At 62.5% G+C, this 54,343-nt stretch carries 53 protein-coding genes, 1 tRNA gene, 1 pseudogene and 1 riboswitch (1 of these 56 running past the window's edge); of the genes and pseudogenes, 16 read left to right on the forward strand and 39 right to left on the reverse strand.

Annotated features, from left to right (window positions below; all coding sequences use genetic code 11):
• Positions 1 to 57 precede the first annotated feature (57 nt).
• Complete coding sequence (locus F2P47_RS02925; protein ID WP_152214659.1) at positions 58 to 621, reverse strand: NUDIX hydrolase; 564 nt, start codon at positions 619 to 621, stop codon at positions 58 to 60.
• A 384-nt stretch (positions 622 to 1,005) separates the two neighbouring features.
• On the opposite strand from F2P47_RS02925, the gene F2P47_RS02930 reads away from it, so the two are divergent.
• On the forward strand, positions 1,006 to 1,554 hold the full coding sequence (locus tag F2P47_RS02930; RefSeq protein WP_152214660.1) for a MarR family winged helix-turn-helix transcriptional regulator: 549 nt from the start codon (positions 1,006 to 1,008) through the stop codon (positions 1,552 to 1,554).
• Positions 1,555 to 1,583: 29 nt separating this feature from the next.
• Here the strand turns inward: F2P47_RS02930 and F2P47_RS02935 are convergent, their stop codons facing one another.
• The 6 genes from F2P47_RS02935 to F2P47_RS02960 all read right to left on the reverse strand — a co-directional run bounded on the left by F2P47_RS02935 (position 1,584) and on the right by F2P47_RS02960 (position 5,293).
• Positions 1,584 to 2,117: a DsbE family thiol:disulfide interchange protein gene (locus F2P47_RS02935; protein WP_152214661.1), complete on the reverse strand. Its 534-nt coding sequence runs from the start codon at positions 2,115 to 2,117 to the stop codon at positions 1,584 to 1,586.
• A 13-nt stretch (positions 2,118 to 2,130) separates the two neighbouring features.
• On the reverse strand, positions 2,131 to 2,328 hold the full coding sequence (gene ccmD, locus F2P47_RS02940; RefSeq protein WP_152214662.1) for a heme exporter protein CcmD: 198 nt from the start codon (positions 2,326 to 2,328) through the stop codon (positions 2,131 to 2,133).
• 2 nt (positions 2,329 to 2,330) lie between these two features.
• Positions 2,331 to 3,086, reverse strand: coding sequence for a heme ABC transporter permease (locus F2P47_RS02945; protein WP_152214663.1), 756 nt, complete (start codon positions 3,084 to 3,086; stop codon positions 2,331 to 2,333).
• Positions 3,087 to 3,157: 71 nt separating this feature from the next.
• Positions 3,158 to 3,835 carry a heme exporter protein CcmB gene (ccmB, locus tag F2P47_RS02950; RefSeq protein ID WP_185680916.1) on the reverse strand — a complete coding sequence of 226 codons (678 nt, stop codon included), beginning with the start codon at positions 3,833 to 3,835 and terminating at the stop codon, positions 3,158 to 3,160.
• A complete protein-coding gene (gene ccmA, locus F2P47_RS02955; protein ID WP_152214664.1) occupies positions 3,832 to 4,470 on the reverse strand; it encodes a heme ABC exporter ATP-binding protein CcmA in 639 nt (212 codons plus the stop codon). Before ccmA ends, ccmB begins: the two co-directional genes overlap by 4 nt.
• Positions 4,460 to 5,293, reverse strand: a complete 834-nt coding sequence (locus F2P47_RS02960; RefSeq protein ID WP_152214665.1) for a crotonase/enoyl-CoA hydratase family protein — start codon at positions 5,291 to 5,293, stop codon at positions 4,460 to 4,462. Before F2P47_RS02960 ends, ccmA begins: the two co-directional genes overlap by 11 nt.
• Before the next feature lie 237 nt (positions 5,294 to 5,530).
• On the opposite strand from F2P47_RS02960, the gene acnA reads away from it, so the two are divergent.
• Complete coding sequence (gene acnA, locus F2P47_RS02965; protein WP_246176709.1) at positions 5,531 to 8,749, forward strand: aconitate hydratase AcnA; 3,219 nt, start codon at positions 5,531 to 5,533, stop codon at positions 8,747 to 8,749.
• A gap of 104 nt (positions 8,750 to 8,853) precedes the next feature.
• On the opposite strand, the gene F2P47_RS02970 is transcribed toward acnA, so the two are convergent.
• The 4 genes from F2P47_RS02970 to F2P47_RS02985 are packed head-to-tail and all read right to left on the reverse strand — an operon-like array spanning position 8,854 to position 13,669.
• Positions 8,854 to 9,960, reverse strand: a complete 1,107-nt coding sequence (locus F2P47_RS02970; protein WP_152214666.1) for a DUF4340 domain-containing protein — start codon at positions 9,958 to 9,960, stop codon at positions 8,854 to 8,856.
• Position 9,961: 1 nt separating this feature from the next.
• Positions 9,962 to 11,899, reverse strand: coding sequence for a GldG family protein (locus tag F2P47_RS02975; RefSeq protein ID WP_185680917.1), 1,938 nt, complete (start codon positions 11,897 to 11,899; stop codon positions 9,962 to 9,964).
• 16 nt (positions 11,900 to 11,915) lie between these two features.
• The gene (locus F2P47_RS02980; protein WP_152214668.1) at positions 11,916 to 12,650 is read right to left on the reverse strand and encodes an ABC transporter permease subunit; all 735 of its coding nucleotides are present in this window, start codon (positions 12,648 to 12,650) and stop codon (positions 11,916 to 11,918) included.
• Positions 12,647 to 13,669 (reverse strand): ABC transporter ATP-binding protein, encoded by a 1,023-nt coding sequence (locus F2P47_RS02985; RefSeq protein ID WP_246176711.1) that lies wholly within the window; start codon positions 13,667 to 13,669, stop codon positions 12,647 to 12,649. Before F2P47_RS02985 ends, F2P47_RS02980 begins: the two co-directional genes overlap by 4 nt.
• Before the next feature lie 502 nt (positions 13,670 to 14,171).
• Here F2P47_RS02985 and F2P47_RS02990 point away from each other — a divergent pair.
• Entirely contained in the window at positions 14,172 to 14,576 is a 405-nt protein-coding gene (locus tag F2P47_RS02990) for a DUF2794 domain-containing protein (RefSeq protein WP_152214669.1), read from the forward strand.
• 66 nt (positions 14,577 to 14,642) lie between these two features.
• Here F2P47_RS02990 and F2P47_RS02995 read toward each other — a convergent pair whose 3' ends face one another.
• The 3 genes from F2P47_RS02995 to F2P47_RS03005 form a co-directional block, all read right to left on the reverse strand.
• The gene (locus tag F2P47_RS02995) at positions 14,643 to 15,392 is read right to left on the reverse strand and encodes a Bax inhibitor-1/YccA family protein (protein WP_152214670.1); all 750 of its coding nucleotides are present in this window, start codon (positions 15,390 to 15,392) and stop codon (positions 14,643 to 14,645) included.
• A gap of 125 nt (positions 15,393 to 15,517) precedes the next feature.
• A complete protein-coding gene (locus F2P47_RS03000; RefSeq protein ID WP_152214671.1) occupies positions 15,518 to 18,061 on the reverse strand; it encodes an ABC transporter permease in 2,544 nt (847 codons plus the stop codon).
• Entirely contained in the window at positions 18,058 to 18,750 is a 693-nt protein-coding gene (locus F2P47_RS03005; protein ID WP_152214672.1) for an ABC transporter ATP-binding protein, read from the reverse strand. Before F2P47_RS03005 ends, F2P47_RS03000 begins: the two co-directional genes overlap by 4 nt.
• A 54-nt stretch (positions 18,751 to 18,804) precedes the next feature.
• Between F2P47_RS03005 and F2P47_RS03010 the strand changes: the two genes are divergently transcribed.
• From F2P47_RS03010 to thpR, 3 genes are read left to right on the forward strand one after another with little or no spacing between them, the layout of a single operon-like run.
• Positions 18,805 to 19,491: an arylesterase gene (locus tag F2P47_RS03010; RefSeq protein WP_185680918.1), complete on the forward strand. Its 687-nt coding sequence runs from the start codon at positions 18,805 to 18,807 to the stop codon at positions 19,489 to 19,491.
• 20 nt (positions 19,492 to 19,511) lie between these two features.
• Positions 19,512 to 20,555, forward strand: a complete 1,044-nt coding sequence (locus F2P47_RS03015; protein ID WP_152214673.1) for an aldo/keto reductase — start codon at positions 19,512 to 19,514, stop codon at positions 20,553 to 20,555.
• A 4-nt stretch (positions 20,556 to 20,559) separates the two neighbouring features.
• Positions 20,560 to 21,111 carry an RNA 2',3'-cyclic phosphodiesterase gene (thpR, locus tag F2P47_RS03020; RefSeq protein ID WP_152214674.1) on the forward strand — a complete coding sequence of 184 codons (552 nt, stop codon included), beginning with the start codon at positions 20,560 to 20,562 and terminating at the stop codon, positions 21,109 to 21,111.
• Here the strand turns inward: thpR and F2P47_RS03025 are convergent.
• Complete coding sequence (locus F2P47_RS03025; RefSeq protein ID WP_152214675.1) at positions 21,108 to 21,512, reverse strand: metallopeptidase family protein; 405 nt, start codon at positions 21,510 to 21,512, stop codon at positions 21,108 to 21,110. The genes thpR and F2P47_RS03025 overlap by 4 nt on opposite strands.
• Before the next feature lie 58 nt (positions 21,513 to 21,570).
• Between F2P47_RS03025 and F2P47_RS03030 the strand changes: the two genes are divergently transcribed.
• Positions 21,571 to 21,885, forward strand: a complete 315-nt coding sequence (locus F2P47_RS03030; protein ID WP_281349269.1) for a 4a-hydroxytetrahydrobiopterin dehydratase — start codon at positions 21,571 to 21,573, stop codon at positions 21,883 to 21,885.
• 73 nt (positions 21,886 to 21,958) lie between these two features.
• Here F2P47_RS03030 and F2P47_RS03035 read toward each other — a convergent pair whose 3' ends face one another.
• The gene (locus F2P47_RS03035) at positions 21,959 to 22,741 is read right to left on the reverse strand and encodes an SDR family NAD(P)-dependent oxidoreductase (protein ID WP_152214677.1); all 783 of its coding nucleotides are present in this window, start codon (positions 22,739 to 22,741) and stop codon (positions 21,959 to 21,961) included.
• A gap of 251 nt (positions 22,742 to 22,992) precedes the next feature.
• Here F2P47_RS03035 and F2P47_RS03040 point away from each other — a divergent pair, with 251 nt between their 5' ends.
• Entirely contained in the window at positions 22,993 to 23,391 is a 399-nt protein-coding gene (locus F2P47_RS03040) for a YkvA family protein (RefSeq protein ID WP_152214678.1), read from the forward strand.
• A 3-nt stretch (positions 23,392 to 23,394) separates the two neighbouring features.
• Here the strand turns inward: F2P47_RS03040 and F2P47_RS03045 are convergent, their stop codons facing one another.
• From F2P47_RS03045 to F2P47_RS03055, 3 genes are read right to left on the reverse strand one after another with little or no spacing between them, the layout of a single operon-like run.
• Positions 23,395 to 24,627, reverse strand: coding sequence for a serine hydrolase domain-containing protein (locus F2P47_RS03045; protein ID WP_152214679.1), 1,233 nt, complete (start codon positions 24,625 to 24,627; stop codon positions 23,395 to 23,397).
• Between the two features lie 41 nt (positions 24,628 to 24,668).
• Entirely contained in the window at positions 24,669 to 25,391 is a 723-nt protein-coding gene (locus F2P47_RS03050; protein ID WP_185680919.1) for a GDSL-type esterase/lipase family protein, read from the reverse strand.
• 38 nt (positions 25,392 to 25,429) lie between these two features.
• A complete protein-coding gene (locus F2P47_RS03055; protein ID WP_152214681.1) occupies positions 25,430 to 26,434 on the reverse strand; it encodes an NADPH:quinone oxidoreductase family protein in 1,005 nt (334 codons plus the stop codon).
• Between the two features lie 219 nt (positions 26,435 to 26,653).
• On the opposite strand from F2P47_RS03055, the gene F2P47_RS03060 reads away from it, so the two are divergent.
• The 3 genes from F2P47_RS03060 (at position 26,654) to F2P47_RS03070 (ending at position 28,907) form a co-directional block, all read left to right on the forward strand.
• Positions 26,654 to 27,217: an invasion associated locus B family protein gene (locus F2P47_RS03060; RefSeq protein ID WP_152214682.1), complete on the forward strand. Its 564-nt coding sequence runs from the start codon at positions 26,654 to 26,656 to the stop codon at positions 27,215 to 27,217.
• Between the two features lie 111 nt (positions 27,218 to 27,328).
• Positions 27,329 to 28,537, forward strand: coding sequence for a dual-specificity RNA methyltransferase RlmN (rlmN, locus tag F2P47_RS03065; protein WP_152214683.1), 1,209 nt, complete (start codon positions 27,329 to 27,331; stop codon positions 28,535 to 28,537).
• 40 nt (positions 28,538 to 28,577) lie between these two features.
• Positions 28,578 to 28,907 carry an antibiotic biosynthesis monooxygenase family protein gene (locus F2P47_RS03070; protein WP_152214684.1) on the forward strand — a complete coding sequence of 110 codons (330 nt, stop codon included), beginning with the start codon at positions 28,578 to 28,580 and terminating at the stop codon, positions 28,905 to 28,907.
• On the opposite strand, the gene F2P47_RS03075 is transcribed toward F2P47_RS03070, so the two are convergent.
• Positions 28,895 to 29,500: a 2-hydroxychromene-2-carboxylate isomerase gene (locus tag F2P47_RS03075; protein WP_152214685.1), complete on the reverse strand. Its 606-nt coding sequence runs from the start codon at positions 29,498 to 29,500 to the stop codon at positions 28,895 to 28,897. The genes F2P47_RS03070 and F2P47_RS03075 overlap by 13 nt on opposite strands.
• A 147-nt stretch (positions 29,501 to 29,647) precedes the next feature.
• Here F2P47_RS03075 and F2P47_RS03080 point away from each other — a divergent pair, with 147 nt between their 5' ends.
• Together F2P47_RS03080 and ppa are read left to right on the forward strand one after the other, a co-directional pair.
• The gene (locus tag F2P47_RS03080; protein WP_152214686.1) at positions 29,648 to 30,880 is read left to right on the forward strand and encodes an argininosuccinate synthase; all 1,233 of its coding nucleotides are present in this window, start codon (positions 29,648 to 29,650) and stop codon (positions 30,878 to 30,880) included.
• Positions 30,880 to 31,419: an inorganic diphosphatase gene (gene ppa, locus F2P47_RS03085; protein WP_152214687.1), complete on the forward strand. Its 540-nt coding sequence runs from the start codon at positions 30,880 to 30,882 to the stop codon at positions 31,417 to 31,419. The genes F2P47_RS03080 and ppa overlap by 1 nt, the downstream gene beginning before the upstream one ends.
• Positions 31,420 to 31,443: 24 nt before the next feature.
• Here the strand turns inward: ppa and F2P47_RS03090 are convergent, their stop codons facing one another.
• From F2P47_RS03090 to F2P47_RS03110, 5 genes are all read right to left on the reverse strand, one after another.
• Entirely contained in the window at positions 31,444 to 32,919 is a 1,476-nt protein-coding gene (locus tag F2P47_RS03090) for a serine hydrolase domain-containing protein (protein WP_152214688.1), read from the reverse strand.
• Positions 32,916 to 33,926 carry an aldo/keto reductase gene (locus tag F2P47_RS03095; RefSeq protein ID WP_152214689.1) on the reverse strand — a complete coding sequence of 337 codons (1,011 nt, stop codon included), beginning with the start codon at positions 33,924 to 33,926 and terminating at the stop codon, positions 32,916 to 32,918. Before F2P47_RS03095 ends, F2P47_RS03090 begins: the two co-directional genes overlap by 4 nt.
• A gap of 10 nt (positions 33,927 to 33,936) precedes the next feature.
• Positions 33,937 to 34,848 carry a bifunctional methylenetetrahydrofolate dehydrogenase/methenyltetrahydrofolate cyclohydrolase FolD gene (gene folD, locus F2P47_RS03100; RefSeq protein ID WP_152214690.1) on the reverse strand — a complete coding sequence of 304 codons (912 nt, stop codon included), beginning with the start codon at positions 34,846 to 34,848 and terminating at the stop codon, positions 33,937 to 33,939.
• Between the two features lie 21 nt (positions 34,849 to 34,869).
• A riboswitch (ZMP/ZTP riboswitch) is annotated at positions 34,870 to 34,953 on the reverse strand.
• Positions 34,954 to 35,053: 100 nt separating this feature from the next.
• Complete coding sequence (locus F2P47_RS03105) at positions 35,054 to 35,374, reverse strand: DUF167 family protein (protein WP_152214691.1); 321 nt, start codon at positions 35,372 to 35,374, stop codon at positions 35,054 to 35,056.
• Between the two features lie 7 nt (positions 35,375 to 35,381).
• Positions 35,382 to 35,678, reverse strand: coding sequence for a YggT family protein (locus F2P47_RS03110; protein WP_152214692.1), 297 nt, complete (start codon positions 35,676 to 35,678; stop codon positions 35,382 to 35,384).
• 176 nt (positions 35,679 to 35,854) lie between these two features.
• On the opposite strand from F2P47_RS03110, the gene F2P47_RS03115 reads away from it, so the two are divergent.
• A tRNA-Ala gene (locus F2P47_RS03115) sits at positions 35,855 to 35,930 on the forward strand.
• A 457-nt stretch (positions 35,931 to 36,387) separates the two neighbouring features.
• On the opposite strand, the pseudogene F2P47_RS18080 reads toward F2P47_RS03115, so the two are convergent.
• From F2P47_RS18080 to F2P47_RS18015, 12 genes and pseudogenes are all read right to left on the reverse strand, one after another.
• A pseudogene (locus F2P47_RS18080) lies at positions 36,388 to 37,368 on the reverse strand (PQQ-dependent sugar dehydrogenase); the annotation flags it as partial.
• 46 nt (positions 37,369 to 37,414) lie between these two features.
• Positions 37,415 to 38,167 carry a glutamine amidotransferase gene (locus tag F2P47_RS03125; RefSeq protein WP_281349270.1) on the reverse strand — a complete coding sequence of 251 codons (753 nt, stop codon included), beginning with the start codon at positions 38,165 to 38,167 and terminating at the stop codon, positions 37,415 to 37,417.
• 71 nt (positions 38,168 to 38,238) lie between these two features.
• Positions 38,239 to 39,021 carry an SDR family oxidoreductase gene (locus F2P47_RS03130; protein ID WP_152214694.1) on the reverse strand — a complete coding sequence of 261 codons (783 nt, stop codon included), beginning with the start codon at positions 39,019 to 39,021 and terminating at the stop codon, positions 38,239 to 38,241.
• Between the two features lies 1 nt (position 39,022).
• Positions 39,023 to 39,814: an enoyl-CoA hydratase/isomerase family protein gene (locus tag F2P47_RS03135; RefSeq protein WP_152214695.1), complete on the reverse strand. Its 792-nt coding sequence runs from the start codon at positions 39,812 to 39,814 to the stop codon at positions 39,023 to 39,025.
• An 11-nt stretch (positions 39,815 to 39,825) separates the two neighbouring features.
• Positions 39,826 to 41,013, reverse strand: coding sequence for an acyl-CoA dehydrogenase family protein (locus F2P47_RS03140; protein WP_152214696.1), 1,188 nt, complete (start codon positions 41,011 to 41,013; stop codon positions 39,826 to 39,828).
• Between the two features lie 22 nt (positions 41,014 to 41,035).
• Positions 41,036 to 42,223: an acyl-CoA dehydrogenase family protein gene (locus tag F2P47_RS03145; protein WP_152214697.1), complete on the reverse strand. Its 1,188-nt coding sequence runs from the start codon at positions 42,221 to 42,223 to the stop codon at positions 41,036 to 41,038.
• Between the two features lie 2 nt (positions 42,224 to 42,225).
• Positions 42,226 to 43,035: an enoyl-CoA hydratase/isomerase family protein gene (locus tag F2P47_RS03150; protein ID WP_152214698.1), complete on the reverse strand. Its 810-nt coding sequence runs from the start codon at positions 43,033 to 43,035 to the stop codon at positions 42,226 to 42,228.
• 142 nt (positions 43,036 to 43,177) lie between these two features.
• Positions 43,178 to 44,233 (reverse strand): WD40/YVTN/BNR-like repeat-containing protein, encoded by a 1,056-nt coding sequence (locus F2P47_RS03155; RefSeq protein ID WP_152214699.1) that lies wholly within the window; start codon positions 44,231 to 44,233, stop codon positions 43,178 to 43,180.
• A gap of 239 nt (positions 44,234 to 44,472) precedes the next feature.
• Complete coding sequence (locus tag F2P47_RS03160) at positions 44,473 to 45,831, reverse strand: DUF1329 domain-containing protein (RefSeq protein ID WP_152214700.1); 1,359 nt, start codon at positions 45,829 to 45,831, stop codon at positions 44,473 to 44,475.
• 324 nt (positions 45,832 to 46,155) lie between these two features.
• On the reverse strand, positions 46,156 to 48,273 hold the full coding sequence (locus tag F2P47_RS03165; protein WP_152214701.1) for a DUF1302 domain-containing protein: 2,118 nt from the start codon (positions 48,271 to 48,273) through the stop codon (positions 46,156 to 46,158).
• Positions 48,274 to 48,638: 365 nt separating this feature from the next.
• On the reverse strand, positions 48,639 to 49,205 hold the full coding sequence (locus F2P47_RS03170; protein ID WP_204886485.1) for a copper chaperone PCu(A)C: 567 nt from the start codon (positions 49,203 to 49,205) through the stop codon (positions 48,639 to 48,641).
• 135 nt (positions 49,206 to 49,340) lie between these two features.
• Entirely contained in the window at positions 49,341 to 49,466 is a 126-nt protein-coding gene (locus tag F2P47_RS18015; protein ID WP_152214702.1) for an entericidin EcnA/B family protein, read from the reverse strand.
• A gap of 122 nt (positions 49,467 to 49,588) precedes the next feature.
• Here F2P47_RS18015 and F2P47_RS03180 point away from each other — a divergent pair, with 122 nt between their 5' ends.
• Complete coding sequence (locus F2P47_RS03180) at positions 49,589 to 50,053, forward strand: HugZ family pyridoxamine 5'-phosphate oxidase (protein WP_152214703.1); 465 nt, start codon at positions 49,589 to 49,591, stop codon at positions 50,051 to 50,053.
• 1 nt (position 50,054) lies between these two features.
• Here F2P47_RS03180 and F2P47_RS03185 read toward each other — a convergent pair whose 3' ends face one another.
• Positions 50,055 to 52,499, reverse strand: a complete 2,445-nt coding sequence (locus tag F2P47_RS03185) for a GcvT family protein (protein ID WP_152214704.1) — start codon at positions 52,497 to 52,499, stop codon at positions 50,055 to 50,057.
• A 9-nt stretch (positions 52,500 to 52,508) separates the two neighbouring features.
• Positions 52,509 to 53,414, reverse strand: a complete 906-nt coding sequence (locus F2P47_RS03190) for a phosphotransferase (RefSeq protein ID WP_422562129.1) — start codon at positions 53,412 to 53,414, stop codon at positions 52,509 to 52,511.
• A gap of 192 nt (positions 53,415 to 53,606) precedes the next feature.
• Between F2P47_RS03190 and F2P47_RS03195 the strand changes: the two genes are divergently transcribed.
• Positions 53,607 to 54,343, forward strand: the 5' portion of a protein-coding gene (locus tag F2P47_RS03195) for a ParA family protein (protein WP_152214705.1). 232 nt of this gene lie beyond the right edge of the window; only the first 737 of its 969 coding nucleotides appear in the window; the start codon lies at positions 53,607 to 53,609; its stop codon lies off the right edge, out of view.

Below are 54,343 nucleotides of genomic sequence, written 5' to 3' on the forward strand. Positions count from 1 at the left end.
CGGAGAATGCCGCGAGCGGAGCAATTTCACCAGAGGCAAAGGCCGCCGCTTCCGCATTCAGCGGAACGGAAATGAATTAGCCAGCTCGCCCTCCGGATTTGAAAAAGGCGCGATGACCACCTGATCCATCACGGACCGGAACTGCTTCAGCGCCCAATAGGCGCTCGGAAAGGCAAGTTGATCCCAGGGAATCTCGTCCCAGGAGAAGAGCGCGACCTCAAGGCTCTCCGGCCCGGCGGAAAATTCGGGGCTGGCAAGCTCGGCCCGGTACATCATCTGCACCTGCGCAATACGGGGAATATTGTAGATCGCCAGAAGGTCGCGAATGCGTATTTCAGCGTTCGCCTCTTCCCTCGCCTCACGCCGCGCGCCCTCATCGGTCGTTTCGCCGTGTTCCATGAAACCGGCAGGCAGCGTCCAATAGCCTTTGCGCGGTTCTATCGCGCGGCGGCACAGCAGAAACCTGTCGCCATGGGTGACGACCGCGCCCACGACTATTTTGGGATTGTCGTAGTGGATGAACCCGCAGCGATCGCAAATGTCGCGCGGCATGCTGTCCCCGGTCGGGACTCGGTTCGTGAAAAGAAGATCATGTTCCGACCCCGGCTCTCTATGCTTCATCGCACCAGGTCTTTGAGGCCTCGGTCTGTCCATCGAACCACTGTTATTTTCAGAATTACTCATTTCATCATCTCGTTGATCCGCTCACGGAGGTAGGCCGTATGAATGGTCGAAATCACTGTTATAGACATGCGTTATGCGGAAATTACCAATTCGCGCACTTATTCCGCCGCCTGACGGCACACTGGCGATTTCTTGCTGCTTGAATCCCTTGCACAGCAGGACCGTCAGGTGCATATGAAGATATTCCGCGTCCGTGATCGAGCGAAACTCGCTCGCTCCCGTTAGACTTCTACAGTAGCGAAAAGCGGCGTGGTCACTCTAATTGCGACTGGAACCCAGTACAGTAATCGGTTGCAGCGCAAAAATTCGGAGGTTCTAGAAATGGCAGCCAGAAAGTCGGCGGGGGGATACGATCTCGAAAACTCCCTTAGTCATCTGTTGCGGCGTGCTCAGCAATTCGCGTACGACCAGTTCGTTCAGCAGATGGGTAATGGCTCCATTACGCCGCGCCAGTTCATCGTGCTCTTTGCGGTCAACGAGGAAGAAGGTCTGAGCCAGACCGATCTCGTCAATCGCACGGGTATCGATCGGTCGACTCTGGCGGACATGATCAGCCGCATGATCAAAAACGGCCTTCTCGCCCGCAAGCGCACGGCGGAAGATGCCCGCGCCAATGCTGTCCGCCTCACTGCCGCCGGCCGCCGCGCGCTCACGACCGCGCTGCCCCGCGCGCTCGCCGCGGAAAAGGCACTGCTCGACCTTCTGCCGAAGACCGTGCAGGCCGAGCTGCTGAAGGGCCTTGGCCATCTCGCCAGCGCCGTCACGGAAATGAAGTCTGCCGAGCCCGAGCGCGTGAAAGCGCCGCGCCGCGCAGCCGCAGCCAAGCGACCGGCCGCCAAGCGCGCGCCTGCGAAGCGCAAGGCATCCTGAACTCTCTCCGGCGCTCGGGGATGACGCTGTTATTCGGCGGCCCTGAGCGCCGGGAGAATTCTCTCCTCGACGATTTCAGGTGTGAGCGGACCAACCTGCTTATAGGCAATGCGTCCTTTGCCATCGACAATGTATGTCTCCGGCACGCCATAAACGCCCCAGTCAATCGACACACGGCCCGCAGTATCCGCACCGACGCGATCGAAGGGGTCTCCCAATTCGCGCAGGAAACGCCGGGCGGGCTCGGCACCATCCTTGTAATTGATCCCATAAATGGGAACGCCCGCCCGCGCCTTCAGGGCGACGATCACAGGATGCTCCTCGCGGCAGGGCACGCACCATGACGCGAAGACGTTGACGATGACGGGCTTGCCAAGCCCGAAATCCGCTGTGGCGATGCCTGGCCTGTCGAGACCATCGACGGGCTGAAGCGAGAACTCAGGCACGGCGCGTCCGATCAGCGCCGACGGCAGGCGCGAGGGATCGCCGCGAAAGATGGCCATCAGGAAAAAGCCAGCCAGTACGACGAAGATGCCCGCCGGGATCAGCGCGGTGAGCTTCATGCTTCCACTCTCTTCATACTTCAGGGTTCGCATTGCGTGCGGGCGCGCGCGGACGCGCAGCCTTTCCCGCCTCGAGTTCACGCGCAAGTTTTCGCTGTGTGCGGAAGTCGGCAACGCTCTGTAGCGCAAGTCCGATCATGACGATGGCGGCAAGCCCATAGGCTGGCCAGATGAATGCGGCATAGCCGCCCATGTCGAAAAATGCGGCCATGCTCAACGCCCCGTCCGCGCGAGGCGCAACACGCGTACGCGGCGGCGGAGAATTTCCGTACGCATACGCAGCAAAAGCAGCGTCACGAAAAAGAGGGTGAAGCCCAGCGCCATGATGAGAAGCGGCATGAGCATCGAAGTCGCGATGGCCGGACCGCCGATGCGGAATACGCTCGCAGGCTGATGCAGCGTGTTCCACCACACCACCGAGTAATGGATGATCGGCACGTTGATCGAACCGACAAGCGCCAGCACGGCGGCGGCGCGGCCTGCGCGAACGGGCTCTTCAATCGTCGCCCAGAGCGCCATGTAGCCCAGATAGAGGAAGAAGAGGATCAGCATCGAGGTGAGTCGCGCGTCCCAGACCCACCATGTTCCCCACATCGGACGGCCCCAGAGCGAGCCTGTGACCAGCGCAAGAAAGGTGAAGGCCGCGCCGATGGGCGCCGCCGACTTCGCCGCGATGTCAGCCAATGGATGGCGGAAAACAAGCGCCACGGCGGACGACCCCGCCATCACCATGTAGCCGAACATGGCAAGCCACGCCGACGGCACATGGATGTACATGATCCGCACCGTCTCGCCCTGCTGATAGTCGGCGGGCGAGTCAAAGAGCGAAAGATAAAGCCCGGCGGCGAGCAGCAGCGCCGTCACGACGACACAAAAGGGCAAAAGCCGGTCCGACAGCGCCATGAAGCGCGCCGGATTGGCGAAAGCCTGAAATCTCTGGGATGCGGTCAGTTCTGACATGCCCGCCATTTAGCTGTCCTCCGGCCTGAAGGGCAAGGGAGAGAGCGGGTCATTTTGCCACGCCTTTTCCATGAACGCCCTCACCTCAGATTGGCGCGGAGCGCCGCCGCAGCAGCCACCGGCCCGAGCACCAGGCTCACCAGCGCCACCGCTCCCAGCAGCAACAGACTTTGCCCGCCCGCCCCCGGAACCGCCGAAACCCCGCCGCCGCCCGCCGCCCCGACACCGAAAATCAGGACCGGAATATAGAACGGGATCACCAGAAGCGAAGCGAGAAGCCCGCCCCGGCGAACGCTGACCGTCAACGCCGCACCAATGGCTCCGAGAAAGCTCAGGGCAGGCGTGCCGATCAGCATGGCCAGCACAAGCGGCCCGAAGGCCGCCGTATCGAGATTGAGCAGAAGGCCGAGAAGCGGCGCAGCGACCACCAGGGGAAGCCCGGTGGTGAGCCAATGGCTCAATGCCTTGGCCGCCGCCACAAGTTCCAGCGGCATCGCGCCCGTCATCAACAAGTCGAGCGAACCATCCTCGAAATCGGCCTGAAAGAGCCGGTCGAGCGTCAACAGCGCCGACAGAAGAAGCGCCACCCAGAGCATGCCGGGCGCGATGTTGCCGAGAAGCTTCAGGTTCGGACCGATACCGAGCGGCACGATGGCCGTGACGGTGAGAAAGAAGAAGACCGCCATACCCGCCCCGCCGCCGACGCGGATCGCGAGCTTCGTATCGCGGAAAACGAGCGTCTTGAAGGCGCGGATCATGCGGGCACCTCCTCGTCCGCAGCCTGCGGCGCGCCGAGCACCAGCGAACGCGCGGTGCCGAGCCCCATATCCTGATGCGTCGCTGCGACGATGATGCCGCCCCCCGCCAGATGCGCCTCCATCAGCCCGACGAGCCGCGCAATGCTTGCCCTGTCGAGCGCGACAGTCGGTTCGTCGAGAAGCCAGACTGGACGCGGCGCAAGCAGCAGCCGCGATAGCGCGAGGCGACGCTTCTGCCCCGCCGACAGATAGGCGACAGGCAACTCGACGAGATCGTCGAGATCGAGCTGCGCCAAAGCCTCGTCAATCCCCGCGCCGCCGAGATAACTTGCCCAGAACTCAGCGGTCTCGCGCACGCTCATCGCCGGCTTCAACGCGTCGAGATGGCCGACATAATGTGTCTGTTCCGGCAATGTGCGCTCCGGATCGCCACCATCGAGCGCGATCCGCCCGCCCGCGATGTCAACGAGACCGGCAATCTGCCGCAGCAAGCTCGATTTGCCCGCGCCGTTGCGGCCGGTGACGATCAGCGCCTCGCCGCCGCCAACCTCGAAATCGAGGCCGCCGAAGACGACGCGGCCCCCGCGCTCGCAGGCGAGGCCGGAAGCGCTGAGGCGAAGAGATTCAGATTTCATCGAAACGTCCGCCGCGCCCCTTGCCAGCCGCGAAGCGGGCGGCTCCCTTCACCGTCTCACCGGTCGCCATCACCTTGCGGCCATGTTCAAATTCATTGGCGATGGCCTGATCATAGGCAAGATCCCATTGCTCATAGGCCGACATGCGGTCATGCCGGAGGCAGGTCTGCGGAAAGCGCGCAATTTCCGCGGCAAGCCGTTCGGCCTCGGCGCGTCCCTCGCCCTTCCGCACGACACGGTTTGCAAGGCCCATCGACAACGCCTCATCGGCATGGACCGGACGGCCTGTCAGGATCAGATCCATCGCCCGCGAATGACCGATGAGACGCGGCAGCCGCACCGTTCCGCCGTCGATCAGCGGCACGCCCCAGCGGCGGCAGAATACGCCCATCACGGCGTCTTCCTCGACGACGCGCATGTCGCACCAGAGCGCGAGTTCGAGCCCGCCTGCCACGGCGAAGCCGGAAATCGCTCCAATGACAGGCTTTGAAAGCACCATGCGCGACGGACCCATGGGCCCATCACCCGCCATTCGGTCGAAATCGAGCCCGGTCGCAGGCGGTGTCGTGCGGTTGCTGCGCGGCAATGAGCCGCCCGGCGTATAGGCGGGGCCCTCCGAAACGGCCTTGAGATCGGCCCCGGCGCAGAATGTTCCATGATCGCCGACGAACACACCGACCAGCGCCTCCTCGTCGCGCTCAAAGGCAAGAAAGGCCTCCGCCAGCGCAGAGGCGGTCGGCCTGTCGACGGCGTTCTTCACCTGCGGCCGGTTCAAAATCACCGTTGTCACAGGCCCATTTTTCTCGACGTGAACGGCATTCATGACGCTTCCCCGATTTTTCTCTCGCCCTTCAATATCATCCCTGTACGGGCAGGGCGAAGCATAGCCTTCACGAACGAAAGACATTATAGTCGCGCGCGTTAAGCAGATAGGCCCATAGGCGGGAAGCGGCGGCGATCATGTCGGGGCCCCAGCGCGTTTTCACCGCGCGGGAGGCACGCACAACGCCACCTCGTTTCCCCCTCCCCGTCCGGGCCGGCAGCATCAAGGAACGATCGAATGGCGAAGAAGGCGGCGGCAAAAGCGAAGGCGAAAAAATCGCCTGAGAAGAAGAAGGCGGCTAAGCCCGCGAAGACAAAGGCGGCGGCGAAGCCCGCAGCCAAGAAGGCGAAGACTGTCGCCAAGGCGAAGCCCGCAGCGAAGGCAAAGAAGGCCGCTGTGAAGAAGCCGGTTGCCAAGAAGGCCGCACCGAAGGCTGCGAAGAAACCTGCCGCAAAGAAGGCAGCTCCCAAGAAGGCCGTGAAGGCTGCCGCGCCGAAGAAGGCCGCTCCCGCCAAGAAGCCCGCTGCAAAGAAGGCGGCGCCGAAGAAAGCCGCGCCCAAGGCTGCGAAGAAGCCTGTCGCGAAGAAAGTCGCCGCAAAGGCCGCGCCCAAAGCCGCGCCGAAGAAGGCAGCTCCGAAAAAGGCAGCGCCCGCGACGAAGCCGGTTGCGAAGAAGGTAGCCGCGAAGTCCGCTCCCAAAGCCGCCCCGAAAAAGGCTGCTCCTGCCGCGAAGCCCGCTGCAAAGAAGCCTGCGGCGAAAAAGCCCGCCGCGAAGAAGACAGCCGCTGGCAACAGCTTCGGTGCCAGGCAGACCCTCAAGGTCGGCAAGCGCACCTACACCTATTACAGCCTGAAGATCGCCGAGAAGAACGGCCTCTCCGGCATCGCGCGGCTTCCCTACTCGCTGAAGGTGCTGCTCGAAAACCTGCTCCGCTTCGAAGACGGCCGCACCGTCAGCGCCGATGACATCCGCGCCGTGAAGAAGTGGCTCAAGGACCGCACCTCGGATCGCGAGATCGCCTATCGTCCGGCCCGCGTGCTGATGCAGGACTTCACCGGCGTTCCCGCCGTTGTCGACCTTGCGGCCATGCGCGACGCCGTGAAGAATCTCGGCGGCGATCCGAAGAAGATCAACCCGCTCGTTCCCGTCGACCTCGTCATCGACCACTCGGTCATGGTCGACAAGTTCGGCACCTCGTCGGCCTTCAAGGAAAATGTCGACATCGAATATGAGCGCAACATCGAGCGCTATGAATTCCTGCGCTGGGGCTCCAAGGCCTTCAACAACTTCCGCGTAGTCCCGCCGGGAACCGGCATCTGCCACCAGGTGAACCTCGAATATCTCGCCCAGACCGTCTGGACGAAGACCGAGGGCAAGGAAGAGATCGCCTATCCCGACACCTGCGTCGGCACGGACAGCCACACGACCATGGTCAACGGCCTCGCCGTTCTCGGCTGGGGCGTCGGCGGCATCGAGGCGGAAGCGGCCATGCTCGGCCAGCCGGTCTCCATGCTCATCCCCGAAGTCATCGGCTTCAAGCTCACGGGCAAGCTCGCTGAAGGCGTGACCGCCACCGACATGGTGCTCACCGTCACCGAGATGCTTCGCAAGAAGGGCGTCGTCGGCAAGTTCGTCGAATATTTCGGCAACGGTCTCGACCACCTTACGCTCGAAGATCGCGCCACCATCGCCAACATGGCGCCGGAATATGGCGCGACCTGCGGCTTCTTCCCGATCGACGGCGAAACGATCCGCTTCCTCCGCGCGACGGGCCGTTCCGACGAGCGCGTAGCGCTCGTCGAAGCCTATGCGAAGGCGCAGGGCATGTTCCGCGAGACGAACACGCCGGACCCCGTCTTCACCGACACGCTGGAACTCGACCTCTCGACCGTCGTGCCCTCGCTCGCCGGTCCGAAGCGTCCGCAGGATCGCGTCTCCCTCACCAATGTGAAGGAAAACTACCTCGCCGCGCTTGAGAAGGATTTCGGCAAGCCCGGCCAGGCGAAGACCCGCGTTGCCGTGGAAGGCAAGGACTTCGACCTCGGTCATGGCGACGTCGTGATCGCGGCGATCACCTCCTGCACCAACACCTCGAACCCGAACGTGCTCGTCGCTGCCGGCCTCGTCGCCCGCAACGCGAGGCGGCTCGGTCTCAAGGTGAAGCCCTGGGTCAAGACCTCGCTCGCGCCGGGCTCTCAGGTCGTTACCGACTATCTGACGCAGTCGGGGCTTCAGGACGATCTCGACGCCATGGGCTTCAACCTCGTCGGTTACGGCTGCACGACCTGCATCGGCAACTCCGGCCCGCTCCCGACCGAGATCAGCCAGGCGATCAACAAGAACGATCTCGTCGCCTCTGCCGTTCTCTCCGGCAACCGCAACTTCGAAGGCCGCGTCTCTCCGGACGTGAAGGCGAACTACCTCGCCTCCCCGCCGCTGGTCGTCGCCTATGCGCTGGCCGGTTCGACGCAGATCGACCTGACGAAGGAGCCGCTCGGTACGGGCTCCAACGGCCAGCCGGTCTACCTCAAGGATATCTGGCCGACGACGCAGGAAGTCGCCGAGACGGTACGCTCTTGCGTGACGCCGGAAATGTTCCGCAAGCGCTACGCCAACGTCTTCGACGGCGACGCGCATTGGCAGGCCGTGAAGCTCACGGGCGGCCTCACCTATGATTGGGATGCGGACTCGACCTATGTGCAGAACCCGCCCTATTTCGAGAATCTCTCGAAGGAACTGACGCCGATCACCAACGTCAAGGATGCCCGCATCCTTGGCCTCTTCGCGGACTCGATCACCACCGACCACATCTCTCCGGCCGGTAACATCAAGGTGCAGAGCCCTGCCGGTTCCTACCTTAACTCGAAGCAGGTCGGCGCGCAGGACTTCAACTCTTACGGCGCTCGCCGCGGCAATCATGAAGTCATGATGCGCGGCACCTTCGCCAACATCCGCATCAAGAACCAGATGCTGAAGGGTATCGAAGGCGGGTTGACGAAGCTGGAGCCGGAAGGCACCCAGATGCCGATCTACGACGCGGCGATGGAGTACAAGCGCCGTGGCACGCCGCTGGTGATCTTCGCCGGCAAGGAATATGGCACCGGCTCGTCGCGCGACTGGGCGGCGAAGGGCACCATGCTCCTCGGCGTCAAGGCGGTCATCGCGCAGAGCTTCGAGCGTATCCACCGCTCGAACCTGGTCGGCATGGGCGTCGCCCCGCTGCAGTTCATCGGAGACGATAGCTGGCAGTCGCTCGGCCTCGACGGCTCGGAAACGGTGACGATCGAAGGCCTTGAGGGTGTGAAACCCCGCGCGAAGGTCAAGGCCGTCATCACCTATACCGACGGCACGAAGAAAGTCGTCGACCTCCTCTGCCGCATCGACACGCAGGACGAGCTCGACTACTACGCCAATGGCGGCATCCTGCAGTATGTGCTGCGTCACCTTGCGGCGTAACGCATCGGCCCACTGAATGCGGAAAGGGCGCTCCCGAGGGAGCGCCCTTTTTGTTTGTCTTTATGAACCGGAAATCCAAACAGGCGCAGCGATGAGCAAGCCTCTTACTGCTGGCCGCCCGCATCATGCGTCAGCAGATCCATGGACTGCGTGAGCTGGTTGCCTGCCTGCTGCGGCAGCTTGTACGCCCAGGGGCCGAGCCGCTCATTGAGCATCTTGGCCCGGACCTCAACCGGCTTCATGTCGGCGCCGGGAACCGCAATTGCCGGATCGGCCGTAGCGGTAATCTTTGCCCAGAGCGCACCACCGCCGCCTGTCATGGTCAGCGAAACGCGCAGGCCATCGAAGGTTTCAATCACGGCGCTCGGCGAGGTGGCGGGGAATTGCAACGAGCCCACAGGCGCCGCGTCGTCGAACATGAGATCGACGACACTCGTCGCCGTTCCATTGACGACAGGTGCGCCACGCGTGACGCGGCCTGCCGGAATATTCTCCAGTGCGAAATCTTCCACGTCCTTCGAGGGACGGCTCATCACCACCGGGTGATCCGTGCCCGCCCAAAGGGTGACGCGCTTTATCTCGTCACGCTTGATGTCAATGAAGCTCGTATCGAGCCAGTCCTGCGCCGTCTGGAACAGCGGGAAGCGACCGCGCGCAAGCCAGCTCTGGTTCTCGCCATCGCGGCGGAGATAGATCATGCCCTTTCCGCGCGCATCGGCGGTCTGGTCGGGAACCTTGCCTGCGAGAAAGGCGACCATGCGTTTGCCCGACTTGTCGAAAAGCTCGATGCGCGTCGCCGTGCCGAGATCGTCCGGCGAAAGAAGGCCGAGATTGCGATGCCATTCGGGACGCGCGGTGCGCGGCTCATAAAGCACCAGCTCGGAAATGCCGATCAGCGCCTTCTGAACGAGATCCTGCTTCGCCGGATAGTTCTGGCGTTCGGCCACCGTCCAGCGCCCGTCCGCCCCACGATTGAGCGTGATCTTTTCAACGCCGCGCAAACCACGGCCCAGCGTGTAGGTGATCCGACCCACCTGATCGAGCTTCGTCTCGAGGCCCTGGTAAAGCGGCTCCGGCTTGAACTTGACGCGGACGCCGCGTTCCTGCGTCACCACCGCGACAGTTGCCGCGACGACGGCGACGGCGGTGGCAAGCGCGAGGATCGCGAGATTGCGAAGCGGCTTGTTGGTCTTGAGTGCTGCGAGGTTCATTTCATGCCCCCTTGATCGCGCGCGCCTTGCGGCGGCGATGGCGGAGGATCGCGATGACGAGCGCGATGATGGCGACGAGGATCGGCATAAGCGCGACGTTTACGAAGCGAATTTCGGTCGCGAGCCTGTCGATGTCGCGGCGCAGGTTGCGCTGCACATCGCGCAATGCCTTGCGGCTCTGCAGGAGTTCGGTGCGGAACTTCGCAACTTCCTCCTGCTCATGCGGATCGGCCGCCTGACCGCTTTGCGCTTCGGCCGCGCCATTCGTCTGAAGAGCGGCGAGATGCTGCTCCGTTTCCGTGATCTTCGCCTTCAAAGTCTCCTGCTCGGCGAGGAACTTGCGTTCGGCCTCGCGTCGCAGATTGTCGACCACCACGAAGGGACGGTCGGCGCGTTCACGTGCGCGCAGGGAGATGAGGTCGTCGGAGCCCATCAGATTGTCAATGGCGGAGAGAATGAACTTCGCATTGTCCGCAACTGGTTCGAGCGTGCGGTCATTGCCATAGCCCGAACTCTGCACCCAGAAGCGATCATCGAGGAGATCGCTATCCGCCACGACGATGATGTTCGCGTCGGCCTTGGTCTGCCCCATATAGTCGAGCGGCTTTTCCATTGCGTCCGAACGCTTGGTCTCGTCTTCCGCCGACGGCGGCGGCGCGGCGGTGAAAGCGCTCTTCAGCGGGCCCGAAACGCGCGCAGCAATCACATAGCGCTCGCCAGTCGGCTTGAAGCCGCTCAGCAACTCGTCCGGCGTATGTCCCGCTTTCACATAGTCGATATCATAGGTTTCGGCATCCTTGGAGGACCAGAAGAGCGGCGTGAACTTCGTCGTCGCGCCAGGCTCCTGCTTCAGGAAACCGACCGTGCCCATATTGATCTGGTCGATGGTCGCCGTGACGATGTCGTTATGGTCGAAATTCGTCTTCGGCACGCCGAGCCAGAGCACATAGTCGCTCGTCTGCCGCCGCGCATCGAGGTTCGTCTGCACACGCATGGCGAGATCGCGGTCGCCGATAACGCGCCTCGGATCGTACTCGACACCCCAGCTCTTGAGGAGCGTTGGAAGGTCGGAGGCTTCGGTATAGCCCTGCACAGGCTGACCATTCGGCCCGGCGGTGAGGCTGACCTCCGAATGCGGATCGACGAAGGCCAGCACACGGCCGCCACGCATCACGAACTGGTCGATGGCGTAAAGCGTCTGCTGGTCGAGCTGCTTGGGATGCGCAATCATCAGCACATCAACGTTTTCCGGCACCTTGACGAATTTCTGCTCGATGAAATTGATCTCGAAGCGGTTCTGCAATTCCTGATAGATCGCGAAGGGCTGCGACTGGCCGCGCATCGCCGCGACGAGGCCTCCCGCGCCCGTATCCATCGGAATGTTGGTGACAATACCAAGCACCGGCTTCTTCGGACGGCTCAGATTCTGGATCAGCCGCGTCACGTCATATTCGAGATATTGCTGACGCTCGTCGGTGAAATAGGGAACCGCTTCGATGCCATCGACCATATTGGTGCCGACGAGCCCGAAATAGATGACTTCGCCTTCCGTCGTCCGCGCGCCCTTGAGGCCGAGCGACATGGCAAGGTCTTCCTGCTCGGAGAAGGGCTCTGGATCGATTACTTCAAGAATGATCTTGCCATGCGAACGGTCGCGGATTTCCTCCAGAAGATCGCGCACGCGATTGGCATAGGCGCGGACCTGCGGGAAGTCGGTCGCTAGCGATTCCGAATAGAAGAACTTCAGCGTGATCGGCTCGTCGATCTTGGCAAGGACATTTTCAGTGCCCTTCGACAGCGTGAAGAGCCGCGCCTGCGTCAGATCCACCTGCGCCGAGCGGAAGACGATGTTCGAAAAGAGATTAACGGCGAGGAACAGCACGGCAAGAAGCACGAGCGTCGCAATGCCATAGGCTGAGCGGCTTACATTTTGGTGCATGGGCTTCTGCATCGACCTAACCCGCCTTCTTCATGTCGACGACGATGCCGCAGGCGATGAGCCAGCTCGCGATCAGCGTGAAGAAATAGATGATGTCGCGAATGTCGATGACGCCCTGCGTGATCGCCGTGAAATGCGTAAGGAAGGAGAAGGACGCAATCGTATTCAACACCTGCTGCGGCGCCCATGAGGCGAAGAAGTCCGTCACCAGCGGCAGGCCCGACACGGTGAAGAGGAAACAGACGACGACGCTGACGACGAAGGCGATGACCTGATTGCGCGTCGTGGCCGAAAGGCACGACCCGATGGCGAGATAGCCGCCCGCCATGAAGAAGCTGCCGATATAGCCGGCCAGGATCACGCCATTGTCGGGATGGCCGAGATAATTGACCGTGATCCACATTGGGAAGGTGAGCGCGAGCGCAATGCCCGAGAACACCCAAGCCGCAAGGAACTTGCCCAGTACTGCCGCCCAGAGGGGGATCGGCAGCGACAGCAGCAATTCAATCGAACCCGTGCGGCGCTCCTCCGCCCAGAGGCGCATGGAGATCGCCGGAATGAGGAACAGATAAAGCCACGGGTGAAAATTGAAGAAGATCTGGAGATCGGCCTGACCGCTCTCGAAATAGCCACCCATGTAGAATGTGAAGGCGCCCATCGTGAAGAGGAAGATCACGATGAAGATGAAGGCGAGCGGCGTCGCGAAATAGCCACCGAGCTCGCGGCGGAAAACGGCAAGAAGCTCTCTCATGCTGCGTTCTTTCCCGGGGTGTCCGCCGTGTCGGAGCGCGTGAGTTTGCGGAAAACCTCGTCGAGACGGCCCGGCTCGCCGTAAAGCGCGCGCACGGTCCAGTCCTTTTCGCGGGCGAGATCGGCGACTGCGTCGATGAGCTTCACTTCCGCCGAGATTGCGTTCTGCTGCATGGGGAAGAGCGTGAAGGTCGTTTCAGTGCCGCGTGGATTGATCTCGATGGAAGCGATGCCCGGCAGCGCCTTCAGCGCTTCGGCGGCCGCTATGGTCACCTGTCCGCCAACCGTCAGCGAGACGGCATTGTGATAGCGCGAGCGCGCGATGAGTTCGGCGGGCGTGCCGTCGGCGACGACGCGGCCACGATCGATGATCAGCGCGCGGGTGCAGATCGCATCCACCTCTTCGAGAATATGCGTCGAGATGATGATCGCCTTGTCGGCCGCCATGCGGGCGATGAGCTTGCGCACCTCGTGCTTCTGGTTCGGGTCGAGTCCGTCGGTCGGCTCGTCCATGATGAGCACGGGCGGATTGTGCAGGATCGCCTGGGCGAGGCCCACGCGGCGGCGGAAGCCCTTGGAAAGCGTATCGATGGGCTGTTCGAGCACGCCCTGAAGCTCGGTCGCGGCGACCGCATTCGCAATCGCGCTGTCGGCGGCGGCGCCCTTCAGCGCGCGCACGCGGGCGATGAATTTGAGAAAGGCGAGAGGCGTCATGTCGCCATAAGCGGGCGCACCTTCCGGCAGATAGCCGAGCATGCGCTGCGCCGCGAGCTGATCGGTAACGACATCATGCCCGCAAACCGAGGCCCGCCCTGCGCTTGGCGAGAGGAAGCCCGTGATCATCTTCATGGTCGTCGATTTGCCCGCGCCATTGGGCCCGAGGAAACCCAGCACCTCGCCGCGCGAGACGCTGAAGCTGATACCGTCGACCGCCGTGAAGGGCCCAAAACGCTTGGTGAGCCCTTCGATCGCGATCATGGCGTCGCCCGCGGCCGGGTTGTTGCCGTTCGCCGTTTGCATACTCGCTCGCGTGATGACGTGAACTCCCACAAGATCCGGACGGGCTCTATTGTTTTGCCTCGTTTCCCCCAGGACCGGTCTGAATGTGTAGACAAAGCCCCCCTCCCCCTCAAGTGAAGAATGAGACATCGTAAATGCGGGGGAATTGGCAAGAAGGGAAAAGGCATCCGGACAAAGAAAAACGCGCCGGCGAGGGGGGCTTTCGCGGCGCGTCTTGTCTCTTGGTGTTGCCCCTTTGAAAGGGGTGGCCCGGTCCCCCAATTCATCCCGGTGGGGCTGGGGGGCTGATGAAACCGGAACTTCAAGAGAACCGGGCCAGTGAGGCAACGATGCTAGACTGACGGTCCAGTGTGTCCCTGCAAGGGCTGAAAAAAGGCAAGATTGTGATTCTGGATTAACTTCCCGAAAGCTAGCAGAATGAAGACCTTAGCCGGTTCGACCGGCAGGCGGGCCGCCGCTTCAGGGCCCGTGTGAAAGCCCGGTTGTAAAGGGAGGTGACGGCATGGCGGATAGCTTCGAGGGATCGGAAAGCGCGTCGCGGGCCCAGGGCTCGCTCAGCCTCGTTATCTCGTCGAATGCCACGCCACCAAAATCCCTTCAGGAACCGGATGTCTTTTTCAACCGCGCCGAGCTCGAGGCAATCCTCTCCGTCTATGGGCGCATGGTGGTCGAAGGCGAATGGCGCGACTACGCCATCGGCTCGACAAGGGAGGTGGCGGTCTTCGCCGTCCACCGCCGAACCAGCGAAATGCCGCTCTACCGCATCGAAAAGCGCCCGAAACTGACCCGCCGCCAGGGCGCCTATAGCGTCGTCGCCGCCACCGGCCTCGTGCTGAAGCGCGGCCACGACCTGAAACAGGTTCTCAAAGTCTTCGAAAAGCGCAAGCTGCGCGTCATCGGCGCGTGAGGCTTGCCAAATGAAAAGCCCCGGTGTTTCCACCGGGGCTTCGTCTTTTCTCGTCCTGCGCTTCGATCAGCGGCGATTGCCGAGGAACTGCAGCAGGAACATGAACATGTTGATGAAGTCGAGATAGAGCGACAGCGCGCCCATGATCGCCTTCTTGCCGGCGACGACTTCGCCGTCACCCTCGTAATACATCGACTTGATCGTCTGCGTGTCATAGGCGGTGAGGCCCGCGAAGATGAGCACGCCGATGACCGACACGGCGAATTGCAGGGCAGAGCTCTGCAGGAAGAGGTTCACCAGCGAGGCAACGATGATCCCGATCAGGCCCATGAAGAGAAACGAGCCCATCGCCGAGAGGTCGCGCTTCGTCACATAGCCGTAAAGGCTGAGCGATCCGAAGGCGATCGCCGTGACGAAGAAGGTCTGGGTGATGCTCGCGCCGGTATAGACGAGGAAAACGCTCGAAAGCGACAGGCCCATGAGGCCGGCGAAAATCCAGAACGTGGTCTGGGCCGCCGAAACGCTCATGCTGTGGATGCGCGCGCTGAGAAAGAAAACAAGCCCGAGCGGCGCGAAAATGACGAGCCACTTCAGCGGGCTGGTGAAGAGCGCCACGCCGAAGGGCGAAAGCGCGAGACCGGCGCCCGTGTTCTGAACGGCCGCCTGGAAGGCAAGCCAGGCAACGACGCCGGTGATGGCGAGACCCGCCGCCATATAATTGTAGACGCGAAGCATATAGCTGCGCAGACCCTGGTCGATTGCCGGGCTCTCTACGCCAACGCTGCTCCGCAGTCTGTCTTGGTCAAAATTGGCCATATCTCTGCACCCTCCTGGCAGTGCGTATCTAATATTGGCGGTTCACCCCTCGAATTCAAGGGAAATGGACCATGCCAGCATGGCGATGCGGTGAATATTGCGTAACCGTTTCAGGACCTTAGCTCTCACTCGGCCCGCAAGGTGCCGGCAGCCGGCACCGAGAGCACCCGCCATGTGCCGAGAAGGCCGAGCCCGACGGTCGCCGCCGTCGCGCCGAGAATGGTCAGCGCGAGCGTTCCCCAGAGCGGCACCCAGGGCATTTCCATGACGAGTGAAACCACTGCCCAGGCGGCCACGCTGCCGGAAAGCGCGGCGACAAGCGCCGTCGAGAACCCCAATGCCGCATATTCCCGCATATAGATGCCGAGCACCCGGGCCCGCGTCGCACCCAGCACCTTGAGGATGACGGCATCCCGGGCCCGGCCACGGAAACCCGCCGCCATGGCGCCGGCAAGAACGAGAATGCCCGCCGCAAGCGTCACCAGCCCCGTGACGCGCACCGCGAGCGAGAACTGGCCGAGCAGCGTGTTCACCGCGTCGAGCGCCTCTTTCACCCGCACAGAGGTCACATTCGGGAACCGCGCCACCACATCGCGCTCCAGCGCCGCCTCGCCCGCCTCGTCCATGGTGACGGTCGCAAGCTCGGTGTGGGGTGCGGCTTCGAGCGGCCCCGGCGAGAAGATCATGACGAAATTGATGCCGAGGCTCTGCCAGTCCACCTCGCGCGTATTGGCGAGCGTCGCCTCGATCTCGCGGCCAAGTACATTGACGGTGATCTTGTCGCCGAGCTTGAGGCCGAGACCCTTGGCGAGTTCGTCGGCGAAGGAAACGAGGAGCGGCCCCTTGTAATCGGCGGGCCACCACTTGCCACTGATGAGCTTGCCGTTCGCGGGCGGCGTGCCGGAGTAGGTGATACCGCGGTCGCCCTTGAGAGCCCATTCGGCATTCGATGCGGGCTTTATCTTGTCGGCGACGATGCCATTCAACGCTACGATACGTCCGCGGAGCATTGGCGCGCTGTCGAATTTCGTGACGCCCGGCGTTCCGCGCACGAAGCTCTCGAAGGCGTCTGTCTGATCGGGCTGAATATCGACGAAGAAGAAGGACGGCGCGCGGCCCGGAATGTCCTTCATGATCTCGCTCGACAGATTGCCGTTGATGAGCGAGACGGTGACGAGAAGCGTCAAGCCAAGCCCGAGCGAAAGCATGACGGCAGGCGTCGGCGAACCGGGCCGCGTGAGGTTCGCAAGCGCAAGCCGCATTTCGGGCGAGCGCCCGTGAAGCCGCGCGGCAAGCCCCATGACGCCGGCGGCCGCGAGACGCAGCAAGGCGAAGACGCCAGCCGCGCCAAGAATGAACCAGAGCGCGAAAAGCGGCTGCTCGGCAGTGACGACGGCGAGGACGCCGAGCGCGAGAAGCGTCGCCGCCGTCACAGCGATGTAGAGCGGCTTGGGCAATTGCCGCTCTGGCGCGACGATCGCGCGGAAGAGGCTTGCCGCAGGCACTTCCCGCGCGCGGGCGAGCGGCCAGATTGCGAAAGCGAGCGCCGTCAGAAGCCCGTAAGCCGCCGCAAGCAGAAGCGGCCCCGGATAAAGACCAAGCGCGGCAGGCACGGGAATGAGATCGCCCACCACGCGATCGGTCACGAATGGAACGGCGGCGCCTATCGCGAGTCCGACCGCGATGCCCGCAAGCGCAAGCGCCATGACCTGAACGAGATAGATCGCGAAGATCAGGCTGCCCGGCGCGCCTAGGCATTTGAAGGTCGCGATCACCTCGCGCTTGCCGTCGAGATAGGACTTCACCGCATTGGCAATGCCAACGCCGCCCACGGTAAGCGCCGTCAACCCGACGAAAGTAAGAAAGAGCGCAACGCGCTCGACGAAGCGGCGCATGGAAGGCGCGCTGTCGGTCCGGTCCTGCACGCGCCAGCCTGCATCTGGAAAGGCCGCGTCGAGCGACTTCACCCATGCCTTGATCGACGGCACGTCGCGCATGGCTTCGGGAAGCCGCAGGCGATAGTGATAATTGACGAGGCTTCCCGGCTGAACGAGTTCCGTAGCGGGCAACGCCGCTTCGGCAATCATCACGCGCGGACCAAGCGCGAAGCCGTCGCCAACCCGGTCGGGCTCATGACGAATTTCCGCTCGAAGCTCGAAGAGATTTTCGCCCACACGCAGCGTATCGCCCGGCTTCAATCCAAGCCGCGAAACGAGATTGGGTTCGGCAACGAGCCCATAGCGTCCATCGCGCAAAGCCAGCGCACGGCCAAGCGACATGTCGGGCGCGAGCTTCATCGCGCCGTAAAGCGGATAGAGCCCGTCAACCGCCTTCAACTCGACAAGGCTTTGCTTGTCGTTGGAGACGGTTCGCGCCATCGCGCGCAACTCCGCCGAACGCGAAACCACATTGCCCTTCGAAAGGAAGGCAAGTTCCGCCGCGTTCGCCTCGCGATGGATAAGCCGCACATCAACGTCGCCGCCGAGAATTTCCTGACCGCGTTCCGCGAGCCCGCGCGTCAGCGCCGTTGAGACGGAACCGACGCCGGCAATGGCTGCAACGCCGAGCGCAAGGCAGGCAAGAAAAATGCGGAAGCCCGCAAACCCTTGCGCGAGATTGGCGCGAAGTTCGCGCCGCGCCAGACGGAATGCGAGCGCGAGCGTGTTCATCGTGAGCCACCCGCCTCGATTTTTTCGATGAGCCCGTCGCGGAGCCGGATCACCTTCTCACAACGCCCGGCCAGCACCTCGTCATGCGTGATCAGAACGAGCGTCGTTCCCTTTTTCGCATGAAGCTCGAACATGAGTTCTATGATCTCCGCGCCCGTCGCCTGGTCGAGATTTCCGGTCGGCTCATCGGCGAGCAGAATTTCAGGATCGCCGACCACCGCACGGGCGAGCGCCACGCGCTGCTGCTCGCCACCCGAAAGCTGGCCCGGATAATGCGCGAGGCGCGAGCCGAGACCCACGGCGCGAAGTTCCGCCTCCGCCCGCGCGAAGGCATCGGCCCGGCCTGCGAATTCCAGCGGCACGGCGACATTTTCAAGCGCGGTCATGGTGGGGATGAGGTGGAAAGACTGGAAGACTATGCCTATATGCTCTCGGCGGAACCGTGCGAGCCCGTCCTCGTTCTGCCGCGAAAGATCTTCGTCCGCCACCGTCACACGGCCCGCGCTCGGCCGCTCGAGACCCGCCATCACCATGAGAAGCGTCGACTTGCCAGACCCTGAAGGACCGACGAGACCTGCCGTGCTGCCCCGCGCGACCTTGAGGTCGATCCCGCGCAATATGTTGACCAATCCGGCTGCGCTCGGCAGGCTCAGCTTCAAATCTTCAAGCTCGATGATGGTATCGCTCAATTGACCGCCCGCTTTTCCCTGCCGAACCTTGCCCGCGCCTTCGGGCGATATGGCATGTTTGCAGCGATTTACAAGCAAGCGCCAGCGGCGATGCTCTGCCTCCTGCTCGCATTTCCGGCGTTGGCCGCGGAGAAGCCGCTGACCCTCGTCGCGCTCGGCGACAGCCTGACGGCCGGCTATCTGCTCGGGCCGGACGATGGCTTCGTGCCGCAGCTCGAAAAGGCGCTGAAGGCCAGGGGCTATCACAATCTCGTTATCGTGAATGGCGGCGTTTCGGGCGATACGAGCTCTGGCGGGCTTTCGCGGCTTGACTGGACGGTGGTGCCCGATGCCGATGCCGTGATCGTGGAACTCGGCGCGAACGACGCGCTGCGGGGTATAGATCCGAAGCTCACGCGGCAAAATCTGGAAGAAATCCTGACACGCCTCCAAGCGCGGCATCTGCCCGTTCTGCTCGCGGGCATGATCGCGCCGCCCAATATGGGCGCTGACTACGGCAAGGCCTTCAATGCGATCTATCCGGAGCTTGCCGCCGCCAATGGGCTCGTGTTCTATCCGTTCTTTCTCGACGGCGTGGCGGGCGAGCTGAGCGGCAAACCCGCCGCCGCCGACCTCACCCTTGCCGACGGCATACATCCGAATTCGAGGGGCGTGGCGATCATGGTCGCGCGCATCCTGCCGAAAGTTGAGACGCTTATCGCTGAAGCGCAGAAAGCGCGCGAGAAGCGTGCACAGAAATAATCATCGAAATGGGGGATCTCATGGAATATCGCGAACTCGGCCGAACGGGGATCAAGGTCAGCTCGATCTGCCTCGGCACCATGACCTGGGGCCAGCAGAACACCGAGGCCGAAGGTCACGAGCAGATGGATTACGCGGTGGACCAGGGCATAAATTTCTTCGACACGGCGGAAATGTATTCCGTGCCGCCGAAGGCCGAGACGCAGGGATCGACCGAGAAGATCGTCGGCTCATGGTTCAAGGCCCGCGGCAAGCGCGACAAGGTGATCCTCGCGACCAAGATCGCCGGTCGCGGCCCAATGAACTGGCTGCGCGACGACAAATCCGGCACCGAGCAGAGCCGCAAGCAGATTTTCGAAGCGGTGGACAAGAGCCTTAAACGTCTGCAGACGGATTATATCGACCTTTATCAGCTTCATTGGCCCGACCGCCCGGTCAGCCTTTTCGGCTCGGGCGGCCTCACCTACAAGCATACCGACGAGATCATCCAGATCGACGAAATCCTCGACGCACTGAACGATGTGGTGAAGGCGGGCAAGGTGCGCCATATCGGCCTCTCCAACGAGACGCCATGGGGCACGATGAAATTCCTGCACCATGCCGATACGAAGGGCCTGCCCCGCGTGCAGTCGATCCAGAACGCCTATAACCTCGTCAACCGCGTCTTCGAACTCGGCGGCGCGGAAATCGCGCATCGCGAAGGCGTCGGCCTTCTCGCCTATTCGCCGCTGGCGCAGGGCTATCTCACCGGCAAATATCAGAATGGCGCCCTGCCCGTCGGTTCGCGCAAGCAGCTCTTCAACCGTCTCCAGCGTTATGAGTCGCCGCAAGCCAACAGCGCCATCGAGAGCTACCTTGCCATCGCGAAGAAGCACGGGCTTGATGCCTCGCAGCTCGCCAATCAGTTCGTGACGACGCGTTCCTTCGTGACGTCGAACATCATCGGCGCGACGACGATGGAGCAGCTGAAACTCGCCGTCACCTCGCGCGAGATTCCCTGGACCGACGAGCTGGAGGCGGATGTGAACGCCGCCCATCAGGCCCAGCCGAACCCCTGCCCGTGACCTCATGATCCGCCTTTTCACCGCGCTGGAAATTCCCGACGAGATCGCGGAGCGGCTGGTCCGGCTCCAGCGCGGCATCGAGGGCGCACGCTGGATCGAGCAGGAGGATTTTCACATCACGCTGCGCTTCATCGGCGATATCCCCGAGGATGTCGCCGATGACGTTGATGCGGCGCTGGCGGAGATTCCCTTCACGCCTTTCGAGCTGGAACTCGAAGGCGTGGGCGCATTCGGCGGCACGAAGCCTCATGCCGTATGGGCGGGCGTGAAAATGACCGAGCCGCTGAAGCTTCTGCAGCAGCGCCACGAAAGCGCCATCCGCCGCGCCGGCCCTCCGCCGGAAACGCGGAACTACACGCCGCATGTTACGCTCGCGCGCCTCAGAGGCCGCGAGGCGGATGAAGTCTATCGCTACATCGAAGCGAACAATCTCTTCGCGAGTCCTCGTTTCGAAGTCACGCGCGCCGTGCTCTTCTCGTCGCGCGCAAGCACGGGCGGCGGACCTTACGTGGTGGAGCGCACCTATCCCGACGAAACATTCGGCGAGGAGGACTAGCGCCCGGCCTTGCCCTCGATCGCATGCATGGCGGCATCCGACAGGCCGAAATGGTGCCCGATCTCATGGATCAGCACATGGGTGACGAGTTGGCCCAGCGTCTCGTCGTAATCCGACCAGTAGTCGAGCATGGGGCGGCGGTAGAGGAAGACCATGTCGGGGAGCCTGGTCGTCTGATGCGACATCTCGTAGGGCTCGCCCGTACCGTGATAGAGGCCGAGAAGATCGAAGGGACTTTCAAGTCCCATCTCGTCGAGAATTTCCTCGCTCGGAAAATCCTCGATCCGGATGACGAGCCCGTCGCAACGCGCGCGGAACTCTGAGGGGAGCCGTGCGAAAGCGTCCGCGGCAATCTCCTCGAACTCCGCGAGGCTTGGGGCCTTGATCGTTCTCCAGTCCATCAGATCCTCCTTGCACTCAAAGATTAGGCGGGCGAGGCTCTGGCCGCAATCGAAGGAGATGGACATGATCGAGAGACTGAGCGGCGCGGCGCGCGAAAAGGCCCTTTCAGAACTCAAGGGCTGGACCAAGGTGAGGGGCCGCGATGCCATCGAAAAGACCTATCTCTTCAAGGATTTCAACGAGGCGTTCGGCTTCATGTCCCGTGTCGCGCTCGCGGCCGAAAAGGCCGACCACCACCCCGAATGGTTCAACGTCTACAACAGGGTCCATGTGGTGCTAACGACGCATGACGCCAAGGGGCTTTCGGAGCGCGACGTGAAGCTCGCCAAATTCATGGACAAGATCGCAGGCAAGGCCGGCAAGGCGAGGTAACAACCGCTGCCGCGCCAAACAAAAAGCCCCGGAGTTTCCTCCGGGGCTTTCGCATTTCCGATACTGGAAAATATCAGCGCGGCGCCATACGAATTGCGCCGTCGAGACGAACGGTCTCGCCGTTGAAATAGCCGTTCTCGACCATCTGGATGGCGAGCGAAGCATATTCGACCGGGTTGCCGAGACGCGAGGGGAACGGCACCTGGGCGCCAAGCGCCTGACGGACCTTTTCCGGCGCGCCGGCGAGGAGCGGCGTGTCGAAGATGCCCGGGAGGATCGTGTTGATGCGGATCGCTTCACGCGACAGGTCGCGCGCGATCGGGAGCGTCATGCCGACGACGCCGGCCTTCGAGGCGGAGTACGCCGCCTGGCCGATCTGGCCATCGACGGCCGCGACCGAGCCCGTGTTGACGATCGCGCCGCGATCGCCATCCGGCAGCGGGTCGAGCGTCAACATGCCGGCCGCCGACTTGGCGATGCAGCGGAACGTGCCGACGAGGTTGATCTGGATGATGAGGTTGAACTTGTCGAGCGGGAAGTGCTCAGGCGCGCCCGTCTCCTTGTTCTTCGACGCGGTCTTGATCGCATTGCCTGTACCGGCGCAGTTGATGAGGATGCGCTCCTGGCCATTGGCCGCGCGAACCTTCGCGAAACCGGCATCGACGCTGGCTTCATCGGTCACGTTGACCTTCGCGAAGCAGCCGCCAATTTCCTTCGCGAGGGCTTCGCCCTTGTCTTCCTGAAGGTCGAAAATGCCGACCTTTACGCCCTTTGCCGCAAGCGCGCGCGCCGTGGCGGCGCCGAGGCCCGAAGCGCCGCCGGTAACGATGGCGCTGATGCTGGAATCGAGTTTCATGGTCTAGTCCCTTCTGTGGCGAGCCGGAAAACCGGCCATCTCCCGTTTGGCGCCTTATCGTCCGGCACCGGATTGGCGCCGATTTAACAAATTCGCGGAGCCCAACGCGAGCCAAAAATGCTGAAAACAAAAGGAATTAGCGTCGCAAGGCTTTGACGCAGCGTCCGCCTTGGCTTGCAGCGGGGGCATCCGCGCCCCATCTTTCGCTTTGAAGCCCGGTTAACCCGATAGCCCCCGGACAGCAGACGTACATGTCGCAGCAAGACATTGAGACCGAACTTGAAAGCCCGGCCCTGAGCCTGCCCGCCGTGATCGCAAAAAACGAGAAGACGGTCGAGGAAGGTTTCTGGAGGAAGATGGCCCGCGTCGCCGGAAAGATCCCCTTCGCGGAGGACGCGGCGGCGGCCTGGTTCTGTACGCGCGACCCGGCGACGCCCCTTCGCGTCAAGGCGACGCTGCTCGCGGCGCTGGCCTATTTTGTCCTGCCCACGGACATCATTCCCGACTTCATTGCCGGCTTCGGCTTCACCGACGACGCGACCGTGCTCATGGCAGCGGTCGGTCTCGTCTCCAGCCATCTCAAACCGGAACATCGCACGGCCGCCCGCAAGGCGCTCGGCCTTCCCCCGAAGGAAAAGGCCGAGGGTTAGGCGTCACAAGGCCCAGGCGCCGCTCTGATTGGACCGGTAGCCGAGTGCGAGATAGGCGGCGTCGATGAGCGTCTGGGCACGGTCGTTGACGAGAATGCCGTTGCCCATCTTGTTCATGTTGTAGCCGAAGCTCATGCGCGCCTCGGGATCGGCAAAGCCGATCGATCCGCCCATGCCGACATGACCGAAAGCCGCATCCGACATGATGCAGCTCATGTTGCTCGCATTCGGCACCTTGCGGTTGTCCATCGACTTCATGAAGCCCAGCGCGAAGCGCGACGGAATCATCAGCGTCGCATCCTCATGCGTCGCCATGGCGACACGGCCCATGCGGTCGAGCGTATCCTTCGAGACGAGCTTGCCGCCGCCATTGGCCAGCGGCGCATAAAGCCCCGCAAGGCCACGCCCGTTCGAGATGCCGTTGGCCGATCCGATTTCGGCAGCGTGGCATGCGCGCGAGTTGAAATTGGCGTTGCCGTTATTGCCGAGGAAAAGCGCCGAGGGCGACTGCGGATCGGAAAGGATCGCCTGCGTGAATTTCGACTTCATCGTCGCCTCGTCGGGCACGGCATAGATCATCGGCGCGACGCGCGCTTCATCCGCTTCCGGCAAGCCGCCGATCTGGAAGTCGATCCCAAGGGGCTTCGCCACCTCGTCACGGAAGAACTGACCGAGACGCTTTTTCGCGGCGCGATGCACGATCTCTCCCACCGTCCATGCGAAGCTCACGCCGTGATAGCCGTTGCGCGTTCCGGGTTGCCAGAAGGGCTTCTCCTTCGCGACGAGATCGACCATGTAGTCGTAATCGTAATAGCCGCCTTCCTTCACTTTCTCGCGCACATGCGGCACGCCGACGGAGTGGTCGAGCATCATCGAGACGATAGCCTCTTCCTTTCCGTTGACGGCGAATTCCGGCCAGTATTTCGCGACCGGCGCATCGAGATCGAGCGCACCGCGATCGGCGAGCATATGGGCGCAGATCGCCGTCGCGCCCTTGGTGCAGGAAAAGACAATCGACACGGTATCGCGCGTCCAGGCCCCGCCACCCGGCGTCTTGCGTCCGCCCCAGATGTCGAGAACGGTCCTGCCTTCAAGCGTGATCGAATGGCTCGCGCCGACTTCCTCGCGCGCTTCGAAATTCTCGATGAATGCGTCGACCACGCCCTGAAACTTCGGATCGAACTCGCCTTCGACGAGACCTGCTTTGGTTTCCTTCGAAATTTTCTGCAACGCCATTTCGTTCTCCCGTTTGTTCGTTTTTGTCGGCGCTTTCGCCGTTATTGCAGTTCGCTGCCCGTGCCGTAACCGGCCTTGATGAGCGTTGGCTTGATGATCTGCGTCAGCAGCGCATAACCCTTCTCGTTGAGCGAGAGCCCATCCCAGCGGAAAAACTCGTCGCGCAGATCGCCCTTCGCGTCGAAAAAGGATGTGGCGACATCGATGTAGTAAAGGCCCGGCGCCGTCTTCTCGTAATCCTGGATCAGCGCATTGGCACGCTGCGCGCCGAGCCAGCGCGAACTGCGCATCGGCGAAGGGCGGATCGAGACGAAATAGATCGGCGCGCTTATGCCATGGCCGCGAAGCGTCGCGACGAATGTCTTGAAATCGTTGAGCACGTCTTCGGGCCTGCGGCCCCGCACGTCGGAGAGATCGGCCTCGCCGGCCATCAGCACGATGGCGCGTGGGCGATAGGGGAAGATGATACGCGGCGCGAAATGCGTGACATGCGCGATCTGCGCCCCGCCGAATCCGCGCTGGATGACCGGCACCGGCGCGAGGTCATAGGGAAGCGTAGCCCATTGCCGCACATCGTCCGCGCCAACGAAAAGCACCGCGTCCCGCGGCGGCGGGTTGGAGACATCGCGGCGCTCGAAGGCCGCGATGTCTCCTTCCCAATAGGCCGGGTTGCCAGAGGCAAGCAGGACATAAAGGAGGAAGCCGAACAGGACGACGATTGCCAGCCCGATGGCAGCGCCGATGATCACGAGCAGTCGGCCCATCGGCGCGTCCCCCTTCATTCCGAACCGTCAGGCAGCCGCTAGCGCGACGGCACCAGAACGATCTTGCCCTTCACCTTGCGCGCCGCCATGTCGTTCAGGGCCTGCGCCACTTCCTCGAACTTGTAGGTGCGCGAGACATGCGGGCGCAACTTGCCCTCCTTGAACCATGTCATCAGTTCCTTGAGATTTTCCTGATGACGGGCGGGCTCGCGGCCGGTGAAAGCGCCCCAGAAGACGCCGACGATCTGGCAGCCCTTGAGCAGCGCGAGGTTGAGCGGCACCTTCGGGATCGGACCCGCGGCAAAGCCGACGACGAGGAAACGGCCTTCCCAGTTCGTCGCACGGAGCGCCGCTTCGGAATAATCGCCACCGACCGGGTCATAGACGACATCCGCGCCCTGCCCGCCGGTGAGTTCCTTGATGCGGTCCGTCAGCGCCTTCTGCTGATCCTTGTCGAGCGAGCCCGTGGGATAGAGGATCGTCTCATCGGCGCCATGCTCGCGGCAGACCTGAAGCTTGTCTTCCGAGGAAGCCGCCGCGATGACGCGCGCGCCCATCGCCTTGCCGAGTTCGACGGCGGCAAGGCCCACGCCGCCGGCCGCGCCCAGCACCAGAAGGTTCTCGCCCGGCTTCAGATGCGCGCGGTCCTTCAGCGCGTGATGCGACGTGCCATAGGTCATCAGGAAGGCAGACGCCGTGACATAGTCCATTTCACCCGGAATGGGCGTGACGCGGGCTTCGTCGAGGACGAGTTCCTCGGCAAAGCCGCCCCAGCCGGAGGAGCCGATTACCCGGTCGCCGACCTTCACCTTGGTGACGCCCTCGCCGAGCTTCGTGACCACACCCGAGACTTCGCCGCCCGGAGAGAAAGGCAGCGGCGGCTTGAACTGGTACTTGTTCTCGATGATGAGCACGTCGGGGAAATTGACGGCGGCGGAATGGACCTCGATCAGGACCTGCCCCTTTTTGGGCTCAGGCGTCGGCACCTCTTCGATGACGAGCTTTTCCGGCGGTCCGTATTCCTTGCACAAAATCGCTTTCATGGGTCGCTCCCTGCCTTTTTGCGGCCATAAGGGCCTGTTTCAATATCGGTGTTCCTCATTACCACAGGGGGGGCCGAACCTGCCAGATGAGCCGGGCGCCGCGCCTGCCCGGTTTCTGCCCAAGCTGTCTGGAAATCACCCGCCTTGCCCGTTATGGTCGTCGCCTGTTCCATGAGCAATGCCCGACGCAGACCCCCAAGCAGAGATGAGTTCTCATAAATGCTGACACGCACACGCTTTCTGGCTTCCGCCGTCGCATTTGCCGCGCTGCTGGCGGCCGCGCTCGGCGGATTGGCCCTGGGGGGAGCGGCCGAAGCCGCCGACGCCCCGAAGCTTCTGGGAAAGTTCGACGACTGGGCGGCCTATACCTATGGGGCCGACGCCGACCGCATCTGCTACGTGCTTGCCGAGCCCAAAACGCAGGAGCCCAAGGGGGCGAGGCGCGGGGACGTCTATTTCATGGTCACGCATCGTCCCGGCCGGAACGTCAGGAACGAGATCAGCATGCGCGCGGGCTACACCTTCAGCCCGACCTCGAAGCCCTTCGCCACCATCGGCAAGGCGAAATTCCAGATGTTCACGGGCGTTTCCGAGGGTGGCGAGCACCAGTACTGGGCCTGGCTCGACAAGACGAGCGACGAACCCGCCATGGTGAAGGCCATGCGCAGTGGCTCGACCATGATCATCAAGGGCACTTCGGCTCGCAAAACCACGACCACCGACACCTATTCGCTGAAAGGCTCGGGTGCGGCCCTGAACAAGATCGACGAAGCCTGCAAATAGGCTTCCGGGGCCTTGAGCAGGCCTCATCTGGCGGAGTCGCGGGCGCGGTCCTATTTATGCTATGACCCCGGCGAAACGAGGCCCCTTTTCAGGCCCCGGCAGGATGAACACATGGCCACGACACTCGACATAGCGCACAAGCGGGACGAAGCGGCGGAAGCCGCCCCCGCGCGCGCGGCCAAAACGAACCTTCTCGGCCTGACCCGCGACGGCCTCGCCGAGGCGCTGCGTGCCTTCGGCCTGCCGGAAAAGCAGATCAAGATGCGCGTCGGCCAGCTCTGGAACGCGATCTACAATCGCGGCCTTTCCGACTTCGCCGACATGACGACACTATCCAAGGACATGCGCGCCCAGCTCGCCGAAGCCTTCGTGGTCGAGCGGCCGGAAGTCGTGGTCGAGCAGAAGTCGGTGGACGGCACGCGCAAATGGCTGATGCGTCTCGCCTCCGACAAGCCCGGCGTTCCCGGCCCTGAAATCGAGACTGTCTATATTCCCGAGGAAGGCCGCGGCACGCTCTGCATTTCGAGCCAGGTCGGCTGCACGCTGACCTGCACCTTCTGCCATACCGGTACGCAAAAGCTCGTCCGCAACCTGACGGCGGGCGAGATCGTGGGCCAGTTGCTCGTCGCCCGCGATGCGCTCGGCGAGTGGCCGAATTCGGACCGCAATTCCGACGACCGCATGGTCACCAACATCGTCATGATGGGCATGGGCGAGCCGCTCTACAATTTCGAGAATGTGCGCGACGCGCTCGACATCATTTCCGATGGCGAGGGGCTCTCGCTCTCCAAGCGCCGCATCACGCTCTCGACTTCCGGCGTCGTGCCGATGATCGAACGCGCGGGCGACGAAATCGGCTGCGGCCTCGCCATCTCGCTCCACGCCGTGAACAACGAGACGCGCGACAAGCTCGTGCCGCTCAACAAGAAATATCCGATCGACGAATTGCTCGACGCCTGCCGCAACTACCCCGGCCTCTCGAACGCGCGGCGCATCACCTTCGAATATGTGATGCTGAAAGGCGTGAACGACAGCCTCGCTGATGCGAAGGAACTCGTCCGCCTGCTGAAGGGTATTCCGGCGAAGATCAACCTGATCCCCTTCAACCCCTGGCCGGGCTCGCCTTACGAATGCTCGGACTGGGCGCAGATCGAGAAATTCGCCGATGTGGTCAATCGCGCGGGCTATGCGAGCCCCGTGCGCACACCGCGCGGCCGCGATATCATGGCGGCCTGCGGACAGCTCAAGAGCGAAACGGTGAAGAAGCGCGCCAGCGAGCGCTTCAGGGAAGAAAAGGCGGCGGCCCAGCCGACCGCCTGAAACAGCGACGAGCTTTCAACCCGGATCGTGGAGGACTGGCATGTTCGCCGTCATCTACCGTTGGCGTGTCGACGAAAAAGACGCCGAGGAATTCCAGCGCCGCTGGCATGAGATCACCGTCGAAATCATGACGCATCATGGCGGCGGAGGGTCGCGCCTTCACCTTGCCGAGAATGGCAACTGGGTTGCCTATGCACGCTGGCCCTCGAAGGACCATCGCAACCGCGCCTTCGCTGAATTGTTGAAGAAGACGACCGCGACGCCGCAGCGCGAAGGCATGGCGGTACTTATCGAAGAGACCTGGCTCAAGATCGCCGACGATCTGCTGATCCCCGAAGCGGACCTCCCCGCGACATTTCACAAATCCTGAGTCAGGCGCGCCGCAGCCCAGGCAATCGCATCGTCGAGCCGGTCATTGCCCCAAAAAAGTTCATCGCCGACTGTGAAGCTCGGCGAACCGAACACGCCCTTCGCGATCGCCTCCCCGGTCTGCACCTTGAGGCGTTCCTTGTTTTCCGGCGTGCGCGACCGGGCGATGGCATCCGACGCATCGAGACCGAGAGATGTCAGGAGTTCGGCGAGCACCGCCTCATCTGAAATGTCCCTCTGCCCGGCGAAATTGGCGAGATAAACGGCGCGGGTGAAGCCCGGCGCCCAGCCCTCCTCGGCACCCAGAAGAGCAAGCCGCGCGGCGTTCAATCCATTCTGGGGGAAACGGACCGGTTCCTTCAGAACGAGACCCTGCGCCGCGCAGATCCGCGCCATGTCGCGCCACATATAGTGGCCCTTGGCGGGGTAAATGTTGAAAGGGCTGTCGTTCCAGCCTTGCGCCCCGAAGATCGGCCCCAGCAGAAAGGGCCGCCAGCGCAATTGCACGCCTGCCTTCTCCGCCGCCGCCTCGACGCGCATCGCGGCCGGATAGGAATAAGTACTGGCGAATTCGTACCAGAAATCGACGATCATCTCCGTTCCCCTCGTCCTATTAGTGCCTTCTGCGAATTGGGTATTTCACTTGGGTTACGCAAGTGTTCCGGCAGCTCTTGCCGCTCGACCGGATTTCCCTATGATGCGCCGCAAAATCGACCATGACGGTGCCCCGAAGGTGAATCAATGAGCGGCGCGACGAAGAACGTGAAGAAGGTGGTGCTTGCCTATTCGGGCGGGCTCGACACCTCGATCATCCTGAAATGGCTCCAGACGACCTATGGATGCGAGGTCGTGACCTTCACGGCCGATCTCGGCCAGGGCGAGGAGCTTGAGCCGGCCCGCAAGAAGGCCGAGATGCTCGGCATCAAGGAAATCTACATCGAGGATCTGCGCGAGACCTTCGTCCGCGACTATGTGTTCCCGATGTTCCGGGCCAATGCTCTTTACGAGGGCGTCTACCTCCTCGGCACGTCCATCGCCCGCCCGCTGATCGCCAGGCGCCAGATCGAGATCGCCAAGGCGACCGGGGCCGACGCCGTCTGCCACGGCGCGACCGGCAAGGGCAACGATCAGGTTCGCTTCGAGCTTTCCTATTATTCGCTCAATCCGGAGATCAAGGTCATCGCCCCCTGGCGCGAATGGGACCTGACCTCGCGCACCAAGCTCCTCGAATTCGCCGAGAAGAACCAGATTCCGATCGCCAGGGACAAGCGCGGCGAAGCGCCCTTCTCGGTCGATGCGAACCTTCTGCACACCTCCTCCGAGGGCAAGGCGCTCGAAGATCCTTCGCAGGAAGCGCCCGAATTCGTTTACCAGCGCACCGTTTCGCCGGAAGAGGCCCCTGACAAGGCTACCTATATCGAGGTGGGCTTCGAAAAGGGCGATGCCGTCTCCATCGATGGCGAGCGTCTCTCGCCCGCGAGCCTGCTCACGAAGCTCAACGAGCTCGGCGGCAAGAACGGCATCGGTCGCCTCGATCTCGTCGAGAACCGTTTCGTCGGCATGAAGTCGCGCGGCATCTATGAAACGCCGGGCGGCACGATCCTGCTCGCCGCCCATCGTGGCATCGAGTCGATCACGCTCGACCGCGGCGCGATGCATCTCAAGGACGATCTGATGCCGCGCTATGCGGAGCTGATCTATTACGGTTTCTGGTGGTCGCCGGAGCGCGAGATGCTCCAGGCCCTGATCGACAAGAGCCAGGAAATGGTCACCGGCACCGTCCGCCTCAAGCTCTACAAGGGCAATGTGGCGGTCGTCGGCCGCACTTCCCCCTATTCGCTCTACTCGATGGCCCATGTGACCTTCGAGGAGGACGCCGGCGCCTACGACCAGAAAGACGCCGAAGGATTTATCAAACTGAACGCGCTCCGGCTTCGTCTTCTCGCCGCGCGCAACAAGCGGATCAAAGGTTAATGCGTATCGAAGCCATCCCTATCGGCAAGAACCCGCCTCACGACGTCAACGTCATCGTCGAGGTGCCGCATGGCGGCCATCCGGTGAAGTATGAGATGGACAAGGAGTCGGGCACGCTCTTCGTCGATCGCTTCATCCACACGGCGATGCAGTATCCGGCGAATTACGGCTTCATTCCGCACACGCTGTCCGATGACGGCGATCCGGTCGACGTGCTCGTCGTGAGCCGCATTCCGGTTGTCCCCGGTGCCGTCGTGCGCGTGCGCCCCATCGGCGTTCTGATGATGACGGACGAGGCGGGCCAGGACGAAAAGATCCTCGCCGTGCCGGTCGAGAAGCTGAACCCCTATTACAAGAACGTGCGCAGCTATACCGACCTTCCGGAAATCCTCATCCGCCGCATCGCCCATTTCTTCGAGCACTACAAGGATCTCGAGGAAGGCAAGTGGGTGAAGATTCAGGGCTGGCAGGGTCCGGAAGAGGCGGAGAAGATCATTCTCAGCGCCATCGAAGCCGCGAAGCAGGCAAAGAACGCCTGAGATAAAGCGCATCCGGCGTTGCCCTCAGGGCAACGCCCATACGCCGTCGCGGCCGAGCACGTTGCGGACCACCTGCTGCGCAAGCTCGCTGCCGCTGCGGCTGTTCGTCAGCACGACGACACCTGTTCTCTGCGCCGGGTCGATGACCATCAGGCTCTCGAAGCCGAGGCTCGACCCGCGCGTCCAGAGCGTCTCTCCCGCCTGATCCTTGCGAATGCCGATGCCGAGGCCCCATGAGAATGTGGGATCGACAATAACGCGCTCGCTCACCATGCGATTGCGCATCGTCTGGCCGATCTCTTGCCCGTCGACGATCTCGATCATGAATCGCGCCATGTCTTCCGCATTCGTGCGGAAGGAATTTGCGGCATTGGGCGTCGTGTCATCAAGAAGCGCGAAGCGCGGCACGCCAAGCGTCCAGTCGAGAAACGCCAGACTGACGACAAAGGCCGAAAGGAAGGCGAAGGCGAGCGCCATCTCCGGCGAGCGGCTGCGTCCCCGAGCGATGACACCCTGACGCGACCGCACGAAGCCGACGACATAGATGAGATAGAAAATGAACCCGCCCAGCGCACCCAGCCCAAGCGCATAGACGACCGCGACGCCGATCATGAAGGCGGCATTCGCAAAGCCGAGCCCATACCAGACGAGCCCGATTGCAAAGGCCAGCGCCAGCACGAGCGGCCAGAGGAGATCGGTCGTCTCGACGCGGCCCGGCCTCATGGTGAAGCGCATGACGGCCCAGACGACACCCAGCACACCGAGGAAGGCTGCCATGAAGGGCAGATAGAAAACCGCTACCGGAAAACGCAACGGCACATAGCCCCGCGCCTCGATGCCGCTCCGCGACCGATCCTCATAGGTGGACGACGTCATGCCGAGCGGCCCGAAGACGCGGGCCTTCATCACATCGTCGAAGGGCTTCTTCTCGATCGTCTCCATGACATGCTGGAGATAGAGAAAGCCGACGCCGGAATGCGAGAAGCGCTCGCCGGGCTCGAAGCTCGTGCGTCGCGAAGGATGGGCCACATTGTCGGGCAGGCCCGACGTATGCGTCAGCACCTGGCGCAGCGTGACCAACCGATCGTCGGATTCGCGCGACAGCCAACGCGACGGCAGATCGCGAGAAAGCGGCGCATCGAGAAAGAGAAGCTTGTCGCGCGCAAGGCTCAATGCGCCATAGGCGGCGAGTGTTTCGCCGAGTTCGCCAGCCTTGAACAACGTCTGCGATGTGACGGGAGTTCCCTTCCGCCTGTCCGCAGTTCCGAAACTCGCTGAATAAACGATCTTTCCATCCGCGACGATGGCGACGCTCGCTCCCGGCACGTCGAGCGCGTTCATGCGCTGCGGAATGAAAATGCCGAGCGCGCGCACCATCTCGTCATGCGGCCAGGCGATCATGCCGTCTGCAGCCCGCTGGTCCGCCGCATACGCAGGCAAGCCCGCAAGGGGACCCGCCAGCACCGCCGACCAGAAAAGGAAGAGAAGGCCGCGCTTCATAGGGGCGCGTCGAGCGGAAGACGTGGCACCTGCCGCCGGAGGCCGAGCGCATCGATACGCCGGACGATCTCCGCATCGAGCGGCCCTTTCGCCTCGGCATCGAGAATGTCAGTCAGCTCGCGGCGATTCTTGACGCCGAGAACCACAGTGTCGACACCTTCCATCGCGAGCGCATAACGATGGGCGAGGACCGCCGGGTCTTCTCCAAGCTCCGCCGCAAGCGAGCGGTAGGGCGCGGCCTTGGCGTAATCCTTCGTTTCGGCGCTGTCGGCGGGAAGTTCCCTGTCGATCTGCGCCGTCAATGCGCCCGCCTGCACGGCGCGAATGCCCATCACGCCGACGCCGTTGTTCTTCGCCGTGCGGATGATATTGCGCGGCTCCGGCGGTTCTTCGTAGCGGCGCATGTCGCCCGCGGAATCGAGAAGATTGGCGACCGCCTGCACGACGGCGGGCTTCGGCTCATGGCGCAGCGCGTCCATGATCATGCGTGGTAGGCCGACGCCGGTAATGCCCCAGTCGCCGATAAGCCCCTGAGCCTTGAGGCGCTCGAAGGCAGGCACCACAGCTTCGACATAGAGCAGCCAAGGCAGCGCCCAACGGCCCTGCGTCTCCGCATTCTTCAAATAGGTGTAGCCGACGGGATGGATGTTCGAATGCAGGAAAAAGAGATCGACCTGCTCGCGCCTGAGCGTTTCGAGGCTGCGGCGCAGCGAACGCTCGAGGCGTTCATGCACCTCCGACGCCGGCAGATTGGCGAGGATGCATTTCGTCGTGACCCGAAGCCCACCGGGCCATGCGCCATCGAAAGCCTCTCCGGCAACCGTCTCCGCCTCGCCCCGCCCGTAGGAAGGCGCGAGATCGAGAAGCGTGATGCCGCGCTCGACGGCGAGGCGAACCGTTGCCACGGCCTCGTCACGATCGGTCTTGCCCCAGATCTGTCCGAGGCCGCCGCCGCCCAGCGTCAATGCGCTGACCGGCCACAGATCACCTAGCCTGCGCGTCTCCATACCCTGCTCCTCAGAAATCCTTCGGCAGCGCGATGCCGTTCTGGCGGCAGGCGGCGATGACCGTGTTTCGCATGAGGCAGGCGACCGTCATCAGGCCCACGCCGCCCGGCACCGGCGTGATCGCGCCCGCGACCTTCACCGCCTCGTCGAAGGCCACGTCGCCGACCAGGCGCGTCTTGCCCTCGCCCTTTTCGGGCGCAGGTACGCGGTTGATGCCCACATCGATGACGATGGCGCCGGGCTTCACCCAGTCGCCGCGCACCATGTTGGGCCTGCCGACCGCCGCGACCAGAATATCGGCCTGACGTGCGAGGCCAGGCAGATCGTGCGAGCGGCTATGCGCGATGGTCACCGTGCAGTTCTCCTTGAGCAGCAATTGCGCCACCGGCTTGCCGACGAGATTGGATCGACCGATCACGACCGCATGCTTGCCCGAAAGATCGCCGCCCGCGAGCTTCGCCATGATGACGCAGCCTTCCGGCGTCGCGGGCACCATGGCGGGCAAGCCGCTGGCAAGCCTGCCAGCATTGAGCGGGTGGAGCCCGTCCGCATCCTTGTTCGGGTCGATGGCGTCGATCACGGCCTGCTGACTGATCTGGTCAGGCACCGGGAACTGCACGAGAAACCCGTGGACGGCAGGATCGGCATTGAGCTCGCGCACCTTGGCGAGAACCTCGTCCTGACTGGCCGTGCCGGGCAGACGATACTCGAAGGAGTTCATGCCCGCTTCGACCGTCGCGATGCCCTTGTTGCGGACATAGACCTCGCTCGCCGGATCGTTGCCGACGAGAACGACGGCGAGGCCGGGCGTCAGCCCATGCTCGGCCTTCAGCCGGGCGACTTCTGCCGCGACGCGCGCCTTGAGCGCGGTGGCAATGATCTTGCCGTCGATGATCTTGCCGTTGCTCGGGGATGTAGACATGGGGGCACCTCAATGTTGAGACGGGGGTGCCCAGGCGAGCGGCGGTATCTTCCTGCGCTTCCCGGTGGTCATGCCCACCTCGCCTCGCCAGTCACGCAGAACGGGGCGGATAATAAGCATGATCCCGAAAAGTGGGAACCGGTTTTCGGGATCATGCTCAAAATAGCAGGCACCCGACCCGCCCCATGCGATCGCCGGAATGGTCCTATTCCGGCAATGCGCCGAACCAGGCCTCCAGCCGCTCGTAACGCCCCTCTCCGCGCAGGACCACGGTCTTGACCCGGCCCGTGTCGCCAGCGGCAATCTCGACGGCACTTGGGGGGAACCCCCATGCCTTGGCGAGGAGCTTGATGACGGCGGCGTTGGCCTTGCCCTTCTCGGGCACGTCCTTCACCCGGAGCTTCAGGAAGCTCCGCCCCTCGGCGTCGGCGCCCAGCCCGTCGATTCGGTCTGCGCCGCCCTTGGGCGTCACCCTGATCGTCACGGCGACGCCGTCGGGCAGTTTGCGCAGCGGCAGGGAGGACATGGAAGCCTCAGAAGCTCGCCATATAGGAGCCGTAGATTTCCCAGATCAGGTTCTGGAGGAAATAGAGGAGGAGCAGCAGCACGACCGGCGAAATGTCGATGCCGCCCAGATCGGGCAGGAAGCGCCGGATGGGCCTGAGCGCGGGCTCCGTCACCCGGTAGATGATATCGACGACGGAATAGACAAAGCGGTTATGCGTGTTGATCACACCGAAGGCGATGAGCCAGCTCAGCACGGCGCCGATGATGATGACCCATGTGTAGAGCTGGATGACCTGGGTAATCAGGATGAGAAGGGATTGCATGGGCCTCTGCTTTTCGACGCTAGACGGGCATGCCTTGCGGCTGGGTGCCCTGGGATCGGCGGGTTCGATCCAGATGTAAAGGGCGGGGCTCCCCGGTTCAAGCCGCAGCTCGAAACTCGATGCCGACAGTCTCTTGACACCCGGCCCGCGTCCGCCTAAAGAACCGGCTCAATTCCGGGGCCGTAGCTCAGTTGGGAGAGCGCCTCGTTCGCAATGAGGAGGTCAGCGGTTCGATCCCGCTCGGCTCCACCATTCCCGGGAATTGAGCCGTTGAAGGCTCTGCAAATGCCGCTGCCGGCCCTTCGTAAAGGCCGGTCGGCGTCATCATGAGCTCAGGAAGCTCCAGGGCCGGCATCGACGCCCCGGCTGATGCTCCTACCGACGCAACATCCGCCCCCTTGCCCGTCCAGCGCACGCGCCAGATCACATCCGAAACATCGTCGGAAACGAGCAGCGCGCCGTCCCCGGCCTGCGCGAGCCAGACAGGCCGCCCCCAGATGCGCGACGGCGAGCCGGGCTTCGGCCGCGATTTTTCCTCGAATCCCGCCATGAACATTTCGTAGCCCGGCTCAGGCCTGCCGTCATGGAAGCGCACCCTTACGATTCCATGCGCGGGCGGGTTGCCGTCTTCCTGCCAGGAGCCATGCAGCGCCACCAGCGCGTCGCCCTGATAGTCGGGCGGGAAACCCTCGCCCTTGCAGAAGAACAGCCCGAATGGGCCCGAGCGCGGCATGAAAAGCATATCGGGTGTTTCGGTGACCTTGACCAGATCCGGGCGCAGGTCGCCGAATTGCGGATCTGGATGAGACCCCAGATAAGCATAGGGGAAGCCGTAGAATGCGCCCGGCTTCACACGCGTCAGATAATCAGGCACAAGCCCGGCCCCCAACCCTTCGCGCTCATCGACCACGGCGTAGAGATCATCCGTTCCCGGATAGAATGCAAGCCCTACCGGATTGCGCAAGCCCGTGGCGACGCTCGCCTGCATCTGGCCATCGGCGCGGAAGAGCTGGATCGTGGCGCGCGGCGCTGGATCTTCGCCGACATTCGTTTCGCTGCCGATAGAGACAAAGAAATGGCTGCCATTGGGCTCGAAGAGAAGCTCCCGCGTGATATGGCCGCCGCCTTTGCCCAATGCGCCGGGCCGCGTCACCATGATGCGCGGATTCGCCTTCAATGTGGCCGGATCGAAATCGACGCGCCAGACCGCGCGGCGGTCAGCGACATAAAGCGCGCCATTCGCATAGGCGATGCCGGAGGGTTCGCGAAAGCCCGAAGAAAAAACGGTCTCTGTTTCGGCGAAGCCGTCACCATCGGCGTCACGCAGGGCGATGATCTCGCCCTTGAGCATCTGCGTGACGAACACGATTCCGCCCGGCGCGACTGCCATTTCACGCGGGCCCGAAAGCCCTTCGGCAAAAACACCAACCTCAAATCCCGGAGGCACCTGCGGAAGCACCTCTTGCGCCCTCTCGATATGTTCGAGCGGCACATGCTCTGCATCGGGCGCAGCATCCGACTGGGTGAGAGATTGATAGGGCGCTGGAAGATCGGAAAGCCGCACTTCGAAATGCGCGCCGACAAGGCCCGCATTCGCAGCATGCGCCGTCGGCGCAACAACAAGGGCGGCGAGGAAAGTGAACCGCCGCAGCGCCGATATCGTCGATGGTAACGCGTGATGGCTTTTCATGGCTGAACTCGCTGCAACGATAGCGCCGCCGCCGCGCCCGCGCAAATCAGACAGGCTGGGCCTCGCCTAGCCAGTGATCGAGAAAGTTCGACAGCCACGCCTTGAGCGCAGCATCATATTGCAACCGCCCGCGCCGCTGATGCTCATCGGGCTGAGCGCCGGGCTGAGTGAGGCGATGACGCGCCATAATCAGCCAGGCATTCATCATCAGCGACGTCAATTCGGGATGGAACTGAATGCCATAGGCCGACTTGCCATAACGCATTGCCTGCACAGGAAAATCGTCGCCCTCCGCAAGCTGCACTGCGCCGCACGGCAGATCGAACCCTTCGCCATGCCACTGATAGACATATTGCGGATTGTTGAAGAGATGCTCGCCATGCTCGGTCGGACGGATCGGAAAATAACCGACTTCGCAGCGCTGGTCCTCGCGGCCATAAACGCGGGCGCCGAGATTTTTCGCCATGAGCTGCGCGCCGAGACAGATGCCGAGATAGGGCTTCTCTTCCTTCAGCGGCACCGAGATCCAGTCCGTCTCGGCACGGATGAAGGGAAGATTGTCGTTTGCGCTCATCGGCCCGCCGAAAATCACCGCTGCCGAATGCTCGCCCATCGTCTCAGGCAAGGGATCGCCGAGCGAGGGGCGGCGAATATCGAGCTCGCAGCCTCGCGCGCGAAGTTCCTGGGCCACTCGGCCCGGATTGGAACGCTCCTGATGGAGGACGATGAGAACGCGGCGGGTCATGCTGTGAACAGTCTTGCTTCGACGCCGCGCGGTTTCAAGGCGGCCAGAAGGCAAAATTATGTTCCCCGCCTTCTTAAGCGAAGGCGAGGGACATTTTGGTCACAGTGAGAGCGCCGCCGCGCCCGTCACATGGCGCTGATGCCGCCATCCAGCTTGAGTTCGGCGCCGGTCATGAATTTTGATTCATCCGAGGCCAGATAGAGAACCGCATAGGCGATGTCGTCCGGCTCGCCAATGATGCCGAGCGGCACCTGCTTGGCGAGCTTGCGGGTCAGCTCTTCCCTGGACATGCCCCGCGCCATGCCGTCGAGGATCGGCGTGTCGATGAAGGTCGGGTGGATCGAGTTCGAGCGGATGCGATAGCCGCGCTTGGCGCAATGGAGCGCCACCGACTTCGACAGCAGCCAGACGCCGGCCTTGGCGGCGTTATAAGCAGCCATGTTGTGGCCGGCGATCAGACCCGCAATGGAGGACGTGTTGATGATCGAGCCCGGCGCATGGGGCACCATGTAGGGGATCGCATATTTGCAGCCAAGGAAGACCGAATCCACGTCGACCGCCTGCACCCTCTTGAAGGTCTCGAAATCCGTGTCCTCGACCGTCGTGCCACCACCGATGCCGGCATTGTTGAAAAGTACGTTGATGCCGCCCATGGCCTTGTCGGCCTCGGCAAGCGCGGCCTTCCACTCATCCTCGCGCGTAACGTCCAGCGAGACGGCAAAAGCCTTGCCCGGATAAAGCGCGTTGATCTCGTCCGCGGCGGCGGCGGCACCCTTTGCATTGATGTCGGCGACGGTGACCTTGGCGCCTTCCTTTGCCAGCATCAGCGCCGCTGCCTTGCCTAGCCCCTGCGCGCCGCCAGTGATGAAGGCCATCTTGCCTTCGACGCGCCCTTTGCGTTCCGCCATCTCATTCTCCTGTGAAGTTTGGTTTGCGTTTCTCGAGGAAAGCGCTGAGCGCCTCCTGCTGATCCTTTGAGGTCGCGGTCAGCGCGAACTGATCGCGGTCCATATAAGTGACGGCGGCGTTGAGCGCCTTGGCCGCCATGTCGATCGACTGCTTGGACATGCGCACGGCAACAGGCGGCAGCGCTCCGAACTTCCGCGCCAGCGCCAGCGCCGCGTCGAGCGCCGCTCCATCTTCCGATACCTCCTCCACGAGGCCCCATTCGAGCGCCTGGGGCGCATGGAGTTTTTCGCCGAGGATGGTGAAGAGTTTCGCCCGCGCCGGCCCCATCAGATTCACCAGACGCGGATTGCTGTGCCAGCTCATATTCATGCCGAGCGGAATTTCCGGCAGGCGGAAATAGGCGCTCTTCGCCGCAACGCGAAGGTCGCAAGCGGCCGCAAGCGCCGTGCCGCCGCCAATGCAGAAGCCTTCCACCGCAACGATCGTGACCTGTTCCAACCGCTCCCATGCGTCGCACATGTCGGGCCCGATCTTCATTGCGTGACGTCGGGCGAGAAGCCCCTTCTCCTTGCGAGAGGCGGTCTCGGGATCGGTGAGATCTGCGCCTGCCGAAAAGCAGCGCTTCGTTCCCGTAAGCACGATAGCCGTCGTTTCAAGGTCGTCCTCGAAGCCGCGGGCAATGGCGGTAAGCTCGCGCATCGCCGCTGCGGATAGCGCGTTGAGGCTGTCGCCGCGATCGAAATGCACAATCGCCACGCGCCCCTCGCGCTCGATGCGTGTGAAGTCGCCCATATTTCCCTCGCCTAGAGCATCGCCGTATTGGTCGGCATGCCGAGAAAGAGACGGCCCGTCAGCTCATAGGTCGCCTCGCTTACCATCATGTGCTGCGTGGCGACATGAACATCGCGGAAATGCCTTTGCAGCGCTGAGCTTCGATAGACCGAGCTGCCGCCCGCCAGCGTATACATGAGATCGACGGCGCGCGCAGCGGAACGCACCGCATGCGTCGTTGCGAGCCTGATGTCGCGGCGATGCCCAATCGTGATTGCACCATCGCGTGATGCGGCATCCCATGCGGCATTGACCGCCACATCGAGAAAGGCGCGGGCCGAGCGAACCAGTGCCTCGGCCTCCGAGACGTCGATCTGCGCCTTGGCCCGCGTCGCAAGAGGCTTCGACGAACCTTGCGGAGTCTTGCCGCCCGCCAGCGCCACGAGCTCGCCGATCGCGCCCCGCGCAAGGCCGAGCGCGACGCCCGCAATGCCGATGCCGAGAAGGCCGAATGTGGGAAAGCAATAGAGTGGCAAAGGCAGCGGCTTGTCGCTGATGAGGCTGACCGCACGGGACGCGGGCACGAACACGTCCTTCACCTCGAAATCCGTGCTGCCTGTGCCAGCAAGGCCAGACACATCCCATGTGTCGAGCATGGTCACCTGGTCGGCCGGGAAGATCATCATGCGGTTCTGGGGAATGCCTTCCGGCGTCATCTCGGGCTTGCCGTCATCGCCAGGAGTGAGCGCTCCGCCCATGATCCAGCGGGCATTGCGCGAGCCTGAGCCCCATTGCCAACGCCCGCTGACGCGGTAGCCGGGAACGCCGCCCTCCACCGCCCGGACGGCCTGTCCGCGCGGCGCGAAGACGCCCGCGACGATCGTCATGGGATCGCCGAAGATCGCCCGCGCTTCATCGGCGGCGAGAAAGCCTGAGGTCATCCCCGAGGTCGCGCCGATAAAGACGCACCAGGCCGCAGAACCATCCACACGGGCGAGCCGCTCGACCACATCGACCAACACCAGCGGATGCGCCTCATGCCCACCATAGACGGCGGGGATGCAGAGCCGGTGGAGGCCGAGCCGCGCCGAGAGGTCGGCGAGATCCTGCGGCAGGAAACGGTTGCGCTCGATTTCGATGGAGCGCCCCGCGAGCACCGCGGCATAGGTCTCCGCCGCTTCGAGCGGATCGGGCAGAATGGTGGCGGATGGCATGCTCATCTTCTCCCCCTCATCCTCTCCATTAGGCACCCAGCTTCAGGCGATTGGCGATGTTGTTCTTCTGCATGTTGGACGAGCCGCCGACGATGGGCAGGCTCACCGCGTCGCGGACATAACGTTCCATGTCCATGGAGTCGGAAAGCCCGTAAGCCCCCGTGACGCGCTGGCACAGCTGCGTGACTTCCGCGGCCGCCTCGCAGCAGAAGAGCTTTGCCATGGAGGTTTCGACCGAGCAAGACCGCCCCTGATCCGCCAGCCATGCGGCGCTGTAGAGCATCAGCCGCATGGCGCGAACCCTGGTGCGCGCATCCGCGAGCGTGTGGCGGATGGCCTGATGATCGGCGATGGCGCGGCCGAACTGCACGCGCTCCTCCGCGTAAGTCCACGCATCGGCGAGGGCCGCTTCCGCAAGGCCGAGGGCGCAGGCGGAAAGCTCCAGCTTCTCGACTTCGAGGGCCCGGCCCGCGAGCTGCTCCCAGCCGCGGTTCCACATTTCCTCGCCACCGAGAATATTCGCCGCCGGTACGCGCACCTCGTCGAAGGACACGTCTTTCGTCTCGACGCCGCGAATGCCGAGGTGGCCGAGCGGCGTGACGGAGATGCCTGGCAGCGTCGGCGGCACGAGCACGATGGAGAGATTCTTGTAGCGCGCCTCCTTCGGGCCCGAGCGCAACAGGCAGAAAATGTAATCGGCGATATGGGCGCCGGTGCACCAGCGCTTGGAGCCGTTGATGACGATCTCGTCGCCCTCGCGTCGCGCATGCGTTTCAACGGAGGCGATATCCCCACCGACATTGGGCTCGGAGAGACCATAGGCAAAAAGAAGATTGCCCGATGCGACCTTCGGGAGAAGCGCCTGCTTCTGCGCCTCGCTGCCGCGCTCGCCGAGATTCATCCCCGCATAGCAGACCGCCATGATGTAGGGACAGGCAACCGCGACGGATCGCTTCGCAAGCTCCTCGATCACGGCCATGGTCGCATAGATGTCTATGCCGGCGCCGCCGTAACGCTCCTCGGTGGTGAGGCCCATCATCCCCGTGGCACCGAGCTTCGCCATTACCTCGCGTGGAAAGATATTGCCGCGATCCCATTCCCGCGCTTTCTCGCGCGGCATTTCCGCATCGACGAAGCGGCGCATGCTGTCGCGCAGCATGCGGACATGTTGCGGCTCGTCAAAATTGAGCGGCTGATCTTCCGTGAGGGCATCCATGCTCAGCGCCCCTTGAATTGAGGCGCGCGCTTTTCGAGAAAGGAATGCACGGCCTCGCGATGATCCCCGGTCGCGAAGGTCTGCATCTCATAGGCGATGGAGGCGTCGAGGATCGAGTGGGCAAGCTGCTTCAGCCCGATATTGACCGCAACCTTGGAATATTTGATCGCCATGGTCGCACCGCCCGCGAGCCGCGCCGCGAATGCGTCGACCTTCGCGTCGAGTTCGGCATCGGGCACGACATGATTGATGAGGCCGATGCGTTCCGCCTCTGCGGCCGGGACGGGATCGCCCGTCATCAGATATTCCTTGGCCCGCGCATAGCCGACGAGTTGCGGCCAGATGATCGCGCCGCCGTCACCCGCGACGATCCCAGCCCGCACATGAGGATCGGCGAAGCGGGCATTGTCGCTGGCGAAGATCACATCGCACATCAGGGCGAGCGTCGCGCCAAGGCCGACGGCTGGCCCGCGCACCTTGGCGATGATCGGCTTTTCGAGATCGAGAAGTGAAAAGACGATGCGCTTTGCTTCTGCTGCATCGGGGCCGATTTCACCCACTTCGAAGGAGCGCTTCATCCAGTTGAGATCGCCGCCCGCGGAAAAGGCCTTGCCCTCCCCCGTCAGCACAATGACGTCGGAGTGAGGATCGTCGGCCGCGTCGAGAAAGACCTGCGACAGCTCGCGATGCATTTCGCCGTCGACGGCATTCATCAAGGCCGGATTCGACAGCGCGAGGGTGAGTACGCGTCCCTGGCGGCTTGCCTTGATACGCGTGTAGCGCGCGAAATCTGCGGCGCCGGTTCCCGACATTCTTCCCTCCCCGTTTTATTTATTGCATCGATTTTGACCTGCAGCTCCAGCAATGGAAAGCACGCTATGGCGCGGCACAAAGAAAAACCCCGGCCACAAGGGCCGGGGTTTCAATGTCAGGGCGATGCTGGTGGCTGGCGCCTTAGCTGCCCGAGGTGAAGTGGAAGCCGACGGCCTTTTCCGCTTCGACGGGCGTATCGGGCTGAACCTTCACGCCGGGCTCGCCATAGACCACGATCTGGCCCGCCGGGCCCTGCGTGACCGCGGCGTAGCCCAGGCGATCAGCGCGCACGACTTCGGTGAAGTTGGCGCCCTTGTCGCTGCTGTAGCCCACATAGCCCTGCAGACCGACGAGCACGACCGTGCCATTGGGAAGCTCGACGCCGCCGCTGACTGACTTGTCGGTGCCGCTGTTCACCTTGGCCCAGGTCACGCCATCATCCGTGCTGCGATAAACATTGCCGCGCATGCCGAAGATCAGCGCGGAACCATCAGAGAGCGCGAGGCCGCCCCAGAACGAGCCTTCATAACCCGTCTTGATTTCCTGGAAGGTCTTGCCCTTGTCGGTCGAACGGAAGACCGAGCCGAATTCGGCGGCGACGAGGACGGTGCCGCTCTTTTCGCCGAAGACCATGTTGAGGTGCGAGTCGAGATCGCTGCCCTCGACCAGCTTGCGCTGGTTCCAGGTCTTGCCGCCATCCGTGGTCTCGATCACGAAGGCGAAGGCGCCCATGGCGAAGCCGTGGTTCGCGTCCTCGAAATAGACCGACATGATCGGCGACTGCGCCTTGACGTCGTGATAGGCAAGCGTCCAGTTGACGCCGCCATCGTCGGTGCGCAACACCGTGCTGTCGTGACCGCCGGCAAAGCCGACCTTGTCGTTGACGAAGTAGACGCTGGTGAGTGTCACCTGCGTCGGCACCTTGGCCGCCTGCACCCAGGTTGCGCCCATGTCGTCGGAATAGACGACATGGCCGAACTCACCAACCGCAACGAGGCGGTTGCCGACCTTGGTGGCCGCGAGCAGGAGATCCTTGGTCGCAAGTTTCGACGGCGTCGCATATTCGACGGCATCGGCCGAGGCGTCTTCGGCATGTGCGCTCTGTGCGCCGAGCGGCGCCGCCGCGAGAACCAGCGCGAGGGCAGCGGCCATGACCGGACGCTCGAGGACGGTCCGGAAAAACTGATGGAATTTCATATGACTAGGGCTCCTAACTCGGGCGTTTCCGCTGCGTCGGCGTCGCAGTACCGTCCGGTTTGGCGGTCGCGGCGCGCTCTATTGATGTCCGGCTCTTTATGACCGGTTTGGTTGCTACTTTACAGGCCGGCGAGCCTGAAGTCCGCAAGCGCGGCATGCCAGCCAGCGCAGGGGTTCAGACAGAAAGAAGGCCGGGCCTCGGTTCCCCGAGGTCCGGCCTATATAGATTAGGCGCTTTTTTAGCGCACGCCAAGCTGACGAATGGCGTTCGGCGTATAGCGGCTCGGATCGAGCTCGTCGGCGGCGTAGTTAACCGGCGGCTCTTCGTTCTGCATGCCCAAGGCAAGGTAACGGCCCGACTGCAGATCGTACACGGCTTCCGTACCCGTGCCGCAGAGCGGAACCTGGTAGCGCTGAAGCTCCTGGACTTCCTGGACGCGCCAGAGCTGGCCACGGCCGTCATAAAGCTCGGCCACCGAGACTTCCCAGGCGTCTTCATGATTGTGATAGACGCGGCGGGCGTAGACGTGGCGAGTGTTCGGACGGAGCTTCGCCTCGAAGTTCCAGGTGCGCTGCAATTCGTAGCGGATCGAATCCTGGTTGAGGTGGAGCGGCTTCACGTAGTCCTTGTACTTGGTCGATTCCGCCTTGTAGTCGTTGACCGGAATGATCATCGGCTTCTTGTCGATGACGGTCCAGTCATAGCGGTCGAGAGCGCCGTTGTAGCCGTCGAAGGCGTCCGACGTCGACAGACCGTCCGTGTTCGTGCCGGGATTGTCGTAGGCGATGTTCGGAGCGCGGCGAACGCGACGCGTACCGGGGCTGTACTGCCAAGCCTGGCGACCGCCATTGAGCGTCGCGTTCAGGGCCTCGTACACGAGGATGACGTTGCCTGCTTCGCGCGCCGGAGCGATCGTGTTGGCGAGGTAGTAGAGCGAGATGTTGTTCAGATCTTCAGCCGACTTCTTCGACGGATCCGACCACTGCAGAATGGCTTCGTCCTGCACGATGTTGAGCGTGTAGTCGCCGCCGCGCGTCACAGGCGCCGCCGCGAACTGCCGCGTCAGCTTGAACGAACGATAACGCAGCGTGTGGTTCCACATGATCTCGTAGGCATTGTTCGGGATCGGGAACGGGAAGCCCATGATCGCCTTGCCCACGCCCGAACCGCCACCGGTAAGCTCACCGATCTTGGCGTTGTTCTTCGTCGCGGCATAGACACGATCCGGATAGGCGCAGCTGCGACGCGACGGATAGACGTTCAGCTTGTAATCCGGATAGGCCTTCATGAGGGCCTTGTGGCCGTCGGTCAGCACATTGGCGTACTGAGCCTCGTTGGCCGGCGTGATCGTGTATTTGATCGGATCGCTGGCAAACGGATCGGGCACACGGTCGCCGGGCTTGTAGGTGACATTGCTCGGAACCGTCGAAAGACCGCCGGTCCAGGCCGGAATATCGCCTTCGCCCGCCTTTTCGGCACCGATCGGGGTGAGATCGTTCCCCAGGCGGTTGACTTGGGCATCCGGCACTGCGGCCAGCGCACTCGTGCCGAGCGCACCGAACACCAGGGCGGAGACCAACAAGGTCGTCCTTTTCATATAACTTCCCTCCACTTGATTTCTTGTCTGACACCCGATGGTTTTCCATCGGGGCTGGGTTTCCCGCCAACTTTCTTGAGATCATATCAAAACGGCAAAACGGCACAAACACAAATCCACGTGCGATTCTGTCGTCATCCAGCATCCTGCGCGACCGAAAGTCCGAGCCAACAGATAGCCAAGCTCTTTATCGACTTCCTCCGTAAACAGAGTATTCCGTAAAGGTGCGGTACGCCCACCTGTTGGACCACTTCGCTCTGCTTGCGTGAGCCGAAGTGCGAAGAAGCCGGGACCGGCGGAAAGTCCGCCGGTCCCGATGTTCGGTCAGAACGCGTAGGAAACGTTGAACTGCGCGAAGTCCTTATCGTGCATCATGTCCTGGAACTTGTTGCCAAAGCTGGATGTCCAGTTGGCGGACACGATCCAGGTGTTCTGCAAGGAACCCGAAACACCAAGGGTCACTGCCTTGCGACCTTCGATGAAACCGGGACCCGTCGGTCCTGCGGAATAACCGCTGACGTCATGCGCCCACTGAATGGACGGAGAAACCGTCCACGCCGTGTTGAAAGCATTGTTGTAGTTAGCAGTAGCGATCAGACGGTAACCCCACGAGAAAGTGCTGGCGAACTGGGCGTCAGGACATGAAGCGGTAGACAGGTTGAGCGCATTTGTCGCCGGACCGCCAGGGCAGGCGCCCGAGCCAAGCATGTAATCGACAATGGCATTGTTCGAATATGAGCCCGACATCGGAACGGCGAGGTTCTTGTGGGTGCCATTCAGATATTGAAAGCCGACATTGGCGATGAGCGGCACCAGATCCGCGCCCAGAAATTCCGTCACCGGATTGGACGTGGCAAGTGTCGAAATCGTGTAAATCTGGCCCGTCATGACGCGATGGCGATCATAGCCCGGGTTCACTTGACCGGCTCCGACGAGGGGACGGCCATTGGTCAGAACGGTCGTCGGCGTACCGCCATGAAGAGCGGCCTGCGCCTGCGCAATAGAATTGGTCGGATTCGCCGCAATATAAGCGGCAAGCTGCTCGCTCAAAGACAGAGCCAGGCTGTTGGCGTTAATCGTTGTGTCGGCAACCTGGAAGGGCATGTTGGGCGAGTAGGTCAGTTCACCTGAAAGAGCCGTACCGCCCAGAAGATCGGCAAGGGTCGTGTTGAAACTCGCGCCAAACATATGGATGTCTTCAGGATACTGAGCAAGTGTGCGAATTTTCCCATAATGGGCGCCACCGATCAACACTGCGCCAGCCAACGGGCCCAGGCATGCTGCGACAGGAGTAGTAGCAGGGTCTAAACTCGCACCGGCTGCGGCACCGGCGCAAAAATCGGCCCCATTCATACCCGGTACGCCTGCCGCCGTGAAAGTACCGATCGGCAGATTGGCGTGGAAGTTAGTGTAGTATACACCCAGATCGGTGCCATCGTTGAGCCAATCGGCGTAATAGCTGCCCTTGACACCCCACTGGCCGGAATTGCGGGCATACTCCGACGCTATGCGCGGGACGAACACGCCCTGATAACTCTGGGACGGAATGCCGCCGAGCGCCGCAACGGAATGATTATACTCGTAGGCGTTCATGACGTATGCGCCGCCTTCGCAATAGGCATCACTCCCGGAAAAGAATGTTCCGCATGAATCGAGACGCGTCCGGGTCCAGGCGAATTCATAAAAGGCTTCGATGCCGAAATTTCCCGGCAATCCAAGCTGGGCGTAAATCATCGGAACCGGCTGATAGGCTTCCTTGAGCTGCGAACCGGGCGTACGGATCGCCGCAACGTCGATCGGCAGGAACGAATTGATGCCACCCTGCAAAATCAGGCTCTCGCCCCAGTTGACGACCTGATTGCCAAGGCGAACGTTGAGCGCTTGCCCGCCAACAGTGAAATTACCATAGACGAAGGCATCGAGCAGCTTGATGCCGTGGCCTGCGCCATTGTTGTTATCGGTTATGCCATTGCCACGGGCAGCGTCATTCAGCGGACGCGTACCGTAACCGGAGCTGTGCTCACCCACCTGATGAGCACCCCAATAATCGTAAAAGGCTTTGCCGCGAATAAAGGCGCCGTAATTCTGCCAGTCGAGCTGTAGTTCGGACGTTACCTTCGCGATGGTGCTATAGGGCCGCCACCGGCCATTGTTGATATTGCCGTCATCATTGTTGACGCCAAAGCTATAGCCTGAGCCCGTAGCTCCCAACGTACGCGCCGACTTTGCACCGGTCGTCGTGCAACCGCCGTTGTCCAGAGCGATCTTGGAACAGTCGATACCTGAGGTCCTGATGCCGACACCAACGGACACGGTCGTGTCGAGTTTGGCGTCAATCTCCCCGAACTTGAAGTCGACAGCTTGGGCGGTTCCCGCTCCCAGCAGCATGACCGCGCCGGCCAAGCTCCCCATCAGCCACGTATTCACGTGCCTTGTTTTCATTGAGTGATCCTCCTCGATCCTCGATGGCTTCACTAACTTTGCAGCTGGATCGGGAGGTTGAATCGGTTGTCGACTGCCCCCCAGCCAGTCAGCATCCCTCAACGCCTAGCCCACCTGCAAAGTGCGCCCAAGTCAAGGCGGAGATCGCCACCCTCGCCCATTATGCGGATACTATTGACTCCCTCTATTGCAATTTTGACACGTATAGGAATAAAAAACCTAAGTTACTTGAACCTACACATTTCAGGTGCGTTCATTTTCTTGTTGCGCCGCAACAACTTCTTCTATCGCAGCGCAAAAACAAGAACGCCCGGCCCTTCGAAAGAGGCCGGGCGTAAAATATCCGTATCCGGAATAATATGGGGCTAGTGCATGCCTTCCATGCCGGGCATTCCCTCCATGCCGCCACTGCCTGATGGCTGCTCCTCGCCCTTCCGCATCTCCTCCGGCGTCTGAACATAGACCGACACATCGACGGCGCCCGCCTTCTCGAAGACGAGCTTCATCGGGAACTTGTCACCCGCCTTCAGAGGCGCCTTGAGGCCGATGAGCATGATGTGAATGCCGCCGGGTGCAACGGCGACGCTTTGGCCGGCGGGAATTTCCAGCCGGTCGAGTTCGCGCATACGCATCACATTTCCATCCATCGTCATGGTGTGGATCTGCGCCTTGTCGGCGACATCTGTCTCGACGCGCAGCAGAGCATCAGCCGTCGTGCCGCTGTTCTTCACGACGAAATAAACCGCGCCCGTCTTGCCGACTGCGGGCCGCGCCCAGGGATGATGAATATCGAGCGTGCCGAGCTTGTAGGCATGCGCGAAGGCCGGCGGCGCCGCGAAGACGCCCAGGAGAACAAGTGCGAGAAAAACGGAGAGCGAGCGCCCTGTCCGGCCAAGGCGGAAAGGCATTGATGACGGTACGGGAGTCTGCATGTTGGTCTGCCTTCGGTGATTGGAGCGACGATCCTAAACCACTCAGGCGCCTCATGCGACCGAGGCACAACTTCGCAGCCGCGCTCACCTTCGCAACTGCAATATATTACCGCGGCACTCAGGCCGCCGGTGCGATCAAAGCCGATTTTTGACCCAGCGCGACGTGTCGGAAATATCCTGACCGGCGCCTTCGACGGTGCTGCAGGCGGTAACGGCAAGGGCCGTGAGCAACATCAGGATAGCGGCGATTTTTCTGTTCATTTGAAAGGCTTACTCCAGTTAAGGAAGCGTCATCATACTATCATTCGCGGCAGCCCGGGAAAAAGGGGGCGTCGCGGCGAGGGGCCCCACCAACGGCCCGCACATTATCCCCGGAGCTTCAAATGACCGCCGACCACTCAGCCGTTTCAACTGCCGCCCGCCACATCCGGGAGGCAAAAACCGGCGCCCTCGGCACCCTTCTGCCCGGCGGACAGCCCTGCGTAACGCTTGTCAGCATCGCTGCAACCCAAGCGGGTGAGCCGCTGTTCCTGCTTTCAACCCTTGCGCTTCACACACGCAACATCGCCGCCGACCCTCGGATCTCCCTCTTGCTGAAGGGAAGCGAAGCGGCAGAAGGTGACGATCCGTTGACCGCCTCCCGGCTGACCCTGATCGGCAGCATTGCCCGCATGGAATCGGCCGAGGCCCGGGAGCAATACCTGAGCGCCCACCCCGAAGCGGCGGATTATGCGAATTTTTCGGATTTTGCCTTTTACGCCATGACGATCGAACGCGGACATCTCGTCGCGGGATTTGGCCGGATCGTCGATATAGACGGTGGGGAGCTTCGCGCTCTTTTTCGCTGAGCTACATCCGCACCCGCGCCGATTTCGGGTCGTAGAGCGGCTCAAGGTGGATCTCGCAAGGCACCCGCGCGGTCGCGACCTCAAGCTCGTAACGCCCTTCGAGAAGCCAGTCGCGGCTAAGGCCTTCGGCACGGCGCACATAACCGATGCCGATATTCTTCGCCACCGTATAGCCATAACCGCCGCTCGAAAGCCAGCCGACGCGTTCGCCATTGCGCAGGATCGTCTCGCGGCCCCACAGCGTCACATCCGGCTCGTCGACCGTGAAGCAGGCGAGCATCTTGGAAAGCGGCGACGCGCTCTGAGCGACAAGCGCCTCGCGCCCGAGGAAGGGAATATCCTTCTTGAGCTTCACGGCCCAGCCAAGCCCCGCTTCGAGCGGCGTATGGTCGGGACCGATATCGGAGCCCCAGGCGCGATAGAACTTTTCAAGACGCAGAGACTCGATCGCGCGGTAGCCCGCATCGACAAGTCCGAAAGCCTCGCCCTCGCGCTTCAGCGCCTCGTAAACCGTCAGCGCGAATTCGGTGGGAATGTGAAGCTCCCACCCCAGCTCGCCCTCATAGGTCACACGCAAGGCCAGCGACGGCGCGCCGGCGATGACGACCCCCCGCACATGGCCGAAGGGAAAGGCCTCATTCGAAATGTCGTCCCGCGTGTTCCGCGAGAGCACGTCGCGCGCACGCGGCCCCATCAATGACAGCGTCGCATAACCGGACGTCACGTCGACGAGTTCCGCCTCGCAACCTTCCGGGATGTTTCGCGCGATCCAGTCGAAATCATGCGTCGCAAAGCCGGTGCCGGTCACGATATAAAACCGGTCCTCGGCAAGCCGCACGACGGTGAGATCGCATTCGATGCCACCCTTCGCATTCAGCATCTGCGTATAGGTCAGCGTGCCCGGCGCCTTGGTGACATGGTTGGAACAGATCCAGTCGAGCGCAGCGCTCGCGCCCTTGCCCACCAGCATGAACTTCGCGAAAGAGCTCTGGTCGAAAAGCGCCGCATGTTCGCGCGTCGCCTTGTGCTCAAGTCCGACCGCCTCGAACCAGTTTGGCCGCGCGAAGCTGTAGCGTTCCACGCGCTCGTCATCGTCGCGCGCAAACCAGTTCGGCCGTTCCCAACCGAGCTTCTCGCCGAAGACCGCACCATTCTCCTGCAGCCTGTCGTAGAGCGGCGAGCGGCGCAGCGGACGTCCGCTCGCATGTTCCTCGCCCGGCCATGCAATCGAATAATGCTTTCCATAGAGTTCGAGCGTCCGCGCCCGCACCCAGTCCACATCGCGATGCGGGCGTCCGAAGCGGCGGATATCGACAGGCCAGAGGTCGTAAGGCTGCTCGCCGGCAACCACCCATTCGGCCAGCGCCTTGCCCGCGCCGCCTGCGGACGCGATGCCGAAAGCATTGAAGCCTGCGCCGACGAAACAACGCGGACATTCCGGCGCTTCGCCCAGAATGAAATTCCCGTCCGGCGTGAAGCTCTCCGGGCCGTTGATGAAGTCCTTGATGCCGACTTTTTCGAGCGCAGGCACGCGCATGATCGCGCGTTCCATGATCTGCTCGAAATGCTCGACATCATTGTTGAGAAGCGAGAAATGGAAGCCTTCGGGAATACCGTCGATCGCCCATGGCTTCGGGTTGGGCTCGTAGCCGCCCATGGTGAGGCCGCCAACTTCCTCGCGGAAGTAGATGAGATTGTCCGGATCGCGCATGGTGGGCAGATCGCGCGTCACGCCATCAATAGGTTCGGTGATGAGATATTGATGCTCGACGGAGACGAGCGGCACGTTGACGCCGAGCTCGGCTGCAACCGCGCGCGTCCACTGTCCGCCGCAGATCACGACATTCTCACAAGCGATGCGGCCGAAGGGCGTGACGACGCCGGTGATGCCCTTTGCGTCGCGCTCAATGGAAGTGACCGGGCAATCCTCGATGATCTTCGCGCCGTTCATGCGCGCGCCGCGCGCCAGCGCCTGCGTGATGTCGGAAGGATTTGCCTGCCCGTCCGACGGCAGGAAGACCGCGCCGAGGACGCCCTTCAGATCCATCACAGGCCAGAGATCCTGCGCCTCTTTCGGAGACAGCACATGCATTTCGAGGCCGAAACTCCGCGCGGTCGTCACCTGGCGCTTGAGCTCGATCATGCGGGCTTCTGAACAGGCGAGCCGCAAACCGCCCGTCATGCGCCAGCCGGTCGCAAGCCCCGTCTCCGCTTCGAGCGCCGCATAAAGCGCAACCGAGTGACCGAGAAGCTGCGTGATGTTGGCCGAGCTTCGGAGCTGGCCGACAAGGCCTGCGGCGTGAAACGTACTTCCGCTGGTGAGCTTTGCCCGTTCGAGCAGAACGACGTCTTTCCAGCCGAGCTTCGCCAGATGATAGGCGGTGGAGCAACCGACGATACCGCCGCCGATGACGACGGCGCGAGCCTGTGTAGGGATAGCTGTCATGGATGCACTCTAGAGCTGGCGGAAGGTCTGATAGGCACGGTCGAAACGCGCGAGATAGTCGAGCGTGTAGGCAGCATAGTCGAAGGCAATCTTCGAGTGGAGTTCGGAAACCATGCTCCACATTGTTTCGCGCAGCAGCGAAGCAGCCTTCATGGCCGAGTAGCGTCGCCACAGATCGGCATCCACAGCACCGTCGAAATAGAGTGACAGCATGCGCCGTTCCTCCACCTCGCCGAATTCACTGTTCGAGGCAAGATTGGCCAGATCGAAAAGCGGGCTGTTGAACCCGGAATATTCCCAGTCGATGAGCCAGAGCCGGCTGCCATCGTCGATGATATTGCCGGGCAGAAGATCATTATGACCGAAGACGAGGTCGATCTTTCCGACCGCCTTTTCAAGCTCTTCGGCCCGGGCGACGAGCCCGTCGAGCTTCGGCTCATGCCGGCTCCCCTCCTCACGAAGACGCGCCGCATAGTCGCGCAGGACATGGAAGACCCAGAAGGCGAGCACGGGACCGCGCAGATATTTCGGCACCTCGCGGTGGCAGGCCTTGAGAACGGGCATGAACCTCTCGATGAACCCCGCCGCTCTGACCCCATCCGCCGACAGCGCCCCGCCACCTTCGATGAAGCGCGCCACGATGACGCCCGGCCGCGCATAGACGATCTCGGGCGAGATGCCAGCCTTGAAAGCCGCCTTCGCCGCATTGACCTCGTTGAAGCGCATCACCTGATGGACGGGGATATCCTCGCCGATGCGCACGACGAAGTTCCGGCCGGCATCGGTGACGCGGAAGTTGAGATTGGTGATGCCGCCCGTCAGCGGCTCAGGCTCGACCGGCCCCGACCAGCAATCGAGCCCCCGCACCAGGCGTTTTGCCTCCCCGACCCGATCCACGCTCACGCCCCCGTTCACGCTCAAGACCCCCTTCGCTACCGCAACATCATTCAAGAGTGCGACAGAACGGCAAAGGCAACAAGTGCATCGCCGAACGACCGATCATTCCAATTCGTTAGGTATTTGAACATTTTTCTTATCTGAAGCTTAAACGGGCTCGTTATTTGATCGAGGCGACGCAATTCCAGCCGCGCTTGGAGCGACGCCGACATGCAGATCATCGTTCTTGCCTCCCAGAAAGGGGGCTCGGGGAAAACCACCTTGTCCGGACATCTGGCCGTCGAGGCCGAAAAGATGGGCGCCGGCCCAGTGGCGCTGATCGACACCGACCCGCAGGCAAGTCTCTCGCATTGGTGGAACGCGCGCGGCGCATCGGCGCCTGCCTTCGCCAGGATCGCCATCGACGAGCTTGAAGAGGGGCTGGACCACCTCAGGCAGTCGGGCTTCCGCCTTGCCATCATCGACACGCCGCCCGCGATCACGCATTCGATCTCCCGCGTCGTCTCCTTCGCCGACCTGGTCGTCATTCCGGCACGGCCGAGCCCGCATGATCTTCGCGCCGTGGGCGCGACCATCGACATTGCCGAAGCGCACAGGAAGCCGCTCATCTTCGTGATGAACGCAGCGACGGTGCGCGCCCGGATCACCGGCGAGGCGGCCGTCGCCCTTTCACAGCACGGCACGGTCGCTCCGATCACGCTTCACCATCGCGTCGATTACGCCGCAAGCATGGTCGACGGCCGGACCATCGGCGAGGTCGATCCCAAGAGCAAATCGGCGCAGGAAATTTCCGAACTCTGGGCCTATATCGCCAATCGCCTGGTCCGCATGAACGGCGCCATGGATGTCGAGCAGAAGGCCCGCGCGGCGGAGCTTGGCGTTCGTCCCCTTTCACCGCTCGGCAGCTCCGCGCCCGAGGCCGAGGTCGAAGAGGAAGAGTCCGTGCT

The sequence above is a fragment of the Parvibaculum sedimenti genome (genome assembly GCF_009184905.1).
In the GTDB taxonomy this organism is placed as follows: domain Bacteria; phylum Pseudomonadota; class Alphaproteobacteria; order Parvibaculales; family Parvibaculaceae; genus Parvibaculum; species Parvibaculum sedimenti.

What these genes read in the sequence shown, in the direction of transcription:
- F2P47_RS02925 (WP_152214659.1), bottom strand. Translation starts at nt 621, where the DNA reads ATGAAGCATAGAGAGCCGGGGTCGGAACATGATCTTCTTTTCACGAAC.
- F2P47_RS02930 (WP_152214660.1), top strand. Translation starts at nt 1,006, where the DNA reads ATGGCAGCCAGAAAGTCGGCGGGGGGATACGATCTCGAAAACTCCCTT.
- F2P47_RS02935 (WP_152214661.1), bottom strand. Translation starts at nt 2,117, where the DNA reads ATGAAGCTCACCGCGCTGATCCCGGCGGGCATCTTCGTCGTACTGGCT.
- ccmD (WP_152214662.1), bottom strand. Translation starts at nt 2,328, where the DNA reads ATGGCCGCATTTTTCGACATGGGCGGCTATGCCGCATTCATCTGGCCA.
- F2P47_RS02945 (WP_152214663.1), bottom strand. Translation starts at nt 3,086, where the DNA reads ATGGCGGGCATGTCAGAACTGACCGCATCCCAGAGATTTCAGGCTTTC.
- ccmB (WP_185680916.1), bottom strand. Translation starts at nt 3,835, where the DNA reads ATGATCCGCGCCTTCAAGACGCTCGTTTTCCGCGATACGAAGCTCGCG.
- ccmA (WP_152214664.1), bottom strand. Translation starts at nt 4,470, where the DNA reads ATGAAATCTGAATCTCTTCGCCTCAGCGCTTCCGGCCTCGCCTGCGAG.
- F2P47_RS02960 (WP_152214665.1), bottom strand. Translation starts at nt 5,293, where the DNA reads ATGAATGCCGTTCACGTCGAGAAAAATGGGCCTGTGACAACGGTGATT.
- acnA (WP_246176709.1), top strand. Translation starts at nt 5,531, where the DNA reads ATGGCGAAGAAGGCGGCGGCAAAAGCGAAGGCGAAAAAATCGCCTGAG.
- F2P47_RS02970 (WP_152214666.1), bottom strand. Translation starts at nt 9,960, where the DNA reads ATGAACCTCGCAGCACTCAAGACCAACAAGCCGCTTCGCAATCTCGCG.
- F2P47_RS02975 (WP_185680917.1), bottom strand. Translation starts at nt 11,899, where the DNA reads ATGCACCAAAATGTAAGCCGCTCAGCCTATGGCATTGCGACGCTCGTG.
- F2P47_RS02980 (WP_152214668.1), bottom strand. Translation starts at nt 12,650, where the DNA reads ATGAGAGAGCTTCTTGCCGTTTTCCGCCGCGAGCTCGGTGGCTATTTC.
- F2P47_RS02985 (WP_246176711.1), bottom strand. Translation starts at nt 13,669, where the DNA reads ATGCAAACGGCGAACGGCAACAACCCGGCCGCGGGCGACGCCATGATC.
- F2P47_RS02990 (WP_152214669.1), top strand. Translation starts at nt 14,172, where the DNA reads ATGGCGGATAGCTTCGAGGGATCGGAAAGCGCGTCGCGGGCCCAGGGC.
- F2P47_RS02995 (WP_152214670.1), bottom strand. Translation starts at nt 15,392, where the DNA reads ATGGCCAATTTTGACCAAGACAGACTGCGGAGCAGCGTTGGCGTAGAG.
- F2P47_RS03000 (WP_152214671.1), bottom strand. Translation starts at nt 18,061, where the DNA reads ATGAACACGCTCGCGCTCGCATTCCGTCTGGCGCGGCGCGAACTTCGC.
- F2P47_RS03010 (WP_185680918.1), top strand. Translation starts at nt 18,805, where the DNA reads ATGTTTGCAGCGATTTACAAGCAAGCGCCAGCGGCGATGCTCTGCCTC.
- F2P47_RS03015 (WP_152214673.1), top strand. Translation starts at nt 19,512, where the DNA reads ATGGAATATCGCGAACTCGGCCGAACGGGGATCAAGGTCAGCTCGATC.
- thpR (WP_152214674.1), top strand. Translation starts at nt 20,560, where the DNA reads ATGATCCGCCTTTTCACCGCGCTGGAAATTCCCGACGAGATCGCGGAG.
- F2P47_RS03025 (WP_152214675.1), bottom strand. Translation starts at nt 21,512, where the DNA reads ATGGACTGGAGAACGATCAAGGCCCCAAGCCTCGCGGAGTTCGAGGAG.
- F2P47_RS03030 (WP_281349269.1), top strand. Translation starts at nt 21,571, where the DNA reads ATGGACATGATCGAGAGACTGAGCGGCGCGGCGCGCGAAAAGGCCCTT.
- F2P47_RS03035 (WP_152214677.1), bottom strand. Translation starts at nt 22,741, where the DNA reads ATGAAACTCGATTCCAGCATCAGCGCCATCGTTACCGGCGGCGCTTCG.
- F2P47_RS03040 (WP_152214678.1), top strand. Translation starts at nt 22,993, where the DNA reads ATGTCGCAGCAAGACATTGAGACCGAACTTGAAAGCCCGGCCCTGAGC.
- F2P47_RS03045 (WP_152214679.1), bottom strand. Translation starts at nt 24,627, where the DNA reads ATGGCGTTGCAGAAAATTTCGAAGGAAACCAAAGCAGGTCTCGTCGAA.
- F2P47_RS03050 (WP_185680919.1), bottom strand. Translation starts at nt 25,391, where the DNA reads ATGGGCCGACTGCTCGTGATCATCGGCGCTGCCATCGGGCTGGCAATC.
- F2P47_RS03055 (WP_152214681.1), bottom strand. Translation starts at nt 26,434, where the DNA reads ATGAAAGCGATTTTGTGCAAGGAATACGGACCGCCGGAAAAGCTCGTC.
- F2P47_RS03060 (WP_152214682.1), top strand. Translation starts at nt 26,654, where the DNA reads ATGCTGACACGCACACGCTTTCTGGCTTCCGCCGTCGCATTTGCCGCG.
- rlmN (WP_152214683.1), top strand. Translation starts at nt 27,329, where the DNA reads ATGGCCACGACACTCGACATAGCGCACAAGCGGGACGAAGCGGCGGAA.
- F2P47_RS03070 (WP_152214684.1), top strand. Translation starts at nt 28,578, where the DNA reads ATGTTCGCCGTCATCTACCGTTGGCGTGTCGACGAAAAAGACGCCGAG.
- F2P47_RS03075 (WP_152214685.1), bottom strand. Translation starts at nt 29,500, where the DNA reads ATGATCGTCGATTTCTGGTACGAATTCGCCAGTACTTATTCCTATCCG.
- F2P47_RS03080 (WP_152214686.1), top strand. Translation starts at nt 29,648, where the DNA reads ATGAGCGGCGCGACGAAGAACGTGAAGAAGGTGGTGCTTGCCTATTCG.
- ppa (WP_152214687.1), top strand. Translation starts at nt 30,880, where the DNA reads ATGCGTATCGAAGCCATCCCTATCGGCAAGAACCCGCCTCACGACGTC.
- F2P47_RS03090 (WP_152214688.1), bottom strand. Translation starts at nt 32,919, where the DNA reads ATGAAGCGCGGCCTTCTCTTCCTTTTCTGGTCGGCGGTGCTGGCGGGT.
- F2P47_RS03095 (WP_152214689.1), bottom strand. Translation starts at nt 33,926, where the DNA reads ATGGAGACGCGCAGGCTAGGTGATCTGTGGCCGGTCAGCGCATTGACG.
- folD (WP_152214690.1), bottom strand. Translation starts at nt 34,848, where the DNA reads ATGTCTACATCCCCGAGCAACGGCAAGATCATCGACGGCAAGATCATT.
- F2P47_RS03105 (WP_152214691.1), bottom strand. Translation starts at nt 35,374, where the DNA reads ATGTCCTCCCTGCCGCTGCGCAAACTGCCCGACGGCGTCGCCGTGACG.
- F2P47_RS03110 (WP_152214692.1), bottom strand. Translation starts at nt 35,678, where the DNA reads ATGCAATCCCTTCTCATCCTGATTACCCAGGTCATCCAGCTCTACACA.
- F2P47_RS03130 (WP_152214694.1), bottom strand. Translation starts at nt 39,021, where the DNA reads ATGGCGGAACGCAAAGGGCGCGTCGAAGGCAAGATGGCCTTCATCACT.
- F2P47_RS03135 (WP_152214695.1), bottom strand. Translation starts at nt 39,814, where the DNA reads ATGGGCGACTTCACACGCATCGAGCGCGAGGGGCGCGTGGCGATTGTG.
- F2P47_RS03140 (WP_152214696.1), bottom strand. Translation starts at nt 41,013, where the DNA reads ATGAGCATGCCATCCGCCACCATTCTGCCCGATCCGCTCGAAGCGGCG.
- F2P47_RS03145 (WP_152214697.1), bottom strand. Translation starts at nt 42,223, where the DNA reads ATGGATGCCCTCACGGAAGATCAGCCGCTCAATTTTGACGAGCCGCAA.
- F2P47_RS03150 (WP_152214698.1), bottom strand. Translation starts at nt 43,035, where the DNA reads ATGTCGGGAACCGGCGCCGCAGATTTCGCGCGCTACACGCGTATCAAG.
- F2P47_RS03155 (WP_152214699.1), bottom strand. Translation starts at nt 44,233, where the DNA reads ATGAAATTCCATCAGTTTTTCCGGACCGTCCTCGAGCGTCCGGTCATG.
- F2P47_RS03160 (WP_152214700.1), bottom strand. Translation starts at nt 45,831, where the DNA reads ATGAAAAGGACGACCTTGTTGGTCTCCGCCCTGGTGTTCGGTGCGCTC.
- F2P47_RS03165 (WP_152214701.1), bottom strand. Translation starts at nt 48,273, where the DNA reads ATGAAAACAAGGCACGTGAATACGTGGCTGATGGGGAGCTTGGCCGGC.
- F2P47_RS03170 (WP_204886485.1), bottom strand. Translation starts at nt 49,205, where the DNA reads ATGCAGACTCCCGTACCGTCATCAATGCCTTTCCGCCTTGGCCGGACA.
- F2P47_RS18015 (WP_152214702.1), bottom strand. Translation starts at nt 49,466, where the DNA reads ATGAACAGAAAAATCGCCGCTATCCTGATGTTGCTCACGGCCCTTGCC.
- F2P47_RS03180 (WP_152214703.1), top strand. Translation starts at nt 49,589, where the DNA reads ATGACCGCCGACCACTCAGCCGTTTCAACTGCCGCCCGCCACATCCGG.
- F2P47_RS03185 (WP_152214704.1), bottom strand. Translation starts at nt 52,499, where the DNA reads ATGACAGCTATCCCTACACAGGCTCGCGCCGTCGTCATCGGCGGCGGT.